Annotated in this window: 54 protein-coding genes and 1 riboswitch (1 of these 55 only partly in view); of the genes, 23 read left to right on the top strand and 31 right to left on the bottom strand. The window is 70.0% G+C overall.

Annotated features, from left to right (window positions below; genetic code table 11):
- Both H7A73_RS06650 and H7A73_RS06645 read left to right on the top strand, forming a co-directional pair.
- On the top strand, positions 1-797 hold the 3' portion of the coding sequence (locus tag H7A73_RS06650) for an ABC transporter permease (RefSeq protein ID WP_111235438.1). Its footprint begins 142 nt before the window's first position; 797 of the gene's 939 nt are visible here — the last part of the coding sequence; the start codon falls outside the window, past its left edge; it ends in the stop codon at positions 795-797.
- Positions 790-2,934: an ABC transporter ATP-binding protein gene (locus H7A73_RS06645; RefSeq protein WP_182065223.1), complete on the top strand. Its 2,145-nt coding sequence runs from the start codon at positions 790-792 to the stop codon at positions 2,932-2,934. Before H7A73_RS06650 ends, H7A73_RS06645 begins: the two co-directional genes overlap by 8 nt.
- Positions 2,935-3,115: 181 nt before the next feature.
- Here the strand turns inward: H7A73_RS06645 and H7A73_RS06640 are convergent, their stop codons facing one another.
- The 8 genes from H7A73_RS06640 to gcvT all read right to left on the bottom strand — a co-directional run bounded on the left by H7A73_RS06640 (position 3,116) and on the right by gcvT (position 14,125).
- The gene (locus H7A73_RS06640; RefSeq protein ID WP_182065222.1) at positions 3,116-3,628 is read right to left on the bottom strand and encodes a PH domain-containing protein; all 513 of its coding nucleotides are present in this window, start codon (positions 3,626-3,628) and stop codon (positions 3,116-3,118) included.
- A gap of 62 nt (positions 3,629-3,690) precedes the next feature.
- On the bottom strand, positions 3,691-5,433 hold the full coding sequence (locus H7A73_RS06635) for a dipeptide ABC transporter ATP-binding protein (protein ID WP_182065221.1): 1,743 nt from the start codon (positions 5,431-5,433) through the stop codon (positions 3,691-3,693).
- Entirely contained in the window at positions 5,430-6,380 is a 951-nt protein-coding gene (locus H7A73_RS06630; protein WP_182065220.1) for an ABC transporter permease, read from the bottom strand. Before H7A73_RS06630 ends, H7A73_RS06635 begins: the two co-directional genes overlap by 4 nt.
- Positions 6,370-7,299, bottom strand: a complete 930-nt coding sequence (locus tag H7A73_RS06625) for an ABC transporter permease (protein ID WP_027464553.1) — start codon at positions 7,297-7,299, stop codon at positions 6,370-6,372. The genes H7A73_RS06630 and H7A73_RS06625 overlap by 11 nt, the downstream gene beginning before the upstream one ends.
- A gap of 221 nt (positions 7,300-7,520) precedes the next feature.
- Entirely contained in the window at positions 7,521-9,146 is a 1,626-nt protein-coding gene (locus H7A73_RS06620) for an ABC transporter substrate-binding protein (RefSeq protein WP_182065219.1), read from the bottom strand.
- Between the two features lie 533 nt (positions 9,147-9,679).
- Entirely contained in the window at positions 9,680-12,601 is a 2,922-nt protein-coding gene (gene gcvP / locus H7A73_RS06615) for an aminomethyl-transferring glycine dehydrogenase (RefSeq protein WP_182065218.1), read from the bottom strand.
- On the bottom strand, positions 12,598-12,975 hold the full coding sequence (gene gcvH / locus H7A73_RS06610) for a glycine cleavage system protein GcvH (RefSeq protein ID WP_017887079.1): 378 nt from the start codon (positions 12,973-12,975) through the stop codon (positions 12,598-12,600). The genes gcvP and gcvH overlap by 4 nt, the downstream gene beginning before the upstream one ends.
- 4 nt (positions 12,976-12,979) lie before the next feature.
- A complete protein-coding gene (gene gcvT / locus H7A73_RS06605) occupies positions 12,980-14,125 on the bottom strand; it encodes a glycine cleavage system aminomethyltransferase GcvT (RefSeq protein ID WP_182065217.1) in 1,146 nt (381 codons plus the stop codon).
- 49 nt (positions 14,126-14,174) lie between these two features.
- Positions 14,175-14,280: riboswitch (glycine riboswitch) on the bottom strand.
- A gap of 230 nt (positions 14,281-14,510) precedes the next feature.
- Here gcvT and H7A73_RS06600 point away from each other — a divergent pair.
- The 4 genes from H7A73_RS06600 to H7A73_RS06585 are packed head-to-tail and all read left to right on the top strand — an operon-like array spanning position 14,511 to position 16,407.
- Complete coding sequence (locus H7A73_RS06600) at positions 14,511-14,885, top strand: BlaI/MecI/CopY family transcriptional regulator (RefSeq protein WP_182065216.1); 375 nt, start codon at positions 14,511-14,513, stop codon at positions 14,883-14,885.
- 13 nt (positions 14,886-14,898) lie between these two features.
- A complete protein-coding gene (locus H7A73_RS06595; RefSeq protein WP_182065215.1) occupies positions 14,899-15,636 on the top strand; it encodes a M48 family metalloprotease in 738 nt (245 codons plus the stop codon).
- Positions 15,637-15,673: 37 nt separating this feature from the next.
- Positions 15,674-16,156, top strand: a complete 483-nt coding sequence (locus H7A73_RS06590; RefSeq protein WP_182065214.1) for an FBP domain-containing protein — start codon at positions 15,674-15,676, stop codon at positions 16,154-16,156.
- Positions 16,153-16,407 (top strand): hypothetical protein, encoded by a 255-nt coding sequence (locus H7A73_RS06585; RefSeq protein ID WP_182065213.1) that lies wholly within the window; start codon positions 16,153-16,155, stop codon positions 16,405-16,407. The genes H7A73_RS06590 and H7A73_RS06585 overlap by 4 nt, the downstream gene beginning before the upstream one ends.
- A gap of 46 nt (positions 16,408-16,453) precedes the next feature.
- Here H7A73_RS06585 and H7A73_RS06580 read toward each other — a convergent pair whose 3' ends face one another.
- A complete protein-coding gene (locus tag H7A73_RS06580; protein ID WP_182065212.1) occupies positions 16,454-17,338 on the bottom strand; it encodes a LysR substrate-binding domain-containing protein in 885 nt (294 codons plus the stop codon).
- A gap of 68 nt (positions 17,339-17,406) precedes the next feature.
- On the opposite strand from H7A73_RS06580, the gene H7A73_RS06575 reads away from it, so the two are divergent.
- Positions 17,407-17,895 (top strand): GNAT family N-acetyltransferase, encoded by a 489-nt coding sequence (locus H7A73_RS06575; protein ID WP_182065211.1) that lies wholly within the window; start codon positions 17,407-17,409, stop codon positions 17,893-17,895.
- 67 nt (positions 17,896-17,962) lie between these two features.
- Entirely contained in the window at positions 17,963-18,148 is a 186-nt protein-coding gene (locus tag H7A73_RS06570; protein ID WP_110860597.1) for a hypothetical protein, read from the top strand.
- 9 nt (positions 18,149-18,157) lie between these two features.
- Here the strand turns inward: H7A73_RS06570 and H7A73_RS06565 are convergent, their stop codons facing one another.
- Positions 18,158-19,345 (bottom strand): MalY/PatB family protein, encoded by a 1,188-nt coding sequence (locus H7A73_RS06565; RefSeq protein ID WP_259362750.1) that lies wholly within the window; start codon positions 19,343-19,345, stop codon positions 18,158-18,160.
- Between the two features lie 110 nt (positions 19,346-19,455).
- Between H7A73_RS06565 and H7A73_RS06560 the strand changes: the two genes are divergently transcribed.
- Positions 19,456-20,232, top strand: a complete 777-nt coding sequence (locus H7A73_RS06560; RefSeq protein ID WP_182065209.1) for an isocitrate lyase/phosphoenolpyruvate mutase family protein — start codon at positions 19,456-19,458, stop codon at positions 20,230-20,232.
- 83 nt (positions 20,233-20,315) lie between these two features.
- On the opposite strand, the gene H7A73_RS06555 is transcribed toward H7A73_RS06560, so the two are convergent.
- Complete coding sequence (locus H7A73_RS06555) at positions 20,316-22,187, bottom strand: amidase family protein (RefSeq protein ID WP_182065208.1); 1,872 nt, start codon at positions 22,185-22,187, stop codon at positions 20,316-20,318.
- On the bottom strand, positions 22,184-22,993 hold the full coding sequence (locus H7A73_RS06550; RefSeq protein WP_182065207.1) for a hypothetical protein: 810 nt from the start codon (positions 22,991-22,993) through the stop codon (positions 22,184-22,186). The genes H7A73_RS06555 and H7A73_RS06550 overlap by 4 nt, the downstream gene beginning before the upstream one ends.
- A gap of 139 nt (positions 22,994-23,132) precedes the next feature.
- Between H7A73_RS06550 and H7A73_RS06545 the strand changes: the two genes are divergently transcribed.
- The 4 genes from H7A73_RS06545 to H7A73_RS06530 all read left to right on the top strand — a co-directional run bounded on the left by H7A73_RS06545 (position 23,133) and on the right by H7A73_RS06530 (position 25,522).
- Positions 23,133-23,744, top strand: coding sequence for an HD domain-containing protein (locus H7A73_RS06545; protein ID WP_182065206.1), 612 nt, complete (start codon positions 23,133-23,135; stop codon positions 23,742-23,744).
- A gap of 272 nt (positions 23,745-24,016) precedes the next feature.
- A complete protein-coding gene (locus H7A73_RS06540) occupies positions 24,017-24,304 on the top strand; it encodes a hypothetical protein (RefSeq protein WP_182065205.1) in 288 nt (95 codons plus the stop codon).
- Positions 24,305-24,403: 99 nt separating this feature from the next.
- Positions 24,404-24,868 carry a helix-turn-helix domain-containing protein gene (locus tag H7A73_RS06535; RefSeq protein ID WP_182065204.1) on the top strand — a complete coding sequence of 155 codons (465 nt, stop codon included), beginning with the start codon at positions 24,404-24,406 and terminating at the stop codon, positions 24,866-24,868.
- A 390-nt stretch (positions 24,869-25,258) separates the two neighbouring features.
- A complete protein-coding gene (locus H7A73_RS06530; RefSeq protein ID WP_182065203.1) occupies positions 25,259-25,522 on the top strand; it encodes a hypothetical protein in 264 nt (87 codons plus the stop codon).
- A 90-nt stretch (positions 25,523-25,612) separates the two neighbouring features.
- Here H7A73_RS06530 and H7A73_RS06525 read toward each other — a convergent pair whose 3' ends face one another.
- The 5 genes from H7A73_RS06525 to H7A73_RS06505 form a co-directional block, all read right to left on the bottom strand.
- Complete coding sequence (locus H7A73_RS06525) at positions 25,613-26,056, bottom strand: HTH domain-containing protein (protein ID WP_182065202.1); 444 nt, start codon at positions 26,054-26,056, stop codon at positions 25,613-25,615.
- A 75-nt stretch (positions 26,057-26,131) separates the two neighbouring features.
- Positions 26,132-27,082 carry a ParB N-terminal domain-containing protein gene (locus tag H7A73_RS06520; protein WP_182065201.1) on the bottom strand — a complete coding sequence of 317 codons (951 nt, stop codon included), beginning with the start codon at positions 27,080-27,082 and terminating at the stop codon, positions 26,132-26,134.
- 58 nt (positions 27,083-27,140) lie between these two features.
- Positions 27,141-27,839: a hypothetical protein gene (locus tag H7A73_RS06515; RefSeq protein ID WP_182065200.1), complete on the bottom strand. Its 699-nt coding sequence runs from the start codon at positions 27,837-27,839 to the stop codon at positions 27,141-27,143.
- 283 nt (positions 27,840-28,122) lie between these two features.
- The gene (ychF, locus tag H7A73_RS06510; RefSeq protein WP_182065199.1) at positions 28,123-29,196 is read right to left on the bottom strand and encodes a redox-regulated ATPase YchF; all 1,074 of its coding nucleotides are present in this window, start codon (positions 29,194-29,196) and stop codon (positions 28,123-28,125) included.
- 59 nt (positions 29,197-29,255) lie between these two features.
- On the bottom strand, positions 29,256-29,825 hold the full coding sequence (locus H7A73_RS06505) for a hypothetical protein (protein WP_182065198.1): 570 nt from the start codon (positions 29,823-29,825) through the stop codon (positions 29,256-29,258).
- A gap of 44 nt (positions 29,826-29,869) precedes the next feature.
- Between H7A73_RS06505 and H7A73_RS06500 the strand changes: the two genes are divergently transcribed.
- Positions 29,870-30,535, top strand: a complete 666-nt coding sequence (locus H7A73_RS06500; RefSeq protein ID WP_182065197.1) for an exonuclease domain-containing protein — start codon at positions 29,870-29,872, stop codon at positions 30,533-30,535.
- 105 nt (positions 30,536-30,640) lie between these two features.
- Positions 30,641-31,399 (top strand): GntR family transcriptional regulator, encoded by a 759-nt coding sequence (locus tag H7A73_RS06495; protein ID WP_182065196.1) that lies wholly within the window; start codon positions 30,641-30,643, stop codon positions 31,397-31,399.
- A 189-nt stretch (positions 31,400-31,588) separates the two neighbouring features.
- Here the strand turns inward: H7A73_RS06495 and H7A73_RS06490 are convergent, their stop codons facing one another.
- The 11 genes from H7A73_RS06490 to iolC form a co-directional block, all read right to left on the bottom strand.
- Positions 31,589-31,996, bottom strand: a complete 408-nt coding sequence (locus H7A73_RS06490) for a tautomerase family protein (RefSeq protein ID WP_182065195.1) — start codon at positions 31,994-31,996, stop codon at positions 31,589-31,591.
- A gap of 61 nt (positions 31,997-32,057) precedes the next feature.
- A complete protein-coding gene (locus H7A73_RS06485; protein WP_182065194.1) occupies positions 32,058-33,251 on the bottom strand; it encodes a Gfo/Idh/MocA family protein in 1,194 nt (397 codons plus the stop codon).
- Between the two features lie 206 nt (positions 33,252-33,457).
- Complete coding sequence (locus tag H7A73_RS06480) at positions 33,458-34,570, bottom strand: transaldolase family protein (protein ID WP_182065193.1); 1,113 nt, start codon at positions 34,568-34,570, stop codon at positions 33,458-33,460.
- Positions 34,567-35,436, bottom strand: a complete 870-nt coding sequence (locus tag H7A73_RS06475; protein WP_182065192.1) for a sugar phosphate isomerase/epimerase family protein — start codon at positions 35,434-35,436, stop codon at positions 34,567-34,569. Before H7A73_RS06475 ends, H7A73_RS06480 begins: the two co-directional genes overlap by 4 nt.
- 3 nt (positions 35,437-35,439) lie before the next feature.
- Positions 35,440-36,513, bottom strand: a complete 1,074-nt coding sequence (locus H7A73_RS06470; RefSeq protein WP_182065191.1) for a Gfo/Idh/MocA family protein — start codon at positions 36,511-36,513, stop codon at positions 35,440-35,442.
- 44 nt (positions 36,514-36,557) lie between these two features.
- Complete coding sequence (locus tag H7A73_RS06465) at positions 36,558-37,511, bottom strand: sugar phosphate isomerase/epimerase family protein (protein ID WP_017887103.1); 954 nt, start codon at positions 37,509-37,511, stop codon at positions 36,558-36,560.
- A 33-nt stretch (positions 37,512-37,544) separates the two neighbouring features.
- On the bottom strand, positions 37,545-39,434 hold the full coding sequence (gene iolD / locus H7A73_RS06460) for a 3D-(3,5/4)-trihydroxycyclohexane-1,2-dione acylhydrolase (decyclizing) (protein WP_182065257.1): 1,890 nt from the start codon (positions 39,432-39,434) through the stop codon (positions 37,545-37,547).
- 17 nt (positions 39,435-39,451) lie between these two features.
- Positions 39,452-40,375: a 5-deoxy-glucuronate isomerase gene (gene iolB / locus H7A73_RS06455; RefSeq protein ID WP_182065190.1), complete on the bottom strand. Its 924-nt coding sequence runs from the start codon at positions 40,373-40,375 to the stop codon at positions 39,452-39,454.
- 8 nt (positions 40,376-40,383) lie between these two features.
- Positions 40,384-41,895, bottom strand: a complete 1,512-nt coding sequence (locus H7A73_RS06450) for a CoA-acylating methylmalonate-semialdehyde dehydrogenase (protein ID WP_182065189.1) — start codon at positions 41,893-41,895, stop codon at positions 40,384-40,386.
- The gene (locus H7A73_RS06445; RefSeq protein WP_182065188.1) at positions 41,892-42,881 is read right to left on the bottom strand and encodes a class I fructose-bisphosphate aldolase; all 990 of its coding nucleotides are present in this window, start codon (positions 42,879-42,881) and stop codon (positions 41,892-41,894) included. Before H7A73_RS06445 ends, H7A73_RS06450 begins: the two co-directional genes overlap by 4 nt.
- A complete protein-coding gene (iolC, locus tag H7A73_RS06440; protein WP_182065187.1) occupies positions 42,874-43,914 on the bottom strand; it encodes a 5-dehydro-2-deoxygluconokinase in 1,041 nt (346 codons plus the stop codon). The genes H7A73_RS06445 and iolC overlap by 8 nt, the downstream gene beginning before the upstream one ends.
- A gap of 190 nt (positions 43,915-44,104) precedes the next feature.
- On the opposite strand from iolC, the gene H7A73_RS06435 reads away from it, so the two are divergent.
- Positions 44,105-45,367 (top strand): DNA recombination protein RmuC, encoded by a 1,263-nt coding sequence (locus H7A73_RS06435; RefSeq protein ID WP_182065186.1) that lies wholly within the window; start codon positions 44,105-44,107, stop codon positions 45,365-45,367.
- Between the two features lie 169 nt (positions 45,368-45,536).
- On the opposite strand, the gene glpX is transcribed toward H7A73_RS06435, so the two are convergent.
- Positions 45,537-46,526, bottom strand: coding sequence for a class II fructose-bisphosphatase (gene glpX, locus H7A73_RS06430; protein ID WP_017886722.1), 990 nt, complete (start codon positions 46,524-46,526; stop codon positions 45,537-45,539).
- Positions 46,527-46,745: 219 nt separating this feature from the next.
- Between glpX and fbaA the strand changes: the two genes are divergently transcribed.
- Complete coding sequence (gene fbaA, locus H7A73_RS06425) at positions 46,746-47,774, top strand: class II fructose-bisphosphate aldolase (protein ID WP_182065185.1); 1,029 nt, start codon at positions 46,746-46,748, stop codon at positions 47,772-47,774.
- A 105-nt stretch (positions 47,775-47,879) separates the two neighbouring features.
- On the top strand, positions 47,880-49,139 hold the full coding sequence (locus tag H7A73_RS06420; RefSeq protein WP_182065184.1) for a M18 family aminopeptidase: 1,260 nt from the start codon (positions 47,880-47,882) through the stop codon (positions 49,137-49,139).
- A gap of 187 nt (positions 49,140-49,326) precedes the next feature.
- Here the strand turns inward: H7A73_RS06420 and H7A73_RS06415 are convergent, their stop codons facing one another.
- A complete protein-coding gene (locus H7A73_RS06415) occupies positions 49,327-50,073 on the bottom strand; it encodes a DUF6264 family protein (RefSeq protein WP_182065183.1) in 747 nt (248 codons plus the stop codon).
- On the bottom strand, positions 50,070-51,134 hold the full coding sequence (locus tag H7A73_RS06410; protein WP_371830610.1) for a 4-hydroxy-3-methylbut-2-enyl diphosphate reductase: 1,065 nt from the start codon (positions 51,132-51,134) through the stop codon (positions 50,070-50,072). The genes H7A73_RS06415 and H7A73_RS06410 overlap by 4 nt, the downstream gene beginning before the upstream one ends.
- Positions 51,135-51,260: 126 nt before the next feature.
- Here H7A73_RS06410 and xseA point away from each other — a divergent pair, with 126 nt between their 5' ends.
- The 5 genes from xseA to H7A73_RS06385 all read left to right on the top strand — a co-directional run bounded on the left by xseA (position 51,261) and on the right by H7A73_RS06385 (position 55,635).
- Positions 51,261-52,496, top strand: a complete 1,236-nt coding sequence (gene xseA / locus H7A73_RS06405) for an exodeoxyribonuclease VII large subunit (RefSeq protein ID WP_111055645.1) — start codon at positions 51,261-51,263, stop codon at positions 52,494-52,496.
- 71 nt (positions 52,497-52,567) lie between these two features.
- Positions 52,568-52,813, top strand: a complete 246-nt coding sequence (locus H7A73_RS06400; protein ID WP_017886728.1) for an exodeoxyribonuclease VII small subunit — start codon at positions 52,568-52,570, stop codon at positions 52,811-52,813.
- Positions 52,810-53,445: a DUF4245 domain-containing protein gene (locus H7A73_RS06395; RefSeq protein ID WP_182065182.1), complete on the top strand. Its 636-nt coding sequence runs from the start codon at positions 52,810-52,812 to the stop codon at positions 53,443-53,445. Before H7A73_RS06400 ends, H7A73_RS06395 begins: the two co-directional genes overlap by 4 nt.
- A gap of 59 nt (positions 53,446-53,504) precedes the next feature.
- A complete protein-coding gene (locus H7A73_RS06390) occupies positions 53,505-54,119 on the top strand; it encodes a carbonic anhydrase (protein WP_027464510.1) in 615 nt (204 codons plus the stop codon).
- A gap of 97 nt (positions 54,120-54,216) precedes the next feature.
- On the top strand, positions 54,217-55,635 hold the full coding sequence (locus H7A73_RS06385) for a class II fumarate hydratase (protein ID WP_259362746.1): 1,419 nt from the start codon (positions 54,217-54,219) through the stop codon (positions 55,633-55,635).
- Positions 55,636-55,725 lie beyond the last annotated feature (90 nt).

Raw genomic sequence — 55,725 nt, 5'->3', positions numbered from 1 at the left:
TCGGCGGCAGCGCCCTGCTGCTCATCATCCTCTGGGCGTTCCTCGGCCCGTACCTGTACCACTGGAACGCCGTCGACTCCGACGGACTCGCGTTCGGCATGCCGCCGAGCGCCGCGCACTGGTTCGGCACGAACGACATCGGCCAGGACATCTACGCGCAGACCCTGGTCGGCCTGCAGAAGTCGCTGCTCATCGGCCTGATCGCCGGGCCGGCAGCGACCCTGATCGCCGGCATCGTCGGCGCGATCGCCGGGTACTTCGGCGGCGTCACCGACCGGCTGCTCGTGTGGGTCATCGACCTGCTGCTCGTGATCCCGTCGTTCTACGCGCTCGTGCTGCTCAGCCCGGTCTTCAAGAACCTGACGTGGGTGGCCCTCATCGTCGGCCTCGCGGTGTTCAGCTGGATGGTGATGGCCCGCGTGATCCGCGGCCAGACGATGTCCCTGCGCGAGCGCGACTACGTCAAGGCCGCCCGGTTCATGGGCGTCCCGGCGTTCACGATCATCCGCCGGCACATCCTGCCGAACGTGGCGTCGCTGCTCATCATCGACGCCACGCTCGGCGTCGGCGCCGCGATCCTGGCGGAGAGCTCGCTGAGCTTCTTCGGCTTCGGCATCCAGATCCCCGACGTCTCGCTCGGCACCCTGCTCGCCGCCGGCAGCCAGTCCGCCGTCACCCGACCGTGGCTGTTCGTCCTGCCCGCCGCGACCCTGGTCGCGACCGTGCTCTCGACCAGCCTGCTCGGCGACGCCCTGCGCGACGCCATCGACCCCACCTCCGGAGCCAACCGTGACTGAGCCGCTGCTCACCGTGTCCGACCTGTCGGTCACGTTCAACCCGAAGACCAAGCCCGTGTACGCGGTCCGGGGTGTCGACTACTCGGTGGCCCCCGGTGAGTTCCTCGGCATCGTGGGCGAGTCGGGTTCCGGCAAGTCGGTGTCCTCGATGGCCGTGATGGGTCTGCTGCCGTCGTCCGCCCAGGTGCAGGGCAGCATCCGGTTCGACGGGCAGGAGCTCGTCGGCAGGAACGACCGCGAGATGTCGGCGCTGCGCGGTCGGGACATCGCGATGGTGTTCCAGGACCCGCTGTCCGCCCTGACGCCGGTGTACACGATCGGCCAGCAGATCATCGAGGGCCTGCGCCTGCACGACCGCTCCCTCACCCAGCACGCCGCACGCACCCGCGCCGAGGAACTCCTGCGCATCGTCGGCATCCCGAACCCGGCGCGACGACTCGACGCGTTCCCGCACGAGTTCTCCGGCGGCATGCGACAGCGCGCGATGATCGCCATCGCCATCGCGAACGACCCGAAGCTGATCATCGCGGACGAGCCGACCACGGCGCTCGACGTGACGATCCAGGCGCAGATCCTCGACGTGCTGCAGACCGCCAAGGACATGACCGGTGCGGCCGTCGTGCTCATCACGCACGACCTCGGCGTCGTCGCCGGCAACGCCGACCGCGTCGCCGTGATGTACGCGGGCCGGATCGTCGAGACGGCGCCGGTGCTCCCCCTGTTCCGCGAGCCGGTGATGCCGTACACGATCGGGCTGCTCCGCTCGATGCCGAACATGACGTCCGCCCGCACCGAGCGGCTCGTCCCGCTGGACGGCCGCCCGCCCCTGCTCACGCAGAAGCCGACCGGCTGCCCGTTCGCCGACCGCTGCCCCGCCGTCATCGACGCCTGCCGCGACGGCGAACCCGCCCTCGTCGCACCGTCGGTGCCGCAGAGCGCCGACAACCCGGTCCTGACCGGTGCGGTCCAGACGATCGGCAACGGCACCCTGCTCGACGACCACACCGCCGCGTGCATCCGTCGCGACGAGATCGCAGCGGGCACCCTCGAGCGCTCCGAGATCTTCCCCCGCCCCGAGGACGTCCCCGAGGCAGCGGTCGACCACGGCGACGACGTCGTGCTCGAGCTGCAGGACGTCGTCAAGACGTTCCCGCTCACCAAGGGCGCCTTGTTCCGCCGGCAGATCGGCGAGGTGCACGCGGTCGACGGCATCTCCCTGACACTCAAGCGCGGGCAGGTGCTCGGCCTGGTCGGCGAGTCCGGCTGCGGCAAGACGACCACCATCATGGAGATCCTCGAACTCGCCGGCGCCCAGCACGGCACCATCCGGGTGAACGGCGTCGACACCGCCTCGCTGTCCAAGAAGGACCGTCTGGCACTGCGCCGAGACATCCAGGTCGTGTTCCAGGACCCGATGGCGTCGATCGACCCCCGGCTCGACATCGGCTCGGTGATCGGCGAACCCCTCACCGTGCACGGCGTCGCGAAGGACGAGATCCGCCGGCGGGTGCGCGAGGTGCTCGAGCTGGTCGGACTCGAACCGAGCTACATCGACCGGTACCCGCACGAGTTCTCCGGCGGCCAGCGGCAGCGCATCGGCATCGCCCGTGCGCTCATCGTCGAGCCGAAGATCCTGGTGCTCGACGAGCCGGTCTCCGCGCTCGACGTCTCCGTGCAGGCCGGTGTGATCAACCTGCTCGAGGACCTCAAGCACCGCCTCGGGCTGTCCTACCTGTTCGTGGCGCACGACCTGTCCGTGGTCCGGCACATCGCCGACGACGTCGCGGTCATGTACCTCGGCCGCATCGTCGAGTACGGCGACGGCGACGCGGTCTTCTCGGACCCCCAGCACCCGTACACCCGGGCCCTGCTGTCGGCCGTGCCGGTTCCGGACCCGATGGCCGAGGCCGCCCGCGGGCGCATCCTGCTCGAGGGCGACCTGCCCTCCCCCACGGAGCGCATCGACGGCTGCCGCTTCCGCACGCGCTGCCCGCTCTACCAGCTCCTCGACGAGGGCCGGCAGGAGCAGTGCCGCACGATCGACCCGGGTCTCGAGCCCGTGCACGGCCGCGGTGTCGCCTGCATCCAGACCGACCAGGAGCACCTACTCACCGAACGGGTCGGCGCGGTCGTCTGACGACGCCGGTCACGTGCACCGCTCCAGATCGTGAGCAGGAATGGTCGGGTCCCGTTCGCCGACTCGACCATTTCTGCTCACCGAGCGCGGCAGTGGACGTGACCAGCAGACGGACGGGAGGCCCGGCGCGCGTCGTGCGCCGGGCCTCCCGTCCGTCCCGTGGTCGCGATCGCGAGCCGCGTCAGGCTCCCAGCCACAGGCTGAGCAGCGAGGCGGCGAGCAGCGCCAGCGCGGCTGCGCCGACCGCCAGGGCCGGCACGTCCCAGCCGCGCACGGCGTCGCCGGCGCCGGCACCGGCACCGTCGCGGTGCTCGGACCAGCGGTCGAGCAGCACGGTCATCTCGTCCGGCTGCCGCAGGACCGCCCGCTCACCGCGCCGGGCCGGCTTGGGCCGCGGCAGCGACGGGCCGCCCCAGCACTGGATCTTCCGGCCGGCGACCGTCTCGATCACGATCTGCCAGCGGAGCCGGACGTCGGCGACGGCCGGCCAGGGCACCAGGGTGCGGCGGAGCGGGTTGACCACGGTGACCGCGCGCTCGTCGATCACGATGCAGGGGCGGTAGGTCAGGACCCAGAGCGCCCAGACGAGCACGGCGATCGGGCCGGCGGCACGGAGGACGACGTCCCAGCTCCCCCGGAACGCCGCATCGCCGAGCAGGAACAGCCCCAGGACGGCGACGAGGCCGGACGCCACCGCACCCCCGCGACCAGCGCGGAGGACGACGGGGCGTCCGGCCTCGTTCGTGTCCAGGTGGATCAGCGTCCGAACTCGAACCCGGCGCCGGGGATGGCGGCCAGGAGGTCCTTCGTGTACTGCTCCTTCGGGGCGGCGAAGACCTCGTCGGTCGTCGCCTTCTCGACGATCTGCCCACGGCGCATGACGCACACGTTGTCCGCGACGAGGCGGACGACCGCGAGGTCGTGGGTGATGAACAGGTACGTCAGGCCGAGCTCGGTCTGCAGCTCGGTGAGCAGGTCGAGGATCTGCCCCTGCACGAGCACGTCGAGCGCGGAGACGGCCTCGTCGAGGACGATGACCTCCGGCTTGAGCGCCAGCGCGCGGGCGACGGCGATGCGCTGTCGCTGGCCACCGGACAGCTCGTTCGGGTAGCGGTTCACCATCGACTTCGGCAGCGCGACCTGGTCGAGCAGCTCGAGCACCCGGGCACGACGCGAGGCCTTGTCGCCCACCTTGTGCGTGGCGAGCGGCTCGGCGATCGTGTTCCCGACGTTGTACATCGGGTCCAGGGAGCCGTACGGGTCCTGGAACACCGGCTGCACGCGGCGGCGGAAGTCGAAGAGGTCCTTGCCCTTCAGCGCGCCGATGTCGATGCCGTCGAACTGCACGGTGCCGCTCGTGATGCTCTCGAGCTGCAGGACGAGCTTGGCGACGGTCGACTTGCCCGAACCGGACTCGCCCACGAGCGCCGTGGTGGTGCCCTTCTGGATCGAGAACGACACGTCGTCGACCGCCTTGAGCTCGCGCGTGGCGAGGTTCTTCCCGCGCAGCTTGTAGACCTTCTCGAGGTTCTTCACCACGATGAGGTCCTCGGCCGGACGGTGCTCGCGCTCCTGGGCCCGGGCGATCAGCTCGGCGTCGTCGGAGCCGGCGTCGGCGATGTCGACGCGCTCGTGCTGCACCTTCGACTGGATGCGGCGGCTCGCGAGCGAGGGCGCCGCGGCCACGAGGCGCTGCGTGTACGGGTGCTGCGGGTTGGCCAGGATCTCCTTCGAGGGACCGGCCTCGACGACCTGGCCCTTGTACATCACGACGAGCTTCTCGGCTCGCTCGGCGGCGAGACCGAGGTCGTGCGTGATGAACAGCACCGAGGTGCCGAAGTCGCGGGTCAGGCTCTCGAGGTGGTCGAGGATGACGCGCTGCACCGTGACGTCGAGCGCACTCGTCGGCTCGTCGGCGATGAGCAGCTGCGGGCGGCTCGACAGACCGATGCCGATGAGCACGCGCTGCCGCATGCCGCCGGAGAACTCGTGCGGGTACTGCTTGAGTCGGGTCGACGCGTCGCCGAGCCCGGCCTCCTTGAGGACCTCGATCGCGCGGTCGCGGACGGCCGCCTTGCCGGTGGCCATGCCGTTCGCACGGATCGCCTCTTCGACCTGGAAGCCGATCGACCACAGCGGGTTGAGGTTCGACATCGGGTCCTGCGGGACGTAGCCGATCTCCTTCCCACGGATCTCGGACATCTCCTTGTCGCTCAGCCCGACGAGCTCGCGCCCGTTGAACTTGATCGAACCGCCGGTGACCTCACCGGTGCCGGGCAGCAGCTTGATGATCGCCTGGGCGCTCGTCGACTTGCCGGAACCGGACTCGCCGACGATGGCCAGGCGTTCGCCCTGCTCGAGGGTGAGGTTGACGCCGCGGACGGCCTGCACGAGGCCCCTCTGGGTCTTGAAGCCGACCTGCAGGTCGGTGATCTCGAGCAGCGGCGCACCGGTACCACCGATGCGGCTGCTGTTCGGCTGGGTCAGTGTCTCGCTCATCGGCGGGCCCTCGCCTTCGGGTCGAGCGCGTCGCGCACCACGTCACCGAGGAGCAGGAACGCGAGCACGGTGATGGACAGGGCTGCCGACGGCCAGAAGATCGTCGACGGGTTCGTGCGGATCGAGGTCTGGGCGGTGCCGATGTCGAGGCCCCAGCTCAGCGCCGACGGCGGCAGACCGATGCCGAGGAACGACAGCGTGGCCTCGGCCACGATGAACGTGCCGAGCGACACGGTCGCGACCACGATGACCGGAGCGAGCGAGTTCGGGATGACGTGGCGCACGAGCGTCCGGAACCGGCTGACGCCCAGGGCTGCCGACGCCATGACGTAGTCGGCCTGCTTCGCGCTCAGCACGGCACCACGCATGATGCGGGCGATCTGCGGCCACGCGAACGCAGCGAGGACGAGCGCGACGGTGATCGCGTTCCGCGCGGGGATGACCGACATGATCACGATCGCGCCGAGGACGGTCGGGATCGAGAAGAAGATGTCACCGATGCGGGACACGATCGTGTCGAGCCAGCCGCCGTAGAAGCCGGCCAGGGAACCGATCACGATGCCGATGACGGACACCAGGATCGTCGCGACGATGCCGACGATGAGCGAGTTCTGGGCACCCCAGATCACGCGGGCGTAGACGTCCGAGCCCTGACGCGTGAAGCCGAGGATGTGCCCGGCCTCGGGTCCGCCGTCGCTGTTGTCGAGGTTCGACGCCCGCGGGTCGACGTGGGCGAAGAGCCCCGGGAAGACCGCGACGACGATGATCAGCAGGATCAGGATCGAGGAGATCCAGAACGTCGGACGGGTCCGCATGGACTCCCACGCGTCGGTCCACAGGGAACGGGTCTTCTCGTCCTCGTTGACCTGGTCGACCGCCTGCAGTGGGGTTTCTTCGAGCGGGGCGACGTAGTGCGTCGCCGAGCGGGGTGCGGCGTTACTTGGCATAGCGGATCCTCGGGTCCAGGACGGCGTAGAGCAGGTCCACCAGGAGGTTGGCGAGCATGAAGATGATGACCATCACGGCGACGAAGGAGACCACCGTCGGGCCCTCGCCGAGCTTGACGGCGCGGAACACCGTGCCGCCGACACCGTTGATGTTGAAGATGCCCTCGGTGACGATCGCGCCGACCATCAGGTTGCCGATGTCGACACCCAGGTAGGTCACCACGGGGATGAGCGAGTTCCGGAAGATGTGCACGCCGACGACACGACGACGGGGCAGACCCTTGGCCGTGGCGGTCCGCACGAAGTCGGCGCTCATGTTCTCGGCGACGCTGGCCCGGGTCAGACGCACGATGTACGCGAACGAGACCGAGGCGAGGACGATCGCCGGCAGGACGAGTTCGCTCCACGGCGCCTCGCCGGACACCGTGACCCGGAACAGTCCGAGCTTGATGCCGAAGACGTACTGCAGCACGAACCCGACGACGAAGGTCGGCACCGAGATGAGCAGGAGCGACACGACGAGCGCGGTGGCGTCGAACAGCTTGCCCTTGCGCAGACCCGCGATGACGCCGACGACGATGCCGGCGACGGCCTCGAACACGAGCGCGAGGATCGCCAGGCGCGCGGTGATCGGGAAGGCCGATGCGAGCTGCTGGCTGACGGGCAGACCCGAGTAGGTCACGCCGAGGTCGCCGCGGAACACGCCGCCGATCCAGAGCAGGTACTGCACGATGAACGGCTTGTCGAGGTTGTACTGCTGACGCAGCGTCTCGATGACCTGCGGCGACGGCTGCCGGTCGCCGAACAGCGCGGCGATCGGGTCGCCGGGCAGCGAGAAGACCAGGAAGTAGATGAGGAACGTGGCCCCGAAGAACACGGGGATGAGTTGCAGGAGGCGCTTGCCGAGGTACCAGAGCATCAGATCACTGCCCGGTCCGGAGCGATGTCGATCAGGTTCATTGTGGTGAGGGGTGGACGGTCCGAGGGTCGGCACGGATGTCCGGTGCGGGAGGGCGCCCGCTGTGTGGGGGTGTTGTCACCGTGGTACGGGGGTTCGGGGACCTGTGCGGCCCCCGAACCCCCGTCCGGTGATCGCGAAGCAGGATACCTGCTCGCGCTTCGGTCTCTAGGAGACCTGGATCAGTTGTTGACCTCGATGTCGTAGTACAGCGGCACCGAGTTCCAGCCGAACTTCACGTTCGAGACGTTGTCCGCGTTCCAGACACCGGTCACGTTGGAGTACCAGAGCGGGATCTCGGGCAGGTCCTCGAACAGGAGTTCCTGAGCCTGGTCGAAGGACTTGTTGCCCTCTTCGACGGTCGCAGCCGAACGGCCCTTGGCGAGCAGCTCGTTGTACTCCTTGGAGTCGTACCGCGAGTAGTTGTTCGACGAGCCCTCACCCATGGTCGGGCCGAGGAAGTTGTACAGCGACGGGTAGTCGGCCTGCCAACCGGTGCGGCTGCCGCCCGTGAGCTTGTCGTTCGTCTGGAGGTCCAGGGCTTCCTGGAACGTCGGGATCGCGTTGCCCTCGGCCTTGATGCCGAGCGTGTTCGAGATCGAGTTCGTGACCGCGGTCACCCAGGCCTCGTGGCCACCATCGGCGTTGTACGTGATGGTGAGCGTGTCGTCGTACTTCGAGATCTTGTCGGCCTCGGCCCAGAGCTTCTTGGCCTCGGACTCGTCGTAGTCCAGGACGTCCGAACCGTCGAGGTCGTCGTTCCAGCCGGCGATCACCGGGGAGGTGAAGTCCTTGGCCGGGGTGCGGGTGCCGTCGAAGATCTTGTCGGTGATCTGCTTGCGGTTGATCGCCATCGAGACGGCCTCGCGACGCAGCTTGCCCTCTTCACCCTTCCAGTGGTCGAGGTAGTAGGGCAGGTAGATCGCCTGGAAGATCGCGGCGGGCTGGTTGACGTTCGAGTCCGGGAAGTCGGACTTGTAGGTCTTGAAGGCGCTGTCCGGCACGGCGTCGAGGACGTCGAGGTTGCCGCCCTGGGCGTCGGAGTACGCGGTGTCCTGCGAAGCGTAGAACGTGATCGTCAGACCACCGTTCTTCGGCTTGCGCTTGCCCTCGTAGTCCTTGTTGGTGACGAGCTTGATGGACTGGTTGTGGGTCCAGGCCTTCTTGCCGTCGAGCTTGTACGGACCGTTGCCGATCGGGTTCTCACCGAACGCCTTGGTGTCGTCGTAGAACGCCGACGGCAGCGGCACGAACGCCGAGTAGCCGAGCGACAGCGGGAAGTCGGACTGCGCCGACTTCAGCGTGACGGTGAACTCGTCGTCGTCCACGACCTTGAGGCCGGTGAGCTCGGAGTCCTTGTCGGCGTTGTAGCCCTCGATGTTCTCGAAGAAGTAGCTGGCGCCCTGGGCGTTCGACTTCTGGGCTGCCCAGTTCCACGCCTTGGTGAACGACTCGGCCGTGACCTTCTCGCCGTTGGTGAAGGTGTAGTTGGTGTTCAGCGTGATGTCGAACGTCTTCGAGTCATCGGTGTCGATGCTCTTGGCGACCTCGTTGACCGGCTTGCCGTCGGCGTCGTACGAGACGAGGCCCTCGAAGAGCGAGTCGATGATCTTGCCGCCACCGGTCTCGGTGGTGTTCGACGGGATCAGCGGGTTCTGGGGCTCGCTGCCGTTGGTGGTGACGATCCCGGACGCGTTCGCCGAGCCCGAGCCACCCCCGTCGGAGCTGTTGCTGGAGCAGGCGGTCAGGGCGAGTGCTGTGGCCCCGAGCACGGCGAGGGCTGAGAGCCCGGCGCGCTTCTTGATCAAGGTTCCTCCTGGTGCATGGGACGCGCAGGGCACAGCGGTGTCGCCCGGGCGCGTTTGACCTTTGCACTGTAGGCAAGGTGAACAGCGGCGTCCAAACCCTGGAGCGAACGGTTACACGCCGGTAACCAACTTGCACGATCCTTGCGAGAAGATGCAACATTCGCGCGCCTGCCGGTGAAGGGTGCGTTTTTGTTGCATCCGCATGAAATCCATTGCACTGCGTCACACTTCTGTGCAAGTCGGGGGACGGCCGAGCATCGCTCAGGGGTACGGCTCGCGGGCTGCGCCGAGCGGGGAGGACCCGCCGTGGCTGGCGCGCCGAGTGGTCACGAACTGTCGGTCCGCACGGGTTCTGACGACGGTTCGTGACCGGTCGGCGGAACTGCACGGGGTGTCGTGACCACCCGGGACGCGGCCGTGCCCCGTCCGACCCCCGCCGGACACGACCGTGCCCCGCCCGGAGGACCGGACGGGGCACGAGGCGCTCGGCGACGGAGCGCACGGCGACGACGGGGCGTCGGCACCGGTCGGGATCAGGCGAAGGCCTCGATCGGCGGGCAGGCGCACACCAGGTTGCGGTCCCCGTACGCCTGGTCGATGCGACGCACCGGCGGCCAGTACTTCCGGCCGCTGATGCCCGGCAGCGGGTAGACGGCCTGCTCCCGGGTGTAGACGTGCGCCCAGTCCCCCGAGATCACCGACGAGGCGGTGTGCGGCGCGTGCACCAGCGGGTTGTCGTCCGCCGGCCACTCTCCGCGCTCCACCGCCGCGGCCTCGGCCCGGATCGCGAGCATGGCGTCGACGAAGCGGTCGAGCTCGGCGAGGTCCTCGCTCTCGGTCGGTTCGACCATGAGCGTGCCCGCCACCGGGAACGACATCGTCGGGGCGTGGAACCCGTAGTCGACCAGGCGCTTCGCGACGTCGTCCACCGTGATGCCGGTGGTGTCGCGCAGCGGGCGGAGGTCGAGGATGCACTCGTGCGCGACCAGTCCGTCGTCGCCCGTGTACAGCACCGGGAACGCGTCGCGCAGGCGAGCCGCGATGTAGTTCGCCCCGAGCACCGCGGCCTCGGTCGCACGGGTGAGGCCCTCGAGCCCCATCATCCGGACGTACGTCCACGTGATCGGCAGGATGCTCGGGCTGCCGTACGGCGCGGCACTGACCGGGCCGCCGGCGTGCGCCAGGCGGTCGTCCGCCTCGGCGGCGGTCGCACCGGAGCGCCGGTCGGCCTGCTGTGCGAACGGGTGCCCGGGCAGGAACGGTGCCAGGTGCGCCTTCGCGGCGACGGGTCCCACGCCGGGGCCGCCACCGCCGTGCGGGATGCAGAAGGTCTTGTGCAGGTTGAGGTGCGACACGTCGCCGCCGAAGTCGCCGAAGCGGGCGTGCCCGAGCAGCGCGTTGAGGTTCGCGCCGTCGACGTAGACCTGACCGCCGGCGTGGTGCACGGCGTCGCAGATCTCGCGGATGTCGTGCTCGTAGACGCCGTGCGTGGACGGGTACGTGATCATCAGCGCCGCGAGGGTGTCGGCGTTGGCTTCGACGCGGGCCCGGAGGTCCTCGAGGTCGACGTTGCCGTTCTCGTCGCAGGCCACCACGACGACCTGCATGCCAGCGAGCACGGCGGACGCGGCGTTCGTGCCGTGCGCGCTCGACGGGATCAGGCAGACCGTGCGCTCGCTGTCGCCGTTGGCCTGGTGGTACCCGCGGATGGCCAGCAGTCCTGCGAGCTCACCCTGGCTGCCGGCGTTCGGCTGCAGGGACACGGTGTCGTAGCCGGTGACCTCGGCGAGCCACGACTCCAGGTCGCCGATCATGTCGAGGTACCCCTCGACGTCCTCGCGCGGTGCGAACGGGTGGATGTTCGCGAACTCCGGCCAGGTCACGGCGGCCATCTCGGTCGCCGCGTTGAGCTTCATCGTGCAGCTGCCGAGCGGGATCATGCCGCGGTCGAGCGCGTAGTCCTTGTCGGACAGGTGCTTGAGGTACCGCATCATGCGGGTCTCGCTGCGGTGCGCGCTGAACACGGGGTGCGTCAGGTAGTCGCTCTCGCGCTGGAGGGCGGCCGGGAGGCCCGTGGCTGCGTCGCGCACGGCGGTCTCGGTCGCGGGGACGGTCACGTCCACCGCCCCGAGCACGCCCGCGAGCGCCACGACGTCGTCGGGCGTGGTCGTCTCGTCGACGGACAGCTGGAACGTGTCGGCGTCCACGACGTGCAGCAGGTAGCCGGCGTCCTGCGCTGCCGCGACGATCGCCTCGGCGCGACCGACGGCCCGCAGGGTGAGCGTGTCGAAGAAGGCGTCGTGCACGACCTCGACCGCGGCGTCGCGCGCCACGGCGGCGAGCGCCCCGGTGGTCCGTGCGACCCGGCCGGCGATGAACCGCAGGCCCTCGGGCCCGTGGTAGACCGCGTACATCGAGGCCATCACGGCGAGCAGGACCTGCGCGGTGCAGATGTTGCTCGTCGCCTTCTCGCGGCGGATGTGCTGCTCGCGGGTCTGCAGGCTGAGGCGGTAGGCCATCTGGCCGTCGGCGTCGAAGGACACCCCGACCAGCCGACCGGGCAGCTGTCGCTCGAGGCCGGCGCGCACCGCGAGGTAGCCGGCGTGCGGGCCACCGAAGCCGAGCGGGACGCCGAAGCGCTGGCTCGTGCCGACGGCCACGTCGGCACCGAGGTCGCCGGGGCTGGCGAGCAGGGTCATAGCGAGCAGGTCGGCTGCGACGACGGCGATGCCGCCACCGGCGTGCACCCGGTCGATGACGGACGTCGGGTCGACGATGCGGCCCGAGGCGCCCGGGTACTGCAGGATGACGCCGAACGCACCGTCGAGCTGGTCGTCGCTCGGGCCGTCGGCAGCGTCGAACGCGCGCAGCGTGATGCCCACGGCGTCGGCACGGTGGTCGAGCAGCGCACGGGTCTGCGGCAGCAGGTCGGCGTCGACGAGGAACGCGTCGCCCTTGACCTTCGAGGCGCGGCGGGCGAGGAGCATGCCCTCGACCACGGCGGTGCCCTCGTCGAGCATCGAGGCGCCGGCGGTGGCCATGCCCGTCAGGTCGGACACCATCGTCTGGAAGTTGATGAGCGCTTCGAGGCGGCCCTGCGAGATCTCCGGCTGGTAGGGCGTGTACGCCGTGTACCAGCTCGGGTTCTCGAGCACGTTGCGCTGGATCACCGCGGGCGTGTGGGTGCCGTGGTAGCCGAGGCCGATCATGGCGCGGCGGACGGTGTTGCGGCCGGCCTTCGCGCGGAGCTCGGCGAGCGCCTCGGTCTCGCCGACGGCAGCCGGGATCACCGAGTCGGCGACGGGGCCGACGTGGATGGACTCCGGGATCGCCGCACGGACCAGGGCGTCGAGCGACGGCTGCCCGACGATGTCGAGCATGGCCTGCTGGTCGGCCGGTGTGGTGCCGATGTGGCGGTCGGGGAAGGACGTCTGGAGGTTCTCGAACGCGGTCATGCGATGGAGGCCCGGTACGCGTCGTGGTCCATCAGGTCCTCGGGGAACGAGGTGCCGTCGACCTTGATCTTCACGAGCCAGCCGGCACCGAAGGGGTCCTGGTTGACGGTGTCCGGGGTGTCGACGACGGCGTCGTTGACCTCGACGACCTCGCCCTCGATCGGGGCGAAGAGCTCGCCGACGCTCTTGGTCGACTCGATCTCGCCGATCTGGTCTCCGGCGGTGGTGGCGGTGCCGACGGCGGGGAGCTCGACGTAGACGACGTCACCGAGCTGCTCGGCGGCGTGGTCGGTGATGCCGACGGTGACGGTGTCGCCCTCGACGAGCAGCCACTCGTGGTCGGCCGTGTACTGGAGTGCGGTCTGGTCGGTCATGGGGTCAGCCTTTCGAGGCGCGGCGGTAGAAGGGGAACGCGGAGATCGTGCTGGGGACGGCAGTCCCGCGGACGTCGATGTGGAGGGCCTGTGCCCCGTCCGACACGGCCGCGAGCGCGGCGGGGTCGACGAAGGCCATCGCGACGGGGTGGCCGAGCGTCGGCGAGAGCGCGCCCGAGGTCACGGTGCCGACGACGGTGCCGTCGAGCACGACGTCGTAGCCGGCGCGGGGAGCGCGGCGTCCCTCGGTCACCAGGCCGACGAGCACCCGGGCGTCCGCGGACGGGGTGACGCCGGCAGCCCCGACGAAGTCGCCGTCCTTCGCGACGACGCGGCCGAGGCCGGCCTGAGCCGGACGGACGTCGGTGCCGAGTTCGTGCCCGTACAGGGGCATGCCGGCCTCGAGCCGCAGCGTGTCCCGTGCGGCGAGCCCGGCGGGGACGACCCCGCGGTCGGCACCGGCCTCGAGCAGGGCGTCCCACAGCACGGGGGCGGTGTCCGGGGCGGAGTAGACCTCGAAGCCGTCCTCGCCGGTGTACCCGGTCCGCGCGACGAGCACGTCGGCACCGTCGAACAGCGCGTGCAGCACGCGGTAGTACCCGAGTTCGTCGAGCGGGGTCTCGGGCTGCAGGCGGTCGGCGACGACGAGCGCGTCCAGCGTGCCGGCAGCCGCGGGGCCCTGGATCGCGACGAGGGCCGTGGTGTCGGAGTCGTCGGAGACCTCGACGTCGAACCCGTCGGCACGGGCGGTGAGCGCGCTGACGGCGACGTCGCGGTTGGCCGCGTTCGCGACGACCAGGAAGACGTCGTCGTCGGTCCGGTACACGACCAGGTCGTCGAGGATCCCGCCGTCCTCGGCGAGCAGCAGCGAGTACTTGGCGCGGCCGATCGGCATCGTGCCGAAGGACCCGGCGAGCGCGTGGTCGAGGAAGGCGACGGCGTCGGTGCCGGTCACCCCGATCTCGGCCATGTGCGACAGGTCGAAGACCCCGGCGGCCTGGCGCACGGCGTGGTGCTCGGCGAGGTCCGACGAGTAGCGCACGGGCATGCGGTACCCGGCGAAGTCGGTGAAGGTCGCACCGGCGGCCTCGTGCACGGCTTCGAGCGGCGACGAACGCTGACCCGGCGTGGGCAGTGGGGACGGACTCATGGCGGAGTTCTCCTGGCATCGGCAGGGCCCGGCGACGATCGCCGGGTGGAACTCCCCCTCTGTCATGGGCCTGAGAGTTTCACCGCGGCCCGTGAGGTCCGGCGGCTTTCACCGTGGGCGAGACGACCGAGCGTCTGCTTTTCAGAGTGGCCTGTCCGCTGCGGTGTGGGACCTGAGAGATTGACGGGGGGATTGCTCCTTCGGTGCCGTGCGTGCGCCCGAGGGCGCGGTGTACCCGAGGGCACGACGTACCCGGAGGTACGTGCACGGCGTCTCCCGCGACGGATGAGCGGCCGGTGTGTTCAGTTGTCCGCGACGAGCATACCGAGGCTGCGTTTCGAGCGTGTGTCGCGAACGGCCGTTCGACATCTCGTAGAATGCGGGGATGGCCGGACAACGATCGCGCCCCCGCGGGCAGCTGGAGCAGGCGGTGCTCGACGCACTCCGCTCCGCCGACGCCGGGCGCACCGCACGCCAGGTGCTCGACGCGTTCCCGGAGCCCCGCCCCGCGCTGACGACCGTCCTCACCGTGCTCGACCGGCTCGGCCGCAAGGGCCAGGTGGAACGCGAGCAGCACGACGACGCTCCCCTGACGTTCCGCGCCGTGCACAGTCGCGACGAGCAGACCGCCTCCCTGATGTCGAGCGCGCTGGCCGCATCGTCCGACCGCGAGGCCGCGCTGCTGCGGTTCACCGGCTCACTCGCCTCGGACGACCTCGAGGCCCTGCGCCGCGCCCTCGACGCCCGCGCCCGCTCCTGACCGGCCGCGCACCGTGGTCGTCGCCGGCATCGCGCTCATCGTCCTCGCACTCGCGGTGGTGGTGTTCGCACCCCGGGTCCTGACCCGTTCCGCCTGGACGATCGACCTGCCCCGCACCGCGCTGGTCTGCTGGTCGGTCGCGGTCCTGCTCGGCGTCGTCGGCTTCGTGGCCGGCACCACCCTCGTGGTGCTCGCCGACCGTCCGGTCACCGAGCTGTTCGGCGGGGACGACTCCCCCACGCACGGCTTCAACGTCGGCGTCGCGCTGCTCGCGGTCGTCGCGTTCGTCGTCGCGGTCCGGGTGCGCCCCGGTCCGGAACACGAGGCCGTCCGGCAGGCGATGCGTTCCGGCGTCGCCCCGCACCGCGAGATCGACGGCACCCCCGTCGCCGTCGTCGAGGCCGACCACGCACTGGCGTGCGCCGTGCCGGGTCGGAGCGGGGGCGTGCTCGTCAGCACCGGCTTGGCAGACCGGTTGCACACCGACGAACTGGAGGCCGTGGTCGCCCACGAACGCGCCCACCTGACCCAGCACCACGCGGCTGCGGTCGCGGTCGCGGAATCGATCGAACGTGCGGTCCCGTGGGTGCCCGGCGCGCGCGCGATGGCGCGGTCGACGCGTGTGCTCGTCGAGTTCGCCGCGGACGACGCGGCGGCCCGTCGCGTCGGACGCGACGCACTGCGCCGGGCGGTGCTGGTGGCGGACGGGAGCAGCGCGCTCGGGGCGATCCGTGCCTCCAGGCTGTCGTAGCGCCCCTGTCGGAGGCGAGGAATAGGGTGTCAGCACCGTGAAGCCACTGACCGAAGCCGACATCCGATCGTCGTTCGTGAACGCCACCCCCGACGAACTCGAGCAGCTGCCCATCCCCGGCCTGCACGAGACGCTCTGGGACGAACGCGAGTTCCTGGGCTGGCGCGACCCGCAGGCCGCCCGCCGCGGGTACATCGTGTCCTGGATGGACGAGCGCCCGGTGGGCATCGTCGTCCGGTCCGCCGGTGGCTCGCTGCGCCCCGGCATCGCCGCGATGTGCTCGTTCTGCCACTCGCCGCAGCCCGCGACCCAGGTCCGGCTGTTCTCCGCAGCGCGTGCCGGTGAGTCCGGGCGCAACGGCAACACGATCGGCACCTACATCTGCGAAGACCTCGGGTGCCCGATGCTCATCCGGACCGCCCCGCCGCACCTGAACCCGCCCGCGACCATCGCGATGCGTGGCGCCTCCCTGCTGCAGCGCGTGCAGAACTTCACCGCGGACATCACCGGGACGGCGTGAGCCGGTTCGGCACCGCCCGCTGGGCCGTGGTCGAGGAACTCGGCGACGGGCGGTGGCGGCTGACCCTACGGGACGAGGCCGACGACGAACTCGGCGCGTTCGGCCTGGGCGTCGAGGGGCCGTGGGACCCCGACGTCGAGCCGCACGTCGGGTTCGTGCTCGTGCAGCTCGGGTTGACGGTGCGCGGGACTCGGCCGTGGCGCATCGACGAGCTCGGCGACCACCGGGCACCCGTGCTCGCGCTCGGCTGAGCGAGGACGCCCGACCGGCGTCCACCCGCGCAGCCGGTCCGCTCGGTCAGTCCGCGGCGACGAAGTTGCGCAGGATCTCGCGGTCGTCGTCGGCGCGCATCGCCCAGGCGAGCTCGCTGCGGTGGTCGCTGCCCTCGAGCGGCAGGAGCGCCACGGTGTCGGGTGCGGCGAGCGCGGCACTCTCCGGCACCACCGTGACACCGAGGCCGACCCCGACCAGGTGCAGCACGGTCGCCCAGGTCGTGGCCTCCTGCACGATGACGGGACGGCGACCACCGGCGGTGACCGGTGCGAGGTTGCGCTCGGTCGCCAGGGCCCCCGCGACCGCCGGGAAGAACACGAACGGCTCGTCGACCAGTTCCGTGCCGCTGATGCGATCCCGATCCGCCAACCGGTGCCCCCGCGGGACAGCGGCGACGAAGGCCTCGGACCGGAACGGCAGCAGCCGCACGGCGGGGTCCGGGTCGGCATCGCGGACGACGGCGAGGTCGAGCTCGCCGCGGACGATCCGGGCGAGCAGGGTCGACGAGTACCCCTCGGTCAGGTCCACCCGGACCAGGGGGTAGCGCTCCCGGAACGCCTGCACGCGTTCGATCGGACCGAGGGGCAGCGCGGAGACGACGAACCCGACGTCGAGCCGACCGATCTCGCCCCGGCCGACCCGCACCGTCTCGTCGAGGTCCCGCCGCACCTGCCCGAGCAGCGATCGCGCACGGCCCTGCAGCACCCGGCCGGCGGCGGTGAGCGCGACGCTGCGGCTCGTGCGGACGAACAGGTCGACGCCGAGCGCGCGCTCGGTCCGCCGGATCTGCTGGGACAGCGCGGGCTGCGCGATGCGGAGTCGCTCGGCAGCCCGACCGAAGTGCAGTTCGTCGGCCACGGCCAAGAACGCGCGGAGCTGGCGGAGGTCGACGTCCGGTTCCCGATCCATGCACGGAGTTTATCGATCGAAGCGAACGAGTATTGGACGTGACCTCATCGTGGTCCGAGGATGGAGCCATGCCCGAAGCGACCTCCACCGTCACCATCGCCGACCTCGCCACCCCCGCGGACGCCGAGGCGTTCCGCACCCTCAACGAGGCGTGGATCACGCGGTACTTCACCCTCGAGGATGAGGACCGCGTGTTCCTCACCGATCCCGTCGGTCGCGTCGTGGAGCGCGGCGGGGCCGTCCTGGTCGCCCGGCTCGACGACCAGGTCGTCGGCTGCATCGGCATCGTCCCGACGACGCCCGGGGTCTTCGAGCTCGTGAAGATGGCCGTCTCCCCCGATCACCAGGGGCACGGCACCGGGCGGAAGCTCATCACCGCGGCGCTCGACCGGGCCCGCGAGCTCGGCGCGCACCGCATCGACCTGGAGAGCAACGCACAGCTGGCCAGTGCCGTGCACCTGTACGAGGCGTTCGGCTTCCGGCACCTGCGCGAGGACGAGCTCGTGCCGAGCCCGTACGTCCGGGCCGACGTGCACATGACGCTCGAGCTGCACTGATGTTCAAGCCGCACTGACGTTCGAGCTGCACTGACGGCGGACCGGCCCGCTTCGGTACGCTCACGGCATGGCGACGTACGAGGTGCAGGCGGTCCGCGAGGCCGGCGCGTGGCAGGTGTTCATCGACGGCTTCATGGTGACCGAGGTGTCCCGGTGGCCGTCCGTCGGGTTCGTGGCCCGCGAGCTCCTCGCGATGGACCGCGACGACGACCTGCGCATCCGCGTCGTCGGCCGCAACCAGTACATCGACTGACCCCAGCGCTCACGCGACGTGCCAGACCAGCCCCTCCTGCGCACTGGACGGGTACGCCGAAGCGATCCGGAACACGGCCTCGCGCAGGGTCTCCGGTGAGCACGCCAGGTTGAGCCGGACGAACCCGCGCCCCTCGGACCCGAACCCGAGGCCGGAGTTCAGCGCGACGTACGCGTTCTCGCGCAGCGGCACCGCGGGGTCGTCGCCGAGGCCGATGCCGCGGAAGTCGAGCCACGCCAGGTACCCGGCGCGCGGCCGGGTGTAGACGACCGCGGGCAGGTGCTCGGCGAGGAGCTTGGCGAGCAGCCGGTCGTTCGCCACGATGCGCGCCACGACGTCGTCGAGCCAGTCCGTCGCCAGGGTGAACGCCGCCAGGTTCGCGTGCAGCCCGAGGATGCTCGTGCGGCAGGCGACCTCCTCCCACAGGGTGTCGAGGAGCGCGGCGGTCCGGGGATCGCCGGCGACGATGACCGAGCACTTCACACCGGCGAGGTTCCACCCCTTGCTCGCCGAGGTCACGCACACGCTGCGGGCACCGAGCGGCTCGGCGACGGCAGCGAACGGGGTGAACCGCACGCCGGGGTGGGTCAGGGGCGCGTGGATCTCGTCGCTGATGACGAGGACGTCGTACTTCGCCGCGAGCTCGGCGATCGCGACCAGGTCGGCGCGGTCGTGCACCAGGCCGACGGGGTTGTGCGGGTTGCAGAGCAGGAAGACGCCGACCCCGCTGGCGAACGCCCGCTCGAGCCCGTCGAGGTCGAGCCGGTACTGCCCCCACTGCTCGAGCAGCGGGACTTCCTCGATCTGACATCGGGCCTCTTCGACGAGCTCGAAGAACGGCGGGTACACGGGCGGTGTGATCGCGACGCGGCCGCCGTCGGGCAGCGCGAGCCGGAGCGACTCGACGATCCCGACACTGACGTCGGTGGCCAGGTGGATCCGCGACGGGTCGATGTGCCAGCCCCACCGGTCCAGCGCGAACTGCGCGAACGCGGGAGCGAGCGGCCCGGGGCCGTCGAGGTACCCGAGGTCCGACTGCGAGACCCGTTCGATCAGGGCCTGCCGGATCGCCGGCGCGACGTCGTGGTCCATCTCGGCGACGAACAGGGGCAGCACGTCGGGCGCGTACCGCGTCCACTTGATGCTCGTCCGGACCCCGCGGAGCGTGCCGACCGGGTCCTCCTCGTCGCTCGCCATGCGATCCAGCATGCACCGACCGGGAGGCCCGGCGCGAGCCCGCCCGTCATCCTGCGTCGTCTTCCGCGCACCCTGGGACGCAGGGCGTCGCCCCGCCTACTGTCGGTCCCATGAGCACGAGCAACGCCGACAAGGCCGTCACCCTCAAACAGCTGCACGAAGCCCCCGAGATCCTGCGCGTCGTGAACGTGTGGGACGCGATCACCGCGAAGGTCGTCAGCGACCTGCCCGGCACGAAGGCGATCGCCACCGCCGGCCACTCGATCGCCGCGTCGTACGGGTACGAGGACGGCGGGATGCCCCTCGACCTCGCCCTGTCCGGGGCAGCGATCGTCGCCGCCGCCACGGATCTGCCGGTCACCGCCGACCTGGACGACGGCTACGAGGACCCCGCCGAGACCATCCGGCGCGCCATCGGTTCCGGCATCGTGGGCGCGAACGTCGAGGACCGCCTGCGCCCCTTCGACGAGGCCGTCGCCCGCGTCGCGGCGATCACTGCCGCTGCCCAGGCCGAGGGCGTCGACTTCCAGCTGAACGCCCGCACCGACGCGATCGCCCGCGGCGGCGAGCGCCCGATCGACGAGAGCATCGAGGACGCGATCGCGCGTGGCACGGCGTTCCTGGACAACGGCGCCGCACTCGTCTTCGTGCCCGGCGCGATCGAGCGTTCCGTGGTCGAGCGGCTCGTCGCCGGTCTGGGCCGCGGCAAGCTCTCGGTCATCGGTCTGCCCGGCGCCCTGCCCGCTGCCGAGTACGAGGCGCTCGGCGTCGCCCGCATCTCCTACGGTCCGCTCACGCAGCGCGTCGCGCTGCGCGCGCTCCGCGACCTGGCGACCGACCTGTACGCCGACGGCGTCGTGCCGGAGGACACCCCGACCCTGAACTGACGAAGCAGACGGACAGGAGGCCCGTGGCGGTGTCGCCACGGGCCTCCCGTCCGTCCTGTGGTCGCGATCGCAACCCGCTCAGCTCAGCCGAGCGCCGGGTACAGCGCGGGCGTGGTGCGCGCCTTCGTATCCTGCTCGAAGGCGTAGCCGAGGCCGATGACCGTGCTCTCGTCGAACGAGCGGCCGAGGAACTCCAGGTTCACGCCGGCACCGGTGATGGTGTTGTCGGCAGCGGTCGCCTGACCCATCGGGACGGTGATCGCCGGCATGCCGGTGTTGGGGCTGAGGCGCATGTTCGTCGACTGCGTGCCGTACGGCGTGCCCGACGGGTAGACGAGCGCGTCGAGGTCCTGGTCGTCGAGCATCTGCGTCACGAGCTGCTTGCCGGTGGCGAGCTGCGTCGTGTGCGACCCCGTCGGTCCGGCCCACGCCTGGTACTGCGCGTCGGTGATCAGGTCGCGCGACTGGTAGGTGCTCTTGCGGCTCGGCACGTACTCACCCGAGGCCAGGATGCCCTGCAGGGAACGCGCGGTGACGTCGAGGTCGAGGTGCTTCGCGACGTACTCGTCCAGGTCGTGCTTGAACTCGTTCGTGCTGCCGCTGCCCTCGGACAGGACCCGGTTGAAGGCCGTCGTCGCGGTGATCGGGACGACGGTGGCACCGGCGGCCTCGAGCTTTGCGACGGAGGCGTCGAACAGGCGCTTCGTCGTGGCGTTCGTGCCGACCATGCTCGTCACGTAGCCGATGCGGGCGCCCTGCAGGGAGTCGGCGTCGAGCGACGACGTGTACGACGTCGGCACCTTGCCGGCCTGCGCACTCGTCGCCGGGTCCGCCGCGTCCACACCGGTGACGGCGTCGAGCGCGACCGCGGCGTCGGTCACCGAGCGGGTGATCGGGCCGCCGGTGTCCTGCGACAGCGCGAGCGGGATGATCCCGTCACGGCTGGTCAGGCCGACCGTGGGCCGGATGCCGACGAGCTGGTTGTACGTCGACGGCACACGGATCGAACCGCCGGTGTCGGTGCCGAAGCCGATGCCCGCGAGGTTCGCGGAGATCGCCGCACCGGTGCCGCCGCTCGAGCCACCGGCCGTCTGCGCCGTGTTGTACGGGCTGGCGACCAGGAGCGACGAGCCGGCGGGCTGGTTCGACGAGAACTCGGAGACGAACCCGTAGGCGAACTCGTCGAGGCTGGCCTTCGCCAGGATCACGGCGCCGGAGTCGCGCAGACCGGTGACCATGGCCGCGTCGGTGTCGGTCTGGTTGTCGTCCCAGCAGCCGCAGCCACCGGTGGTCGGCATGTCCTTCGTGTCGTAGTTGTCCTTCACCGCGATCGGCACGCCGAGCAGCATGCTCGTCATCCCGTGCTCGGCGCGCTCGGCGTCCGCGGACTTCGCGGCGGCCAGGGCGTCGGCGTTGGTGGTGACGATCGAGTTGAGCGCGCGCCCGGTCGACGCTGGGTCGACCTTGGTGCGGTCGTACGCGGCGATGCGGTCGAGGTACTCCTGCGTGATCGCGACCGAGGTCGTGACGCCGGCGTTCATCGCGGCCTGCATGTCGATGGTCGACGCCTCGACGAGCTGGAACGGGCCGTCGTCGTAGATCATCCGCTGGGACAACCCGGCCAGGTCGGCGACGCTGATGGTGCCGTCGGCGTCGGTGTCCGCGGCGCTGACCGTCGCCCAGTCGGTGCTCGCGGTCGTCGCACCGAGGTGGTCGGTGAGCACGGCGAGGTCGGCCTTCGTCACCTGGTCGTCGCCGGTCAGGTCGAGGTCCGTGTAGTACGGCGCGAGCATGGCGGCGGGGCTGGCGTCGACGGCCGCGGGTGCTGCGGCGGCGGTGATCGCGGGGGTCGCGGCGAGGACGGTGCCGACGAGGGCGATGAGCGAGGCGCCGGCGACGGCGGTGCGCTTCTTGCTGGCGGCCTGCTTGCGGGCGGCTCGCTTCTTGGCGGTCATGCGGAGGCTCCGGTGCGCTCGCGGCGGGCGCGGCGCGCCCGCAGGGTGATCAGGGTCCCGCCGGCGGCGAGGAGGGCCAGGGACGCGGCGATCCACGGCGCGACGTCGGCGCCGGTCCAGGCGAGGTCGCCGCCGGTCGGACGGTCGTCCCCTCCGGCTGCCGCCACGGCGGTGGCGCCGTCGGTCGGGTCGGTGCCCGGTGCCGTCGGGTCGCCGGGGGCGGTGGGGGTACCCGTGCCGCCGCCGGCGCCGGGCTGCGTGGTCGCGCCCGGGGTCGGCGTGGCCGTCGGGGCGGTGGTCGCAGCCGCCGCGACGACGACGGTGGTGCTCGCCGGGTCGTCGAGGGTGGTCGACGTGCCGTCGGAGCCGACGAGGGTGATGCTCGTGACGTCGAGGTCGACACTGGCGACCGCAGTCGGGGTCAGTGAGATCGAGGTGGCCAGGTCGCCGTCGAGTGCCGGCGAGGTGCCGAGGCGGGTGTGCACGATCGTCAGGGCGTCGCCGTCCTGCTCGACACTGTCGAAGCCCCCGTCCGGGCCGGTGACGCTGTCGGCCCGGTACTGCACCGAGTCAGCCTCGAGCGTGATCTCGTACGCGTAGACGTCGGCGGTGTCGGGGATCGTCACGTCGACGTCGAACGCCGTGCCGACGGTCACGGTGGCCGGGGCGTCGATGGTGGCGGTGGTCGCGGTGGGTGCCGCCTGGGCCGGAGCGGCCGTCAGGACGGCGAGGCCGAACGCCCCGGCAGCGACGAGCGTCGAGGAGACGATCGTCGCGCGGGAGCGCAGCCGTGGTCGGTGCTGCATGGGCGCAGTTCCTTCGGGTGGGGTGGAGGGGTGCTGAGCGGGTACTCAGTGAACCGAAAGCTAACGGGGCGCTGTTTCCGGTTCTGGCCCGGCACGTTTCCGCCCCGTTACGGCTCGTTCCTGCCGCTACTGTCGTGCCATGTCGGTCGACGTCGCAGCCCTGCTCACCCCGCCCTCGCCCGTCGCTGCGCGCGCCCTGGACGTCGTGCGGGCGTGGTCGTCACCGGCTCTCGTCAACCACTGCCGAAGGTCGTGGGCGTGGGCGGTCCTGCTCGCCCCGACGGTCGACCTCGAACCCGATCCCGAGCTGCTCTTCGTCGCGACGATGCTCCACGACCTCGGCGTGACCCCGTCGTTCGACGCACACCGGGTGCCCTTCGAGGACGCCGGCGGCGCGGTCGGTTCGGTCTTCGCGCTCGGAGCCGGGTGGGACGCCGTGCGAGCCCGTCGGGTCGGGGAGATCATCGAGCGGCACATGTGGCGGTCCGTCGACCCGGAGCTCGACGCCGAGGGGCACCTGCTCGAGGTCGCGACCTCGCTCGACGTCTCCGGTGTGGGCTTCGAAAGGTGGTCGGCGGACGACCTGCGGGCCGTCACGGCCGCGCTGCCCCGCCTGGACTTCTCGGCGACCTTCGACGGGCTGATCCACGAGCAGACTGACCGCAAGCCGTCGTCCGCGGCCGCTCGCCTGGACGGGTCGGGCAACGTCGCCTCCGGCGGAGAACGCTGGGCCGCGTTCCTGGCGTCCTGAAGCTCGGTCCGGTCGCTCGCTGGACTTCTCGGCAGGGTGGGCGTATAGTTTGTGGTTGGTGCACTGCAGCGAACCCATCTGACTCGCGCACACCACCCTCTCGACACCGACTCACCCGAGTCGCATTCCACTCGAGACACCGCTCGATCCGAACGGACGAGCTGCACGTTGAAACTCGACGTGCGCGCCCCGCACTCGATGCGTCGCGCTGGACTGAGACGTCCGCCGACACCGAGTCGCCCTGGCGCCGAATGACCAGGAAGTACAGCACCATGACCAGCAACGAACGAATCACCGTGTTCGGGACCGCACTCGCGGCCCCGACGATCACCCCAGACCGCATCGCCGAGTTCCCGGTGCGCGACGACCGCTCGCAGCGCGAGTACCTCGTCCGCATCGCGGCCGACGACCTGCAGACCTTCGTCACCCGCGGCACCCGGCTCGACGCCGTCGGCGAGGCCGGCTGGACCGTCCCGGGCCGCTCCTGGGCGGGCGAGGCCAGCCGCACCCTACTGCAGGCGCAGTCCGTGCGGGCGGGCGAGATGGCCCTCGCGGCCTAGGTCACACCAGCACCACCACGAAGCGCCGCCGAGTCCGCTCGGCGGCGCTTCGTCGTTCCCGGGCGGTCGTCTACAGTCGAGAGCTATAGGAGGGTCGCCATGCGGGTCGAACGTGCTGCGGAGCTGATCCGCGCTGCCCGCGAGGACCTCGGTCTCTCGCAGACCGGTCTCGCTGCCGCCGCAGGCATGCAGCAGCCCACCATCTCGGCGTACGAGAGCGGGCGAAAGCAGCCGCGCCCGGAGTCGCTCCGGCGGATCCTCGAAGCGGCTCACACCCGCCCGAGCATCCCCCTCGCGATCTACGCCGACGCGATCCTCGACGAGGCGAAGCGCTTCCACCTCGACGACGTCCGCGTCTTCGGCTCCGCTGTTCGCGGTCAGGACACCGAACACAGTGACATCGACCTGTTGGTCCACCTGACCCCCGCGGCATCGCTGTTCGATCTCGGTGGGTTCGCGCACGAGGTCGAGCGCATCACCGGTTTCGAGGTCGACGTCCTCACCGACGACCTCGAGGACGACGAGCACTTCGCCCACGTCCTCGACGAAGCCGTGCCGCTGTGATGCCGGCTCCGCGGTTCACGCCTCGGCCCCGCAACGACCGTGACCCTTCTGCCCTCGAGGAGCGGTGGCCGTCGCTCCAAGCCAGCTTCCTCGACCTGCTCGCCGAGTGCGCCATGATCGTCGAGCACGGGCGGAACGAGTTCGACGCGGCCCGCAGCCTCACCTACCGAGCAGCCGAAGCGGAGGCACTGTGGCAGGACATCACACGAAACCGGCCAGACGGTCAGTCGGTTAATGCGCTACTTCTTCAGCACCCCGAACTATAGATGATCGTAGGCAAGCTCATCTACACCCGGACCGAGCGAAGCGAAGTACCAGCACCCTGCCGACCTTGCTCTCAATCTCGCCCCGATCGGTCTGCCTTCGGTCGCCGTCGAGATTGAGTTGAGCATGAAGACGCCAGACGAAATGAGGCGGATCGTCGCAACCTACTTCCGCCGCGAAGGCCCTACGCCGATTGGCAAGGTCGTCTATCTGACCAACCAAAAGGCCATCGCGAAGCGAGTCATGGAAACTGCTCAGGAGTACTACGACGAGATGGAACGGCAGAAGGACAAGCCGGAAGAGGATCGGAAGCAGCAGCCGCTATTCAGAACAGCACTGCTCACAGACGCCGAGGGCAAGCCGTTCTCGGGGAATGTCTGGGATCTCTGAGAGTGAACGAACTGCACAAACCGTCAGGTGTGCGCACACCAACGGCGGCGAGCGTCTACCATCCTCGCCGCCGTTTTGCTTTGCTTCGGATCAGAGCCGTGGGCCCGCAAGGTTGATGGCATTCACTAGGAATGTGAGCCGCACCGCGAGAGCCGTTCTCGATGCTTCAGGTACAGAGTCGAAGGACTCCGACAGGCTCTCCAGCGACGATTGCTCGACCCCAAGCAGTGCAGCGAGAGCCGGGATAGTGAACCCATAGGTTTGTGTAAGGGCGGCAAGGATGCCTTCTACGCGATCGGAGTCTGGGATCTCCCGAATCGCTGTGAGCTGCGAAACAAGCACCGACACTCGCTCTCCCTCGTCAAGAGAGAGCGACCCGCTCTGCGGACTGGTCAAACCTTCCGGCGAGGCATCAGCGAAGGCCCGAAGCGTATCGGCCTCAATGCTTGTGATAGCGGCGAGTGAGTGATACGAGATCTGATTGCGTTCGACAAAGCCTCGAAGCTCTTCTGAAACGCTCTGCTGATTGGTCATCAGGCATGGCCCCTTCATAGCGGCGCGGCATCAGGCAGCTAATACCTGATGCCGCGCCGGAGGTTCACAACTTGGTTAGAAGTCGCTGTACTTGTACTGCGTCGAGTTCGGCACAGTGTTCGCGATCGGGACACCCGCCAAGTAGGCGGTTCCGGTCAGTGTCCCAGCGTAGAGATGGTTCTTCAGCTTGCTCGTGGGAGTGCTTCCCGAGAAGCTGAACTTCAGATCCCTGCCGCCACTGATCCCACTGGTGCGGTCCGTGATCTGGAACGCTCCTGTGAAGGAAGTAGCGGGAACCTTCATATACACCTCGTAGTGGAAGACACCCTTGGCTGCGGTGACAGTGATGGTGCCGTAGTTGGAGTCGTAAACAGCATCGGTGTGCACGGTTCCTGGCTGTTCGACAGCGACCATCGGGTAGCTGACGGTCTGCCCTTCCTCAAGGGTGGCCGTCTCGCTGCCCACCGCCAGCGAGTAGTCCGCTCCTACCTGGCTGTCAGCAGTCGCAGCCGACGCCGCTGGCGCAGCTAAGCCGATTGACCCCAGCGCGACGGCTGTGACGACAGCTACTCCTGCGAGCCTGCGCTGGATGCCTTTGTTCTTTGCGGTGCGGAGCTTCATGCTCTCATCCCCCCGTTGATGTTGGTGGACCCGAGCGTGCCCCCCATTCGAGGGTTGCAGGATGCCGTCCGCCGCGCGAGTCGGCATGTCGGGGTACAGATCCAGGACCAGGTAGCTGGGAGCCGATTCGGTTGTTCCGTCGCGCTGAGTCACTCCATTGGTGATGACCACCGGCACAGTTGCGAGCTTCCACTTCTTGGCCAGCTCGAAGCGGTACTGACCGTCCACGATCCAATATCGGGCGTCGATGGTGAGCGGCTGCACCCAGCCGAAGCGTTCGATCGATTGAGAAAGTACCTTCTCAGTCTCCGTCGTTCTGAGACGGGTACGCCTCTCCCGAGGAATGATCTGATCGAGTGGAAAGTCCGGCTCGAAGAGCATCGTGAATTTATTGATGGCTGGCATAGTCCCCCTTGACAGAGAACTCCCCCGGTCACCGTGGATGGCCGGGGGAGAACTTGGTCTAGTCGTCGTTCTTCTTGCGACCGAGGTAGAAGTTATCTCGTAGCTCGGCTACGGGAGTCTTCGTCTCCCCAGCCTTCGGGGCGGGACGGTCATCGTGGACAACCTGCGCCCACTGAGTGATTGCCTCCCTGGACAGCATCACGGGCGGTTGGAGCTGCGAGGCGCGCTTGGCAATGGAGTTGATCTGATTGGTGTTGAGGCTGTACTGGTCGACAAACGCTCGGACCCCAGCCGTCGAGGTCGCACGCTCCTCGAAGGCCTTGATGATGACGGCCGAGTTGGCCGCTCGGCGCTTCTTTTCGTCGTCCTCCCAGTTGCGGTGACGGGCAACCGCCTCGGCAACCTCGCGCTCACCGGCACGCTCTTCGACATCCTGCTTGGATGCGAGCCGAACATCGACGCCGTACTGAAGCTGGATCACCTTGTGCAGCGCAAGGAAGTAGGCGTTGGGGTTGTCCTCAAGGTTCCAGTTCTTGAAGTGACGATCAAGACCGACCGTCAGAACCTCCGCCGATTCCCCGTCCTCGGACCTGGTGGTGACGATGTAGCTAAGCGCGGCCGGGTCCTCGACCTGGCTGACGACCTCGACGGCGTTGGTGACGCCTGCCGGGATCTTGTCCTCGTCGTAGAGGTCCGAGACCTCCACCTCGTCGGCGGTTAGCAACTGATCCGGAGTGGCAACAGCAAGATCCGTCATGGAATCCCGCTTCGTAAAGCTGTAGATCACTCATGACCCTGTCAGAGAGGACACACGGGAAACAACCCGCCCGTCTGGGGGCCATGGCTGCGCCGCAGGAGCGATTTCGCGTCGAGGCCGACAGCATGCGCCCGGAGGCAGATCATGCCTGAGACGGGCAGCTACAGCCTCAATCGTGGAGGCGATGAGCCTCCCGTCGATTGACACAAACTCGACACAGAGGGCGATTTATGAGTTAAATCTTTGTCAGATTTCAAGGCTAGATCCGCACCAGATCAACGATCTAGTTATTAAATCGAAACTCCACCACGTCGCCGTCCTGCATGACGTAGTCCTTGCCCTCGATGCGGGCCTTGCCGGCAGCGCGAGCCTCGGCGATGGAGCCAGTCTCGACCAGGTCGTCGAACGAGATGACCTCGGCCTTGATGAAGCCCTTCTCGAAGTCGGTGTGGATGACACCGGCAGCCTGGGGTGCCTTCCACCCCTTGCCGATCGTCCACGCGCGGGCTTCCTTCGGACCGGCCGTCAGGTAGGTCTGCAGCCCGAGGGTGTCGAACCCGATGCGGGCGAGCTGGTCGAGCCCGGACTCGGTCTGCCCGGTCGACTCGAGCAGTTCGGCGGCGTCGGCGGGGTCGAGGTCGATGAGCTCCGACTCGACCTGGGCGTCGAGGAACACGGCCTGAGCGGGGGCGACGAGCGCGGCCAGTTCGGCCTTGCGGGCGTCGTCGGTCAGGATTGCCTCGTCGACGTTGAACACGAAGATGAAGGGCTTGGCGGACAGGAGTCCGAGCTCGGCGATCGGCGTGAGGTCGATCTTCGTCGCGGACAGCAGCGTGCCCTGCTCGAGCGCGGCACGGGCCTCGCGAGCGGTCTCGAGCACGACCGGCTCGGCCTGCTTCAGCTTCAGCATCTTCTCGTACCGCGGGAGCGCCTTGTCGATGGTCTCCATGTCGGCGAGGATCAGCTCGGTGTTGATGACCTCGAGGTCGTCCTTCGGGGAGACCTTGTTCGCGACGTGCACGACGTCGTCGTCGGTGAAGCCGCGGACGACCTGCGCGATGGCGTCGGCCTCACGGATGTTGGCAAGGAACTTGTTGCCCAGGCCTTCGCCCTCGCTCGCACCCTTGACGATGCCCGCGATGTCGACGAACGACACCGGCGCCGGCACGGTCTTCTCAGAGTGGAACAGCTCGGCGAGCTGGTCGAGTCGCGGGTCCGGCAGGTTCACCACGCCGACGTTCGGTTCGATCGTCGCGAACGGGTAGTTCGCGGCGAGGACCTGGTTCTTGGTGAGGGCGTTGAACAGGGTCGACTTGCCGACGTTCGGGAGACCGACGATTCCGATGGTGAGAGCCACGGAAGCACAGCCTACCGGCGGCGACCTGCCGGAGCCGACCCGGGCCTCCAGTCCGTCCGTCAGGACAGGGGACGCGACCCATCGCTCCGGGGCCGCAGGGCCGTGATGCGGCGCTCGACGACGTCGAAGACGTCGGCCTGCAGCCGCTGCGAACGCCGCCAGTCCCCCGGAACCTGCAGCGAGTGGTCGGCACGGTCGACGGTCTGGAGGCACGCAGCAGTGCCCGAGACCCGCTCGGGCTGCCACATGGTGTCGTCTCCACCCCCGATCGCGTCGTGCGCGTCGGTGGCAGCTGCGAGCGCCGTGGCCACGTCGTCGTGCGTGAGGACCGGCGTCAGCCAGACGCCGGGAACCGCGTGGCGGATCGCCCACGGCAGGGCGAAGCAGCCGAACGACTTCGCGATCACGAGGTCGGGCAGCCGGTCCCCCATTGCCGCAGCGACAGCGGTCTCGACGAACCCGACCGGATCGGCACCGGCAGCGTCGTCGACCTGCCATCGTGGCGCGACGACCTCGCACCCTGCCGCGGCGGCGATCTCGCTCGTCCACCAGAGCAGCGGCGCCTGCTGCCCGTAGCCGGCACCGGCGAGCACCAGGACGAGCGGACGGCGGTCGGTCTCGTTCCCCATGCGCCGACAGTAGCCACACGCAACGCCGACGGGAACGGAGGGCGATGTCGGAACCCCGTGCGACGATCGGGACCGTGCCGTTGAACTTCACCGCGATCGACTTCGAGACCGCCAACAGCTCGCCCGCCAGCGCCTGCTCCGTCGGGCTGGTGAAGGTCCGCGCCGGCCGGGTCGTCGATCGGGCGTCGTGGTTCATCCGCCCGCCGTTCGGGCACGACGCGTTCCTGGAGTGGAACACGCGGATCCACGGCATCGTCGCCGAGGACGTCACGCACGCCAAGACGTGGGAGCAGCAGTACCCCGACCTGGTGGCCTTCGCAGAGGGTGACGTCCTGGTGGCGCACAACGCGCGCTTCGACATGGGCGTCATCGCCGGTGGGTGCTCCGCGACGGGGATCGACCTGGCCGAGCACCACTCGCTGTGTTCCCTGGCCGTGGCCCGCAAGACCTACACGCTCGACTCGTACCGCCTGCCGGTCGCCGCGATGGCCGCCGGGTTCGAGGGGTTCCAGCACCACGACGCCGCTGCCGACGCCGAGGCCTGCGCCGCGATCGTCGTGCACGCCGCCGGGTACCACGGGGTCGAGACGGTCGAGGCGCTCGGCGCGGCGACCCGGGTGACGATCGCCCCGGTCCGCGCACGTGCCGAGAAACCGAAGGCCGCGAATCAGCCACGGCTGTCGAACCGGCCGATGGTGTTCGCCGACTGACGCAACGCCCGCTGTGCGCGGCCGGGGTGGCACATCCCCGGTGGTATTGTCACGACAATGCCGTCGGCACCGACGCCGGCATCTCCGCACGTGTGAAGGACCGCGATGACCAACGAAGGCCAGCTGCCGTCCGACCTGTTCATGGACCTGGACCGGTCGGGTCCCATGCCCCTCTACTTCCAGGTCGCCTCGCGCATCGAGGAGTCGATCCGCTCCGGCGCGATGCCACCGGGTGCCCGGCTCGAGAACGAGATCGCCCTCGGTGAGCGCCTCGGCCTGTCGCGGCCGACGATCCGTCGTGCGATCCAGGACCTCGTCGACAAGGGCCTGCTGGTTCGCCGCCGCGGCATCGGGACCCAGGTCGTGCACGGGCCGGTCACCCGAAAGGTCGAGCTGACGAGCCTGTACGACGACCTGGCGCAGGGTGCGCAGGCTCCGGCGACGAAGCTCCTGCAGCGCAACGACGTCCCCGCATCCGACGAGGTCGCTGCGGCGCTCAGCCTCGAACCCGGCACGACCGTCGCGCACATCCGACGGGTGCGGTTCGCCGAGGACGTCCCGATGGCGATCCTCGAGAACTACCTGCCGCCGGAGTTCCTCGACCTGACCGACGACGACCTGCAGGCGCACGGGCTGTACCAGCTGCTGCGCGGCCGCGGCGTCACGATGCGGGTGGCGAAGCAGCGGATCGGGGCCCGTGCGGTCACCGACGAAGAGGCCGGCCTGCTCGAGATCGAGGACGGCGACCCCGTGCTCACGATGAGCCGCACCGCGTACGACGCCTCGGGCCGTGCGGTCGAGTACGGCGTGCACTGCTACCGCCCCGACCGGTACTCGTTCGAGGTCACGCTCGTCGACAAGTAGGCCGCTCGGTCAGGTTCCGTCGCCGGGGCCGCTCGTCGAGGGGTCAGAACATGCCGTCGGTCGTGCGCCGCGTGGTCACGAACTGTCGCCCGGGCGCCCGGCAACCGACAGCTCGTGACCACTCGGCGGACCTGAGCGGGGTGTCGTGACCACACCGCATCCGAGCCCGCACCCGCGGTTGCGCCGACCTCAACCGAGCGCGGGTACCCCGAGCTCACCCGTGACGTACTGGGCACGCCCGAAGCCGAACGACCAGTCCTGCGGCCCGTTCTCGACGTAGCCGATGAAGACGTCCTCGGACGCGACACCGATCGCCGCGAGGGCATCGTGGATCGCCCGGTACAGCGCGGCCTTCGCCTCGTCGGTCCGCCCGCGCTGCGTGAACACCTGGATGACGACCACACCCTCGGTGCGCTCGAACCCCAAGCCGGCGTCCTCGGCGATGATCTGCTGCGCCGGGTGCTCGGTGATCACCTGGAACCGGTCACGCACCGGGATCCCGTACACGTCGACGATGGCCTGGTGGATGGCGTCTGCGATGCCACGGACGGCCTCCGGCGTGCGGCCGGTGGCGAGGTCGATACGGACGAGCGGCATGGTGCCTCCTGGTTGCTCGGACTTTGTCCTTACATACTAACAAGCGACCACGGCGGCGTGTCTAGAACCTCGGCGTCGGCGCCCCGTACGTCAGGGGTCCGTCGACACGAGCGACATCGTGCCAGGCGCCGTCGACCAGCGAGGCCTCCGCCGCCTCCACGATCGACGCCGCAGCCAGCCCGTCGGCGACCGAGGGCGCGAGCTGCTCCCCGCGCTGCACACTCGCGATGAACTGCGCCGCCTCGATCGTCTTCAGGTCGTCGTAGCCCATCGCGGTGCCGGCGCCGGGCTGGAAGCGACCGAATTCGCCATCCCCGGGGGCGACGGAGTGCGTGGCGTACCCGTCGACCTCCTGCCCGTCCAGGTACACCTCGAGCTCGTTGAGGCGCTGGAAGTCCCACCGGACCGAACCGCGGGTGCCGTAGATCTCGAGCGTGTACTCGGCGTGCGGCCCGCGCATCACCCGACTCGAGTCCATCGTGCCGACCGCACCGTCCTCGAACCGGAACAGCAGCGCGGCGTAGTCCTCGTTCTCGACAGCACCGAGCTCGCCGGTCGCCGCGGCGCTGCGGTCGACGATGCCGGCAGCCGGCCGGGGACGCGACTCGATGAACGTCTCGGCGAGCGCACTGACCGAGGCGATCCGCCCGACCACGTACTGCGCCAGATCGAGCCCGTGCGACAGCAGGTCGCCGAGCACACCCGATCCGGCACGCTCGCGCTCGAAGCGCCAGGTCAGCGGTGCCGCCGGGTCGGACGAGTAGTCGGCGAGCAACGATCCACGAACGTTCGTGATGCGTCCGAGCCGCCCGCTGCGGACGAGTTCACGGGCGCGCTCGATCGCCGGGGCGTGCCGGTAGTTGAAGCCGACGCTCGTGATGACGCCGGCCCGCTGCACCGCCTGGTGGATGGAGCGCGAGTCGCTGGCGTACCGCCCCATCGGCTTCTCGATCCAGAACGGCTTGCCCGCCTCGGCCGCGGCGACGGCCATCTCACGGTGCAGGAAGTTCGGCGAACAGATGGACACGACGTCGACCGCCGGGTCGGCGAGGACCTCGTGGTAGTCGGCGACGGCCCGCTCGTACCCGAGCCGGGTCAGCGCCTGGTCGCGTGCCGCCTCGATCGGGTCGGCCGCCACGACGAGCCGCGGCTGGACGCCGAGCTCCGGGAAGTGGTCCGGCAACGCTCGGTAGGCACGCGAGTGCAACCGCCCCATCCAGCCGACCGAGATCAGCCCGACGCCGATGCTGTCCATGGAGAACTCCTTCGTTCAGGTGACGCGCGTTGGAGCGCGACAATGAGCCTAGCCCACGCGGCGGACTTTGTCAGCACATGACGCGACCGTCTGGAGGCCCGGTGCCGGTCTCGGGGACCGGCACCGGGCCTCCAGGCTGATGCGGCAGCGCGCGGGGCGCGACCCGTCGTTGCGACCGCGGATCGCACCGCGCAGCAGATCGCGTCTCAGACCGCGGGGACGAGGATGTCGCGGACCAGGGCGTCGAGCTTCGCGTCGGCGTCCAGGAACTGCCGGAGCGTCGTCACGGTCGCACCGAAGCGATCGAACTCGTCGATCGTCATGCCGTCCACGTCGTATCCGCGGGCGAACTCCGGCGTCGCGGCCCGGAGCGCCTCGATGACGTGCGCGGGGACCTCGTCGTCGATGGCGTGTGGACGGAACGGGAACGCGTTGTCGTTGATGTCCTTCGTCCACTGGAACGGCGGCGACACCACCAGGTCACCGCCCTGGAACTCCGACCACTGCAGTGCGTTGCGGAACGCGGCGACCAGGACGCGCGAGCGGAACCCACGCTCCTGGAAGACGCGGTAGGCGTTCTTCACCGCGGCGACACCGGCCCACTCGAGGATGCCGGGGTCCACCATCACGTGGTCGCGCTTGACGACGGTCTTCAGCCAGTCGTCGAAGCGGCCGGCCATCAGGGTGACGACGTGGCCGAACTCCTGCTCCGGCAGGCCCTCGGCAGCACGGCGGTCGAGTGCCCGCTCGATGGCCTCGCCCACGGTGACGACCTGCGGCACCGTGAACGACACCGTCGCGTTGATGGAGACCCCGCGGTAGGCGGCTTCCTCGATCGCGGCGATGCCGACCTTGGTGGCGGGGATCTTCACGATGATGTTCGGCGCGAGCTGCGAGAACCGGACGGCCTGCTCGACGAGCGCGTCGGCGTCGCGGTGGAATCGGGGGTCGGTCTGCATGGACAGTCGACCGTTCCGGCCGCCGGACGCCTGGAACGCGGGCAGCAGCTGCGCCGCGGCGGCGATGGAGAGCTCCTCGACGGCCTTCCAGCCGATCCAGGACTCCCCCGCCGTCGGGTGCTCCTCGGCGATCTCGCGGATGCGCGGGACCCAGGTGTCCGGGTCCTGCTGGATGCAGGTGTACGCGATCACCGGGTTGCAGGTCGCACCGACGGCGCCGTACTCGTGGATGGCGGTCGACAGTTCGCGCGGGTCGGCGGAGTCGTTCCACAGGGCGGTCGGGGTCTGCTCCGCGGCCTGCAGGGTGACGGGACGGGAGTCGGCGGCGGTGGACGCCTGCGTCTCGAGGGTGGTGGTCATCGTTGGAGTCCCTTCGTGATCGTGTCGAGCTGGAACCGCGACACCGCGTCGGCGTTCTCGTCCTCGGCGAAGACGCTCGAGACCGCGACGGTGTCCTCGCGCGCCGAGAAACCGACCCGGTCGAGTGCCGCCCAGAAGGCGTCGAAGTCGACGTCCGCCTGGCCGACCGGCAGGTGCTGGTGCACGCGGACCGGGTTGCCGGGCGGATTCGTGATGTACCGCAGGCCGTGCGAGCGACGGTGGTCGTACGCGTCGGCGACGTGGACCAGCTGCAGCGAGTCACCGGCGGCGTCGATGATCTCGTCCATGTTGCCGCCGTAGTGGAACGTGTGGCAGGCGACGTAGACGAAGCCGACGTGCTTCGAGTTCAGGCCGCGGATCACCCGGAGCGCCTCGAGCCCGTCCTCGACGAAGTCGTCGGGGTGGGGGTCGATGAGCACACGGATGCCGGCGTCCTCGATGATCGGCAGCAGTTCCTCCATCGACCGGTAGAACTGGTCCTCGGACTCCTCAGCACGCTCGGGGCGGCCGGAGAACTCCGTGTTGATGGTGTCCACACCGAGGCGCTTCGTGATCTCGATGACCCGCTTCCACTTGCGCACCGCAGCCTGTCGGGCGTCCTCGTCCGGGCCCGACCAGCGCAGCACCGGCAGCACGCTCGCCACCTGGACCCCGGCGTCACGGCAGGCCGCGGCGAACGCGTCGACCAGGTCGTCGTCGGCCTTGGGGTGCCGGTAGAAAGGGATGAAGTCCTTGTGCGGGGTGAGCTGCAGGTACTCGTAGCCGAGCTCCGCCACCTTGCGCGGGAACTCGAGCAGCGACAGGTCGTGGTGGAACGGGGTCGGGTCGAGCGCGATCTTCGGCATCGATCAGGCCCCGGCGAGCGCGGCGGTCTCGTCGCTCGTCGCGTCGCTCGTCTCGTCGTAGAACGACGGCTTCGTGACCGCGTACTCGACCACTTCGTGCGCGCCGGACTGCTGGGCGCGGACCGCGACCTCGGCGACGACGGAGGCCGTGTAGCCGTCCCAGGCACTCGGCCCGTCGATGCCGCCGGTCCGGGCAGCGTCGACCCAGCGCTGGACCTCTTCGTCGTAAGCGGCGGCGAAACGCTCCTTGAAGGACGGCGTGACGCCCTGCGAGGTCGCTCCGGCTGCGACGAGCGAGAGCGAGGTGTCGCGGCCGATGGAGGCGACAGCGGACTCGAACACGGCGTCGGTGGTGACCTGGTAGCCGAACTGGGCGTTGACGTTGATCTCGACGATCGCCATGGTGCCCGACTCGGTGGTGAACAGGACGAACTGCGGCTCGGGCAGGTCGGCCGGCGCGAGGGAGTTCTTCCGCGGCTTCTTCACCTCGACGCTCGTGATCGCTTCGCCGGTCAGGAACGGGATGATGTCGATCTCGTGGATCACCGAGTCGTGGATGAGCATCGACTCGCTGAAGTTGGGCGGCGTCGTCGGGTTGCGGTGCGCGTGGTGCAGGGCGAGCAGGGCGCCGTTCGCCCCCGACTCGCGCAGCGCCTTGAGCTCCTGGTACCCGGAGTCGAACCGGCGCATGAAGCCGACCTGGATCACGGGTCGGGCGGCGTGCTGCTGCTCCAGCTCCACGATGCGCAGGGAGTCCTCGGCGCTGGTCGTCAGCGGCTTCTCGCACAGGACGGTGAGCCCGCGCTCGAGCGCGGTCACCAGGATCGGCTCGTGCAGGAAGCCCGGCGTCGCGATGATGACGGCGTCGATCTCGGTCTGCTCGAGTGCCTCGTCGAAGGACGCGGCGGTGATCGCGCCAGGGGCCAGGGCGGCTGCCGCGGCGGCACGGGTCTGGTCGGGCTCGACGACGGCGACGACGTCGGCGTTCGAGATCTTGGCGGTGATGCGGCGGACGTGGTCGGCGCCCATCATGCCGGCGCCGACGACGGCGACGCGGAGGTTCTGCGTGGTGGTCATGGTGGTGTTCTCCTGGGGTTCGTTGACGCTGCGTGGACGGCGCGTCAGGAGGCGCGGGCGGCCGAGGTCGAGCCGAAGATGTGCTGGAAGGTGCGCTCGGCGATCGGGCCGGGGGCGTCGACGGAGCAGCCGTACATGTCCTGCTCGACGATGCCGAAGACGTCCGGGTTGATCGCGGCGACGGCCTCGATGATCGGGGCGAGCTCCGGGGTGCCGTGCGGCGGCTCGGTCATGATGCCCTGCGACACGGCGGTCGCGAACGGCACGTCGTTCTTGAGCACGTCGAACAGCAGGTCGGTGTCGACCTGCTTGAGGTGCAGGTAGCCGATGCGCTCCGGGTGGGCGGCGATGAGCTTGAGGTTGTCGCCGCCGTAGTAGGCGAAGTGGCCGGTGTCGAGGCAGAGGTTCGTGTACTCGGGGTTCGTGACCTCGAGGAACCGCACGGTCTCCTTGTAGGTGCCGACATGGCTGTCCGCGTGGGTGTGGAACTGCTGGTGGACGCCGTACTCCTCGAGCAGCGCCTTGCCGAGCTGGTCGTGGCCCTTGCCGAGTCGCTCCCACTGCTCGTCGGTGAGTGTGCGCGCCTCGAGCACCTCTTCGGTGGCGTCCGAGCGCCACAGGTCGGGGATCGTCACCAGGTGCTCGGCGCCGAGCTTCGCTGCCAGACCGGCGACCGCGACGGCCTGGTCCCACGCACGCTGGAACTGGTCCTCGCCCTTGTGGAACCCGGTGAAGACCGTGCCCGCCGACAGCTTGAGCCCGCGGGACTCGAGCTCGTCGGACAGCTGCGACGGGTCGGTCGGCAGGTACCCGTACGGGCCGAGCTCGATCCACTCGTACCCGGCGGCGGACGCCTCGTCGAGGAAGCGCTGCCACGGCACCTGCTTCGGGTCGTCCGGGAACCAGACGCCCCACGAGTCCGGGGCGGTGCCGATACGGATCGAGGCGGGCGCCGCGTCGGTGGCGGGGCTGCCGATGGGGGTGGCGGTGTCGGTCATGACGTCGCTGTCGCTTTCTGTCTCGTGAACGGTTCAGCCGAGCAGCGGACGCTGCGTGGCGACCTGCTGCTCGTACTCGGCGCGGGCGGCCTGGGTGCTGGGGAGGGTGGAGGTCTGCGCGACCGGCACGTCCCACCAGCCGTCGCCCTCGGGGGCGTAGACCAGCGGATCGGAGTTGATGTGCACCAGGGTGGTGTGGTCGTTCGCCTTCGCCTGACGCAGCGCGGCCTTCAGGTCCTCGATGCTGTCCGGACCGGGCTGCACCTCGATGACGTCGACGCCGTACGAGCGGGCGTTGGCGGCGAGGTCGACGGGCAGGGGCTCGCCGTTCTCGAACGACTCGGTCTCGTCGAGGTAGCGGTACTTCGTGCCGAAGCGCTCGGAGCCGACGGTCTCGGACAGGTGCCCGATCGACGCGTACCCGTGGTTCTGGATGAGCACGACGATGATCTTGATGCCCTCGGCCACGGCGGTGACGAGCTCGGTGTGCAGCATGAGGTAGCTGCCGTCACCGACCATCACGATCGCGTCGCGGTCCGGAGCTCCGCGTCGGACACCGATGCCGCCGGCGATCTCGTAGCCCATGCACGAGAACGCGTACTCGACGTGGTACCCGAGCTCGTCGCGGACCCGCCAGAGCTTGTGCAGGTCGCCGGGCAGCGAGCCCGCCGCCTGGATCACGACGTCGCGCGGGTCGGACACCGACTGCACGGCGCCGATGATCTCGGGCTGGCCGGGCAGGTCCGCGCCGGACGCCGCGAACGCGCCGTCGACGGCGGCGTCCCACGCCGCCTTCAGCGAGGCGATCTCGGACGCGTAGGCGGGCTCGACGACGTACGCCGTGTCCGACGTGAGCGACTCGGTCAGGGCGACCAGCGCCTCCCGGGCGTCCGCGATCAGCGGCAGCTGCGAACCGTGCTTGTAGGCGTCGAACGCGGCCACGTTGACGTTGACGAACGTGACGTCGGAGTTCTGGAACGCCGTGCGCGACGCCGTGGTGAAGTCGCTGTAGCGGGTGCCGATCCCGATGACGACGTCGGCCTGGGCGGCGATCGCGTTGGCGGCCGCGGTGCCGGTCGCACCGATCCCACCGAGGTACTGCGGGTGGTCCCAGACCAGGGACCCGCCACCGGCCTGCGACGTGCCGACCGGGATCCCGGTGGCCTCGACGAAGGCGCGGAGTTCGTCGGCGGCGTCGGAGTACAGCACCCCGCCGCCGGCAACGATGACCGGACGCTTGCCGGCACGGATCGCGGCCACCGCACGCTCGAGCGGACCGCGCTCGGGCAGCGGACGGCGGATGTGCCACTCGCGCGGCTGCAGGAACGCGACGGGCACGTCGAACTCCTCGGCCTGGACGTCCTCGGGCAGGGCGATCGTCACCGCACCGGTCTCGGCCGGGTCGGTCAGGACCCGCATCGCGGCGAGGGCGATCGAGAAGAGCTGCTCCGGACGCTCCACGCGGTCGAAGTAGCGCGACAGCGGCCGGAAGGCATCGGTGACCTGCAGCGACGTGTCGTGCGGCAGCTCGATCTGCTGGAGCACCGGGTCGGTGGTGCGCGTGGCGAAGGTGTCCGACGGCAGCAGCAGTGCCGGCAGCCGGTTCGTCGTGGCCAGCGCCGCGGCGGTCAGCATGTTGGCGGCACCCGGGCCCACCGATGCCGTTGACGCGTAGGTCGCACGGCGGCGGTGCATGCGGGCGAAGCCGACGGCCTCGTGCACCATGGCTTGCTCGTTGCGGGCCTGGTGGTACGGCAGCAGCCCGGGCTGCTCGACGTGGAGCTGTTTGATCGCCTGACCGACCCCGGCGACGTTGCCGTGCCCGAAGATGCCGAAGATCCCCGGGATGGTGCGTTCGCGGACGTCGCCGTCGACGGTCCACTGGTTGGCCAGGAACTCGACGAGTGCCTGGCCGACGGTCATCTTCCGCGTCGTGGTGGTCACGCCTGCTTCCTTTCGTAGGGCAGTCGTGGGTCGATCGATTCCGACGCCCACGCCTGCCGGACCCACCCGTGGGCCGGGTCGTCGGTGATGTTCCAGACGCGCTCCGGGTCCGGCCCGGCCATCACGTTGAGGTAGTACATGTCGTAGCCCGGCGCGGCGACCGCCGGGCCGTGCCAGCCGTACGGCACCAGGGCGATGTCACCGGTCCGGACCTGCCGGAACTCGTCGATGACACGGTCGTCCGAGGCGTACGTGCGGTGCAGGGCGAACGGGTCGGAGGCCTCGGGAGCGATCGACTCGAGCCCGCGGGACACCGCTGCCTCGTAGTAGTAGATCTCCTCGAGGTTGGACTCCGACCCGGGCATGTTCGTGTCGTGCTTGTGCGGCGGGTACGACGACCAGTTGCCGGCCGGCGTGATGACCTCGCACACGATGAACTTGACGGCGTCGAGCGCGGCCGGCGTGCCGAAGTTGTGCACCTGACGACTCGACTGCCCAGCGCCGCGGAGCTCCACCGGCACGTCCGGCCGGGCCACGTAGGTGGTCGGCTTGACGGTGTCGGTGGGGGCTTCCGCGACGGCGAACCGCCCGCTGCCGGTGATGGTGGCCGCGGACCCCGAGCCCAGGTACAGGACGTCGGTGGGGCCGTCGAAGACGCTCCCTCGCCCCTGCAGGGCCTGCTCGCCGTCGCCGGCAGCGCCCGAGTGGGCCACGTGGAACGACCCGGCGAGCGGCACGACGATGCGTTCCACGGCGTCGGCCGGGAGGCGCAACTCGCCTCCGTCGGTCAGCGCGCCGGTCCGGAGCCCGGTGTGCGCCCACCCCTCGATGCGACCGTCGACCACGTCGGTCCAGCCTGCCTCGGGCCGGGAGCCCGCCGGGATGAACCACTGGTCGTGCTGGTGCTGTTCGTTCGCCATGCTGCGGGTCAGTTGTTCGACGGGAAGCCGAGGTTGATGCCGCCGTGCGACGGGTCGAGCCACCGGCTCGTGATCGCCTTCTGACGGGTGAAGAAGCTCACGCCGTCGGCACCGTAGGCCTTGTGGTCACCGAACAGCGAGTTCTTCCAGCCGCCGAACGAGTAGTAGGCGACCGGCACCGGGATCGGGACGTTGATGCCGATCATGCCGACCTGCACGTCGCGCTGGAACCGCCGGGCGGCGCCACCGTCGTTCGTGAAGATGGCCGTGCCGTTGCCGTACGCGCCGGAGTTGATGAGCTCGAGGCCCTCTTGGTAGGTGGCGACCCGCACGACGCTCAGCACCGGACCGAAGATCTCCTCGGTGTAGACGCGGCTGGTGGTGGGCACCTGGTCGATCAGCGTCGGGCCCAACCAGAAACCGTTCTCGTCGCCGTCGGGTCGGACGGTGCGGCCGTCCACCACAACCACCGCACCGTCCTGCTCTGCGACCTCGATGTACGAGGCGACCTTGTCACGGTGCTGCTTCGTGACGAGCGGCCCCATGTCGCATCCGCGACGACCGTCGCCGATGCGCAGGGTCGCCGCGCGGTCCTTGATCTTCTGGATGAGCTCGTCCGCCACCGGCTCGACGGCGACGACGACCGAGATCGCCATGCAGCGTTCGCCGGCCGAACCGAAGCCGGCGTTGATCGCGTTGTCGGCGACCAGGTCGAGGTCGGCGTCGGGCAGGACCAGCATGTGGTTCTTCGCACCGCCGAGGGCCTGCACGCGCTTGCCGTGCTTCGTGCCGGTCTCGTACACGTACTGCGCGATGGGCGTGGAGCCGACGAACGAGATCGACTCGACGTCGTCGCTGGTGAGCAGACCGTCGACGGACAGCTTGTCGCCGTTGAGCACGTTGAAGACGCCGTCGGGCAGCCCGGCCTCCTTGAACTTCTCGGCGAGCCAGATGGCGGCCGACGGGTCCTTCTCGCTCGGCTTCAGCACGACGGTGTTGCCCGCGGCGATCGCGATCGGCAGGAACCAGAGCGGCACCATCGCCGGGAAGTTGAACGGGCTGATGATGCCCACCACGCCGAGCGGCTGGCGGATCGAGTAGACGTCGATGCCGGTCGAGACCTGGTCGGAGAACTCGCCCTTCATCAGGCTCGGGATGTTCGTGGCGAGCTCCACGACCTCCTGCCCACGGGCGATCTCCCCCAGGGCGTCGTCGATGACCTTGCCGTGCTCGCTCGTGATGATCTCGGCCAGCTCGGCCTTGTCGCGGTTCAGGATCTCGCGGAACGAGAACAGGATCTGCTGGCGCTTGGCCAGCGACAGGTTGCTCCACGCCGGGAACGCCGCCTTGGCGCTGCCGATGGCCGCCTGGATCTCGGACTCGTCGGCCAGGGCGACCTGCTTCGTCGCGACGCCGAGCGCCGGGTCGTACACGGGGGCGGTGTTGCCCGACGCGGATTCGACGCGCCTGCCGTCGATCCAGTGCCCGACCGTGGTGGTGGTCGTGTCGGTGAGCGTCATGCGTTGCTTCCTTCCGAGATGGACGAGTCCATGGTGGTGGCGCCCGCGAGCCGAGCGGCTGGGTCGTGGGCATCTGTGGAGAACCCGCCCCGGGCCTCCTGGCTGTGGACGAGACCGGCGGCCACGTCCACGGCGGCGGCGACGTCGCCGTCCGAGGGGTAGAGCAGGGTGCGTCCGACAACCAGGCCGCGGACGCCGGGCAGTGCCAGGGCGTCAGCCCACTTGGCGTACGTCTCCAGCGGGCGCGAAGCCGGGTCGCCGCCGAGCAGCAGCGTCGGCAGCGTCGTCGCCGCCATCACGCGCTCCATGTCGTCGACGACGGGGATCTTGAGCCAGCTGTAGGCGCTGGACTCGCCGAGGCCCGCAGCGATCGCCATCGAGGTGATCACGGCATCTGCCGACAGGTCGTTGACGACCCGGCCGTCCCGCCACTCCGACATGAACGGCTCGAGCATGATCGGCAGCTGGAGTGCCGCGGCCTCGCTGACGGCTCGGGCCGTGGCCTCGAGCGTCGGCGCGGTGCCCGAGTCCTCCAGGGCGATGCGCACCAGCAGCTTGGCGAAGTCGAGCCCGGAGTCCTTGATGGCCTGCGCCGAGTACGCCGTGTACCGGTCGTCCATCTCGAAGGTCGCGCCGCGCAGTCCGCCGCGGTTCATCGACCCGACGACGACCTTGCCGTCGAGGGCGCCGAGCAGTGCGAGGTCCTCGAGGATGTCGGGGGTGCCGAGCACGCCGTCGACCCCCGGCCGGCCGAGGGCCGTGACGAGCCGCTCGAGCAGGTCGTAGCGGTCCGCCATCGCGGACTCGTCGTCGCGCACCGCCAGTGCACCGCGTGCGGGGTGGTCGGCGGCGACGATGAAGAGCTTGCCGTCGTCGGCGAGCAGGGAGCGTTTGTGGCGGGCGTCGAGCGTGGCACGCACCAGGTCGGGCTGGCCGGCACGGATGTCGCGGAGGCGCTGGAAGTCAGCGGGGCTGAGCTCAGGCATGGGTCTTCTCCTCGGTGTTCGTCTCACCCGTGTTCGTCTCATCCGTATGCGTCGTGCCCTCGGCCGGGTTGTCGGTCAGGAACTGTTCGATCTCGTCGCTCGTCGGCATCGCCGTCGAGCACTCGAACCGCGTCGCGACGATCGCGCCGGCGGCGTTGCAGAACGCCAGGATCCGCTCGAGGCTCCAGCCCTGCAGCAGTCCGTGGGTCAGCGCACCGCCGAAGCCGTCGCCCGAGCCGAGCCCGTTCACGACGTCGATGTGGTGCGGACGGAACTCGACGAACTCGTCGCGGGTCTTCGCCAGCACGCCCTTCGGCCCCTGCTTGACGATCGCGATCTCGACCCCGCGGTCGAGCAGGGCGTCGGCGGCGCGGACCGGGTCGGTCTCCCCCACCGCCACCTCACACTCCTCGCGGTTGCCGACGGCGACGGTGGCGTGCTCGAGGGCGATCGCGACCTCGCGCGTCGCGGCCTCGGGGCTCGACCAGAACATCGACCGGTAGTCCAGGTCCAGCACGGTGTGGGTCTTCGTGCTGTTCTGCGCGGCGGACCGGGCTTCGTACGCCACGTGGTGCGCCTGTCGGCTCGGCTCCTCGCTGAGGCCGGTCACCGTGGTCCAGAAGATCTTCGCGCGCTCGATCTCGTGCAGCGGCAGGGACTTCGCCGTGATCATCAGGTCCGGCGCCTTCGGGGCCCGGTAGAAGTAGAGCGGGAAGTCGTCCGGCGGGAAGATCTCGCAGAAGGCGACGGGGGTGTTCAGCCCCTCGACCGTCTCGACGAAGGCGTTCGCGACGCCGTACTCGGGCAGCGTGCGGGCGATGTACCGGCCGAAGGGGTCGTTGCCCGTCCGGGTGATGACCGCGGCGTCCGCTCCGTGGCGAGCAGCGGCGATGGCGACGTTCGTGGCGCTGCCGCCGACGGACTTCGAGAAGGTCGAGACGTCCTCGAGCGGGCCGGTCTGCTGCGGGTAGATGTCGACGCTGACGCGTCCCATCGTGATCACGTCGTAGGCGTGGGGGGCTTGGTTCGTCATGCGACGCGGTGGACCTTCCGTGCGGCTTCATCGGCGGACGATCACGACTGTACACCCTGTTTGCCCTAATGTCATGACATGGATTCCGAGGTCCGTCACGCGCGTCGCGTGGCGCCGGTCACGCCGGTCCTGCGGGGCGCGCCGGTGGGCCGGGAGGCGCGGTGTCGGTGGGTTCTGCCAGGGTCGCGACATGCAGATCCTCGCCCTGGTCATCGGTCTCGTGATCGGCATCGCCGTCGGTGCGGTCGTCGCCTGGTCGCTCGCCCGCTCGCGCGCGGGCGTCGACACCGCGTCGGCCCGCGCGACGGCCGAGGCCCTGCGCGGTCAGCTCGAGGCGGTGCGGCGTGACGCCGAGGAACGCCTCGACGCCCAGGACACGCAGTACCGCCGCCAGGTCGACTCGCTCGAACGGCGCTCCGCCGAACTCGAGCACCTGGTGCAGCGCATGCACGGCGTCGACGCAGCGCGCAACCAGAACGAGTCCAAGGTGCTCTCGGCGCTCAGCCCCGTGGCGCAGACGCTCGACGTGATGCGCACGAAGATCGCCGAGCTCGAGCAGTCCCGGAGCGAGCAGTACGGCGCGCTGTCGGCACAGCTCCGGTCGGCCGCCGAGTCGGAAGAGCGCCTGCGCGCCACCGCCGACACCCTGGCCAGCGCCCTGTCGTCGAACAGCACGCGCGGCGTCTGGGGCGAGACGCAGCTGCGCAACGTGGTCGAGGCCGCCGGGCTGCTCGAACGGGTGGACTTCGACGTGCAGTCCTCCGTCACCACCGCCGTCGGCTCCGCCCGCCCGGACATGGTCGTGCACCTGCCCGGCGGCAAGACCATCGCCGTCGATGCCAAAGTGCCGTTCAGCGCCTACCTGCAAGCAGCCGAGATCCCGGCGACCGCCACCGGTGCCGAGGCAGCACGACGCGACCAGCTCATCGCCCAGCACGTCAAGGCGCTCCGCGCGCACGTCGACGCCCTCGCCGCACGGGAGTACTGGACCGGCTACGACGCCTCCCCCGAGCTCACCGTCGCCTTCATCCCGTCCGAGTCGCTCATCTCGAGCGCCCTCGCCGCCGACCCCGGCCTGCTCGACCACGCCTTCCGCAAGCGCATCGCACTCGCCTCACCCGTGACCCTGTGGTCCGTGCTCAAGACCGTGGCGTTCTCGTGGCAGCAGGACGTCGTCTCGCAAGAGGCGCACGAGCTCTTCAAGGTCTCCCGCGAGCTCTACGGCCGGCTGTCCACGATGGCGGGGCACGTCGACAAGCTCGGCCGCTCGATCCGGGGCTCCGTCGTCGACTACAACCGCTTCGTCGGGTCGCTCGAACGCCAGGTCCTGCCGAGTGCCCGTCGGTTGTCGCTGCTCGACGAGTCGAAGGTGATCGCGGACCCGGCGTCGATCGAGGACGAGCCGCGGCTGCTCACTGCCCCGGAGCTCGTCGGCGCCGTCGACGAGGACTGACGGCGGAGCGCAGCGCAGCGCGACGTCCGGCGCAGCGGCGCGCCACACCGCGCCGCACCGCACCGCACCGCACGGCACAACGGAAACCCGTCCGAACCACGGGATCGCGTGGTTCGGACGGGTTGCAGTGGTGCAGCGCGGATCCGCGCCGATCAGGACCGCGTCTGGATCAGAACCACTTCTCCGCACGGTGGTCCGCCTGGATGCGGCGGATCGTGTTCGAGCGCGAGCGGAGCACGAGCGAGTCGGTGTGGATGACGCCGCGCGAACGACGCACGCCGTCGACCAGGACGCCGTCGGTGACGCCGGTGGCGACGAAGAACGTGTTGTCACCGGTGACCAGGTCGTCCTGGTCGAGGACCTTGTCCAGGTCGTGGCCGGCGGCGATGGCGCGCTCGCGCTCCTCGTCGTCCTTCGGCTGGAGCTTGCCGAGGATCACGCCGCCGAGCGCCTTGATCGCGCACGCCGTGATGATGCCCTCGGGGGTGCCGCCGACACCGACGCACATGTCGATGGTCGAGCCGGGCAGGGCGGCGGCGATGCCACCGGCGACGTCACCGTCGAGCAGCAGTCGCGTGCCGGCACCGGTCGCGCGGATGGCGCGGATCAGCTCGTCGTGGCGCGGACGGTCGAGCACGGCGACGACCATGTCCTCGAGGTCCTTGCCCTTGGCCTTCGCCAGCGCGCGGATGTTGTCACCGATCGGCTTCTCGAGGTCCAGGACACCGCGACCCTCGGGGCCGGCGGCGATCTTGTCCATGTAGAAGACGGCGGAGGGGTCGTACATCGAACCGCGGTCCGAGACGGCCATGACGGAGATGGCGTTCTGGCGGCCGGCGGCGGTGAGCGAGGTGCCGTCGATCGGGTCGACCGCGATGTCGCAGGCCGGGCCGTGCCCGTTGCCGACGTGCTCGCCGTTGTAGAGCATCGGGGCGTTGTCCTTCTCGCCCTCGCCGATGACGACGACGCCGTCGAAGTTCACCGTGCCGAGGAACTTGCGCATCGCGTCGACCGCAGCACCGTCGGCGAGGTTCTTCTCACCACGCCCGACCCACGGCTGCGCACGGATCGCGGCGGCCTCCGTCGCACGCACGAGCTCGAGCGCGAGGTTGCGGTCGGGCTGGAGGAACAGGGAGCCGGTTTCCGTAGTGGGAGTCACGACCCGAGCCTACCGACCGGCGGCCGACCCGCGGTCCGGACACCGGGCCCGTGCACGCATGTGCACGCCGGACGTGAGCCGACCGCGTGACCCGGACCGCACCTCCCCCAACCGGCACGGCCGGTGCGCCGCTGGCGCGTCGCACCGGAACCGGCGGTCGGGGCCCAGAGCTTCTGACTACGATCGGCGGGGACATCACCGAAGTCGAAGGAGATCCACGTGCCCATCGCAACGCCGGAACAGTACGCCGAGATGATCGAACGCGCGAAGGCGGGCAAGTTCGCGTACCCCGCGGTCAACGTCTCCTCCTCGCAGACCATCAACGCGGTCCTCCAGGGCCTGCAGGAAGCCGGTTCCGACGGCATCCTCCAGGTCACGACGGGCGGTGCCGACTACTTCGCCGGCCACACCATCAAGAACCGCGCAGCGGGTGCCCTGGCGATGGCGAAGTTCGCCCACGAGGTCGCCAAGAACTACGACATCACGGTCGCGCTGCACACCGACCACTGCCCGAAGGACGCCCTCGACGGCTTCGTCCTGCCGCTCATCGCGGCGAGCGAGGAAGAGGTCCGGCAGGGTCGCAACCCGATCTTCCAGTCGCACATGTGGGACGGTTCGGCCGTGCCGCTCGACGAGAACATCGAGATCGCGAAGACCATGATCGAGAAGACGCGGAACATCAACGCGATCCTCGAGGTCGAGATCGGCGTCGTCGGCGGCGAAGAGGACGGCGTCCAGCACGAGGGCACGAACGACGCGCTGTACACCACCCCGAACGACGTCGAGAAGGTCGTCGACGCACTCGGCCTGGGTGACAAGGGCCGCTGGATCGCGGCGCTCACCTTCGGCAACGTGCACGGCGTCTACAAGCCGGGCAACGTCAAGCTCCGCCCCGAGCTCCTCGGCGAGATCCAGGCGTCGGTCGCGGCGAAGCACGGCACCGGCGAGAACCCCCTCGACCTCGTCTTCCACGGCGGCTCCGGCTCGACCGACGACGAGATCCACGAGGCCGTCCGCAACGGCGTCATCAAGATGAACATCGACACGGACACGCAGTACGCGTTCACCCGCTCGATCGCCGACTCGATGTTCCGGAACTACGAGGGCGTCCTGAAGATCGACGGCGAGGTCGGCAACAAGAAGCAGTACGACCCCCGCGCCTGGGGCAAGGTCGCCGAGACCTCCATGGCGGCTCGCGTCGGCGAGGCCGCGAAGGTCCTCGGCTCCGCCGGGAACACCAAGGGCTGAGCAGGTCCGTCGGGTCGGGTCCACCGGCCTGGAGGAACGGGGTGCGTCCGACGGACGCGCCCCGTTCTGCGTCGGGTCGTCTCCACCGCGTGCCACGATGGACGGGTGACCGTCGACGCCATCGCCTCCGAGTTCGCCCAGTTCGTCACCGAGTCGCCCACCGCGTTCCACGCGGCGGCGGCGACCCGTGACCGTCTCGTCGCTGCCGGGTTCACCGAGCTGTCCGAACTCGACGCCTGGCCGACCGAGTCCGGTGCGTACGTGGTGGTCCGCGACGGCGCCGTCATCGCGTGGCGCCTGCCCGACGGTGCCGGCCCGACGACGCCGTTCCGGATCCTCGGCGCCCACACCGACTCCCCCGGCTTCCGCGTGAAGCCGAACCCCGGCGTCCGCACGGGCGGCTGGGAGCAGCTGAACGTCGAGGTCTACGGCGGCGCGCTCCTGTCGACCTGGTTCGACCGCGACCTGCGGATCGCCGGCCGGGTCGTCGACGCCGACGGCAGCGTGCGGCTCGTCAGCACCGACGCCGTCGCCCGCATCCCGAACCTCGCGATCCACCTCGACCGCGGGGTGAACGACGGCAAGGAGATCGACCGCCAGCGCCACACCCTGCCGATCGTCGGGGTCGATGGCGACGCCGGTGGGACCGCTGTCGTGGAGTGGCTGCTCGCCCGGCTCGGCGATGGTGCCGTGTCGTGGGACCTGTTCCTCGCCGACACCCAGGTGCCGGCCCGGATCGGCATCGAGCGCGAGTTCCTGGCGTCCGGCCGGATGGACAACCTGACGAGCGTGCACGCCGGACTCCGGGGCATCGTCGACGCGCCGACCGACGGTGACCACATCCCGGTGTTCGCGGCGTTCGACCACGAGGAGATCGGGTCGTCGACGCCGTCCGGTGCCGGTGGTCCGTTCCTCGAGGACGTCCTCGGCCGTGTGCAGGAGGGCCTCGGCGCCACCCGCTCCGAAGCGGCCCGGGCCTTCCGTGCGTCGTGGCTGCTGTCGAGCGACGCCGGGCACCTGGTGCACCCGAACCAGCCGGAGAAGCACGACCCGACGAACCGACCGCGCCCGGGAGCCGGACCGCTGCTGAAGATCAGCGCGAACCAGCGCTACATGACCGAGGCGAAGGGCGAGGCCGTCTGGGCAGCCGCGTGCGAGACCGCCGGTGTGTCGTGGCAGCCGTTCGTCAACGTGAACACGATCCCCGGCGGCTCGACCATCGGCCCGATCGCGGCGACCCGGCTCGGGATCCCGACGATCGACATCGGCGTCGGACTGCTGTCGATGCACTCGATCCGGGAGCTCGTGCACGTCGACGACCTGGCTGCCCTGCACGGAGCGGTCGCCGCCTTCCTGGCCGGCTGACCTCCGGCCGGCGTCGGCTGGCTGGGGTGGTCACGACTCCCCGCACGCGCAGGGCCGAGGGGTCACGAAGTGTCGGTCGAGTCGGTGCCAGACGACACTTCGTGACCACCCGACGGCGGGGCCGCGGCGTGTTGCGACCACTCGGCGCGCGGAGGCCGGCGGCGCGAACAACCCCGCGGTCAGGCGGTCAGGCGCCGGACTGGCGCAGCATGAAGTCGACGAATGCCTGGTCCTGCATGACCACGACGACGAACGCGATCGTGCTGATCGCCGTGGCGACGACGGCTCCGACCAGCGGCACCCAGAACGTCCGCTTCCGTGCCCGGAGCCGGCGGATGGACCACCAGGCAACCAGGGCGAACACCACCACGTTGGTGATCGCGGCGATGGCGGCCGCCGTGCTCAGGGCACTCGGGTCGTTCAGCGCCGTGTACTGGGTCTCGAGGGTGCGCCGCACGGTGGAGGCGACCTCGCCCACCGAGAGGGACTGCACCACGGAGACCAGTCCGAAGGCGAGCAGCCCGACGGTGAGCACGAAGTCGGCCGGTGTGCGACCGAACCGGCTGCGGACCATCGACCGCTGCGCCCCGGCAGGGACTGCACCGGAGCGAGCATCCGTACCAGTGCGGTCGCCGCCGGAGCGGTCGCGCAGAGCAGCGTCGTGCGCGCCGGTGGCGGGGGCCTGGTCCTGCCGCTCCCGTGCCTGACGCTCCCGCTCCTGGCGTTCCTGCTCGACGAGGACCGGGTTCACCCAGCCCTCGGGCGCGTACTCGCCGTACCCGGGGGCGGGACGGCCCTGGGGCCGACCGCTCGCGGGACCGGCGGCCGCCGTCGGGGACGCACCCCGGGCCTCCTGGCCGGCACCAGCCCCGGCGTCGCCGTGGTTGGCCGGGTCGCGACGCGGGACCGAGGACCAGCCGTCCGAGCCGCTCATGCCCGACGCCCGCCGAGCGCGCGCGTCGGGTTGCCCGAGGCGTCGGTGCGGAGCTCCTTGGGGAGCGAGAACATCAGGTCCTCGTGTGCGGTGACGACCTCTTCGACGGCGGCGTAGCCGGCGTCGGCGAGCTGTTCGAGCACCTCGGCCACGAGTTCTTCCGGCACGGACGCACCGCTCGTCACGCCGACCGTCTCGACACCGTCGAGCCACTCCTGCTGGATCTCCTCCGCGTAGTCGACACGGTGAGCGGCGCGGGCACCGTGCTCGAGCGCGACCTCGACCAGGCGGACGCTGTTCGACGAGTTCGCCGAGCCGACGACGATCACCAGGTCGGCACCGGGCGCGACCTTCTTGATCGCGACCTGGCGGTTCTGCGTGGCGTAGCAGATGTCGTCCGACGGGGGGTCCTGGATGGCCGGGAACTTCTCGCGCAGCAGCCGCACGGTCTCCATCGTCTCGTCGACGCTGAGCGTGGTCTGCGACAGCCAGACGAGGTTGTCCGGATCGGAGACGGACAGTGCGGCGACGTCGTCGGGGCCGTTCACCAGGATCGTGCGGTCCGGGGCGTGCCCCATCGTGCCCTCGACCTCTTCGTGGCCGGCGTGGCCGATCAGGATGATGGTGCGCTCGGCCTTGGCGAACCGGGTGGCTTCGCGGTGGACCTTGGTGACGAGGGGGCAGGTGGCGTCGATGGCGTGCAGGTCGCGTTCGGCGGCGCCCGCGACGACGGCCGGCGACACACCGTGCGCGCTGAAGACGACGTGCGAGCCCCGGGGGACCTCTGCGACGTCGTCGACGAAGACGGCACCGCGCTGCTCGAGCGTCGACACCACGTGCACGTTGTGGACGATCTGCTTGCGGACGTAGACGGGCTCGCCGTACTGCTCCAACGCCTTCTCGACCGCCACGACCGCGCGGTCCACCCCGGCGCAGTAACCACGGGGGGCCGCGAGCAGCACCTTCTTGGGGCCGGCGACCGGTTCGTCACGCAGTCTGCCCCGTGCCGCGTGCACACGCGGCGGGGCGAGCGGGACCGTGTGGCCGTTGGTGATCGTCACGTCCCCGATGATAGGTGAGCGGCACGCACGCGACCTGGGCGCGTGGAGTGCCTGTGGAGAACACGACGTCCGTCCCCTGTCACCGGTCTCGGGCACGATGGACGTCCCAGCAGGACGAGGAGCGACATGGCGATCGAACAGGGCCCGCCGACGGCCGACAACCCGTGGCCCGTGGCGCTCCTCGGCGCGAAGCTCCGCGACTGGATCGACCGGCTCGGCACCGCCTGGGTCGAGGGCGAGATCACGCAGTGGAACGTCGCCGGGGGCAACGTGTACGGCAAGCTCAAGGACGTCGAGGTCGACGCCACCGTGTCGTTCTCCATCTGGTCGAGCGTGCGCTCCCGGGTGCCGGCGGACATCAAGCAGGGCGACCGGGTCGTCGCCGCGCTCAAGCCGAACTACTGGGTCAAGGGCGGCTCGCTGACGATGCAGGTCGTCGAGATGAAGCACGTCGGGCTCGGTGACCTGCTCGAACGCCTCGAGCGCCTCCGCCGCACCCTCGCCGAGGAAGGGCTGTTCGACCCGTCCCGCAAGCAGCGTCTGCCCTTCCTGCCGCACCGCATCGGCCTGATCACCGGCAAGGACTCCGACGCCGAGAAGGACGTCAAGCGCAACGCGCAGCTGCGGTGGCCCCAGGTGGAGTTCCGCACCGTGCACACGGCGGTGCAGGGCGAACGGACCGTGGGCGAGGTCACGGCGGCGATCCTCGAGCTCGACGCCGACCCCGAGGTCGACGTCATCATCATCGCCCGTGGCGGCGGCGACTTCCAGAACCTGCTCGGCTTCAGCGACGAAGGGCTCGTCCGTGCCGCGGCCGCTGCGTCGACCCCGATCGTCTCGGCGATCGGGCACGAAGCCGACCGCCCGATCCTCGACGAGGTCGCCGACCTGCGCGCCTCGACCCCCACGGACGCCGCCAAGCGGGTCGTGCCCGACGTCGCCGAGGAGCTCGCCAACGTCCGGGCGGCCCGCGCCCGGCTCGGGCTCCGGCTCTCGCACACGCTGTCGGTCGAGGCCGACCGGCTCGCCGCGCTGCGGTCGCGCCCGGCTCTGGCGTCGACCGCGTGGCTCGTCGACACCCGTGCGGAGGAGGTCGCCCGCGACCTGTCCCGTGCCCGCGAACTGCTCGACCGCCGGCTCGAGCGCGGGCACTCCGAGGTCGGGCACCTGACCGCTCGGCTCCGGGCACTCTCACCGCGCGACACCCTGCGCCGCGGGTACGCCATCGTGCAGCGGGCCGACGGGGGCGTCGTCCGCGGCACGGACGACCTGTCCGGAGCGACGCCGGTGCACGTCACGCTCGGTGCCGGCACGGCCACGGGCACGCTCGAACCGGACGGCCCCGGCCCGGACGGCTCCTGACCACCACGGGTGTTCTCCACAGCCTGGGTCCGGGCGGCGGATCGTCGGTGGACGCTCGGTAGGATCGACCCGTGCCATCCCAGCAGGAACCCGAGCAGACCGACGTCCAGTCGCTGAGCTACGAAGCTGCCCGCGACGAACTCGTGCGCGTCGTGAGCGAGCTCGAACAGGGCTCCGCGACCCTCGAGCGTTCGCTGGCGCTCTGGGAGCGGGGCGAAGCCCTCGCCGCCCGGTGCGAAGAGTGGCTCGTCGGCGCCCGCGCACGGCTCGACGCGGCCCGTGCCGCCAGCGACGCCCAGGACGGCTCCGGGCGATGACCGACCCCAACGGCCGCCCGATCGTCGCCGAGCTCGGTCGCCCCGAGACGGCAGAGGAGACCTGGGCTCGCAAGGACGCCGCCCGGACCGCCCGCCGTCAGCACCAGACCGCGTTCAACCTGGTCATCGCGCTCATCGCCTCACTCGGCATCGTGCTGTTCCTGGTGGCGGTCGTCGTCCGGCCCGACACCACCGTGGACCGCACCGTCGACTACCAGCAGATCGCGGCGAAGGCGAACGTCGACGACGTCACCCTGGTCGCGCCGCCGCTGCCGGACGGCTACAGCGCCAACCGCGCGGACTTCGCGAGCAAGACCACCGACGGCGTGGACGTCTGGACCGTCGGCTTCGTGACGCCGGACAAGCAGTACCTCGGTGTGCAGCAGGGCATCGACGCCAACGCCTCGTGGGTGTCGAACCAGCTCGACCAGCGGCCGTCCACCGGTGACCGCACGATCGGTGACACGGAGTGGACCGTCTACGACCGCCGCGCCGAGGGCACCGACGCCGGCAACCATGCCTACTCACTCGTCTCGACGTTCGGCAAGAACACGATCGTGCTCTCCGGCACCGCCGACGACAAGGCCTTCCGGACCGTCGCGACCGCCGTCTCCCGAGAACTGTCCGAGTAGACGACGACGGGCACCGCCCCGTCAGTCACCACCCCGTCCCACCCGAACCGAGGAGCCCCATGCCCGACCGCGCCGCCTCCACCCCGTCCGACGCCCTGCGCCTGCTCGTCGACGGCAACGCCCGCTTCGCCGCCGACAAGCGCCGGATGGGCCGCGTGGACCCGGACCGCCGCACCGAGCTCGAAGGATCGCAGTCGCCGTTCGCGACCGTCCTCGGCTGCTCGGACTCGCGGGTGCCGTTCGAGCACGTCTTCGACGCCGGCATCGGTGACCTGTTCGCCATCCGCAACGCCGGCCAGATCGTCGACGACGTCGTGCTCGGCTCGATCGAGTTCGCGGTCGTCGCCCTGGGCACGCCCCTGGTCGTCGTGCTCCGGCACACCCGGTGCGGTGCCGTCGCGGCAGCGCGCTCCGGTGAGCCCGTCCCCGCCCCGCACCTGCAAGCCCTCGTCGATGCGATCGCCCCGAGCGTCGAGAAGGTCCGACTCACCGACGCCGAGCTCCCGCAGGAAGCCGTCGGTGCCGCACACCTCGAAGCCACCCTCCGCCAGGTGATCGAGCGCTCCGGCGCGGTCTCCGACGCCGTGGCCGAGGGTAGATTGGCGGTCGTCGGGGCGACGTACGACCTCGCCACCGGAGAAGTCACCATCGACACCGTCGTCGGCCAGGTCTGACCCACCCGACCCCGACGACCGCCCCGGCGACCCCGGGGCGCAGGCACGGGCCGGCGCGACCGCGACCGGCGAGCACCCCAGGAAGGACCACGACGACGTGACCGACACCACTGCGAACGACACCGCTGCGACCGAGTTCCGCATCGAGCACGACACGATGGGCGAGGTACGGGTGCCGAAGTCGGCGCTCTACCGTGCCCAGACCCAGCGCGCCGTCGAGAACTTCCCCATCTCGGGCACCGGGCTCGAGTCGGCGCAGATCGTGGCGCTCGCACGGATCAAGCGTGCGGCGGCCGTCGTGAACGGTGCACTCGGCATCGTCGAACCCGCCGTCGCCGACGCCATCGCGGGCGCGGCCGACCTGATCATCGGCGGCCAGCACCACGACCAGTTCCCGGTCGACGTCTACCAGACCGGCAGCGGCACGTCGTCGAACATGAACATGAACGAGGTGCTCGCGACACTGGCGTCCGACATCGCGGGCTCGGCGGTGCACCCGAACGACCACGTCAACGCCTCGCAGTCGTCGAACGACGTCTTCCCCACCTCCGTGCACGTCGCCGTGACCGAGGCGCTCCTCCGCACCCTCGTGCCCGCCCTCGAGCACCTCGCCGAGTCTCTCGAAGCGAAGGCCACGCTCTGGGCCGACGCCGTGAAGTCCGGCCGGACGCACCTGATGGACGCCACGCCCGTCACCCTCGGGCAGGAGTTCGGCGGCTACGCACGCCAGATCCGCCTGGGCATCGAGCGTGTGCAGGCGACGCTGCCCCGCGTCGCCGAGGTCCCGCTCGGCGGCACCGCGGTCGGGACCGGTATCAACACCCCGAAGGGCTTCCCGCAGCGGGTCATCGCCCAGCTCGCGAGCGACACCGACCTGCCGATCACCGAGGCCGTCGACCACTTCGAGGCGCAGGGGGCGCGTGACGCCCTGGTCGAGGCCTCCGGTGCGCTCAAGGTGCTCGCCGTCAGCCTGACGAAGATCAACAACGACCTGCGCTGGATGGGCTCCGGTCCGAACACCGGCCTGGGCGAGCTGCACATCCCCGACCTGCAGCCCGGCTCCTCGATCATGCCCGGCAAGGTGAACCCGGTGATCCCCGAGGCCACCCTGATGGTCGGCGCTCGGGTCATCGGCAACGACGCCACCATCGCCTGGGCCGGTGCCTCGGGTGCGTTCGAGCTCAACGTCGCCATCCCGGTGATGGGCACGGCGCTGCTCGAGTCGATCCGGCTGCTGGCGAACAGCTCGCGGGTGCTCGCGGACAAGACCATCGACGGGCTGCAGGCGAACCTCGAGCGTGCTCGCGCGTTCGCGGAGTCCTCGCCGTCGATCGTCACCCCGCTCAACCGGGTCATCGGCTACGAGGCAGCGGCGAAGGTCGCGAAGTACGCCGTCGCCGAGGGCATCACCGTGCGCGACGCCGTCGTGGCCCTCGGCCACGTCGAGCGCGGCGAGGTCACCGAGGCACAGCTCGACGAGGCGCTCGACGTCCTCAGCATGACCCACCCGAACTAGCGGGACGCTCCTGACGCACCCCCACGACGGACGGGAGGCCCGGTGCCAGCTGGCACCGGGCCTCCCGTCCGTCAGGTGCGGACTGGACAC

The organism is Curtobacterium sp. ME12, from assembly GCF_903970855.1.
GTDB lineage: Bacteria > Actinomycetota > Actinomycetes > Actinomycetales > Microbacteriaceae > Curtobacterium > Curtobacterium poinsettiae_A.
Note: the sequence above shows the minus strand (reverse complement) of the source record. Positions and strands in the feature narration are given on the sequence as shown.

Excerpts from the sequence above, each read along its gene's own strand:
- H7A73_RS06505 (WP_182065198.1), bottom strand. The coding sequence starts at position 29,825 with ATGGGGAACGAGACCGACCGCCGTCCGCTCGTCCTGGTGCTCGCCGGT.
- xseA (WP_111055645.1), top strand. The coding sequence starts at position 51,261 with ATGGCGATCGAACAGGGCCCGCCGACGGCCGACAACCCGTGGCCCGTG.
- iolD (WP_182065257.1), bottom strand. The coding sequence starts at position 39,434 with ATGACCGTCGGCCAGGCACTCGTCGAGTTCCTGGCCAACCAGTGGACC.
- H7A73_RS06550 (WP_182065207.1), bottom strand. The coding sequence starts at position 22,993 with ATGCAGCACCGACCACGGCTGCGCTCCCGCGCGACGATCGTCTCCTCG.
- H7A73_RS06450 (WP_182065189.1), bottom strand. The coding sequence starts at position 41,895 with ATGACGCTCACCGACACGACCACCACCACGGTCGGGCACTGGATCGAC.
- H7A73_RS06500 (WP_182065197.1), top strand. The coding sequence starts at position 29,870 with ATGTCGGAACCCCGTGCGACGATCGGGACCGTGCCGTTGAACTTCACC.
- H7A73_RS06545 (WP_182065206.1), top strand. The coding sequence starts at position 23,133 with ATGTCGGTCGACGTCGCAGCCCTGCTCACCCCGCCCTCGCCCGTCGCT.
- H7A73_RS06540 (WP_182065205.1), top strand. The coding sequence starts at position 24,017 with ATGACCAGCAACGAACGAATCACCGTGTTCGGGACCGCACTCGCGGCC.
- H7A73_RS06635 (WP_182065221.1), bottom strand. The coding sequence starts at position 5,433 with ATGAGCGAGACACTGACCCAGCCGAACAGCAGCCGCATCGGTGGTACC.
- H7A73_RS06475 (WP_182065192.1), bottom strand. The coding sequence starts at position 35,436 with ATGCCGAAGATCGCGCTCGACCCGACCCCGTTCCACCACGACCTGTCG.
- H7A73_RS06445 (WP_182065188.1), bottom strand. The coding sequence starts at position 42,881 with ATGCCTGAGCTCAGCCCCGCTGACTTCCAGCGCCTCCGCGACATCCGT.
- H7A73_RS06555 (WP_182065208.1), bottom strand. The coding sequence starts at position 22,187 with ATGACCGCCAAGAAGCGAGCCGCCCGCAAGCAGGCCGCCAGCAAGAAG.
- H7A73_RS06515 (WP_182065200.1), bottom strand. The coding sequence starts at position 27,839 with ATGACGGATCTTGCTGTTGCCACTCCGGATCAGTTGCTAACCGCCGAC.
- H7A73_RS06490 (WP_182065195.1), bottom strand. The coding sequence starts at position 31,996 with ATGCCGCTCGTCCGTATCGACCTCGCCACCGGCCGCACGCCGGAGGCC.
- H7A73_RS06535 (WP_182065204.1), top strand. The coding sequence starts at position 24,404 with ATGCGGGTCGAACGTGCTGCGGAGCTGATCCGCGCTGCCCGCGAGGAC.
- iolC (WP_182065187.1), bottom strand. The coding sequence starts at position 43,914 with ATGACGAACCAAGCCCCCCACGCCTACGACGTGATCACGATGGGACGC.
- H7A73_RS06525 (WP_182065202.1), bottom strand. The coding sequence starts at position 26,056 with ATGACCAATCAGCAGAGCGTTTCAGAAGAGCTTCGAGGCTTTGTCGAA.
- H7A73_RS06390 (WP_027464510.1), top strand. The coding sequence starts at position 53,505 with ATGCCCGACCGCGCCGCCTCCACCCCGTCCGACGCCCTGCGCCTGCTC.
- H7A73_RS06485 (WP_182065194.1), bottom strand. The coding sequence starts at position 33,251 with ATGGACAGCATCGGCGTCGGGCTGATCTCGGTCGGCTGGATGGGGCGG.
- H7A73_RS06470 (WP_182065191.1), bottom strand. The coding sequence starts at position 36,513 with ATGACCACCACGCAGAACCTCCGCGTCGCCGTCGTCGGCGCCGGCATG.
- H7A73_RS06530 (WP_182065203.1), top strand. The coding sequence starts at position 25,259 with ATGAAGACGCCAGACGAAATGAGGCGGATCGTCGCAACCTACTTCCGC.
- H7A73_RS06415 (WP_182065183.1), bottom strand. The coding sequence starts at position 50,073 with ATGAGCGGCTCGGACGGCTGGTCCTCGGTCCCGCGTCGCGACCCGGCC.
- H7A73_RS06435 (WP_182065186.1), top strand. The coding sequence starts at position 44,105 with ATGCAGATCCTCGCCCTGGTCATCGGTCTCGTGATCGGCATCGCCGTC.
- H7A73_RS06600 (WP_182065216.1), top strand. The coding sequence starts at position 14,511 with ATGGCCGGACAACGATCGCGCCCCCGCGGGCAGCTGGAGCAGGCGGTG.
- H7A73_RS06570 (WP_110860597.1), top strand. The coding sequence starts at position 17,963 with ATGGCGACGTACGAGGTGCAGGCGGTCCGCGAGGCCGGCGCGTGGCAG.
- H7A73_RS06630 (WP_182065220.1), bottom strand. The coding sequence starts at position 6,380 with ATGCCAAGTAACGCCGCACCCCGCTCGGCGACGCACTACGTCGCCCCG.
- H7A73_RS06580 (WP_182065212.1), bottom strand. The coding sequence starts at position 17,338 with ATGGATCGGGAACCGGACGTCGACCTCCGCCAGCTCCGCGCGTTCTTG.
- gcvT (WP_182065217.1), bottom strand. The coding sequence starts at position 14,125 with ATGAGTCCGTCCCCACTGCCCACGCCGGGTCAGCGTTCGTCGCCGCTC.
- gcvP (WP_182065218.1), bottom strand. The coding sequence starts at position 12,601 with ATGACCGCGTTCGAGAACCTCCAGACGTCCTTCCCCGACCGCCACATC.
- H7A73_RS06465 (WP_017887103.1), bottom strand. The coding sequence starts at position 37,511 with ATGACCGACACCGCCACCCCCATCGGCAGCCCCGCCACCGACGCGGCG.
- H7A73_RS06495 (WP_182065196.1), top strand. The coding sequence starts at position 30,641 with ATGACCAACGAAGGCCAGCTGCCGTCCGACCTGTTCATGGACCTGGAC.
- H7A73_RS06480 (WP_182065193.1), bottom strand. The coding sequence starts at position 34,570 with ATGACCACCACCCTCGAGACGCAGGCGTCCACCGCCGCCGACTCCCGT.
- H7A73_RS06625 (WP_027464553.1), bottom strand. The coding sequence starts at position 7,299 with ATGCTCTGGTACCTCGGCAAGCGCCTCCTGCAACTCATCCCCGTGTTC.
- H7A73_RS06560 (WP_182065209.1), top strand. The coding sequence starts at position 19,456 with ATGAGCACGAGCAACGCCGACAAGGCCGTCACCCTCAAACAGCTGCAC.
- iolB (WP_182065190.1), bottom strand. The coding sequence starts at position 40,375 with ATGGCGAACGAACAGCACCAGCACGACCAGTGGTTCATCCCGGCGGGC.
- H7A73_RS06395 (WP_182065182.1), top strand. The coding sequence starts at position 52,810 with ATGACCGACCCCAACGGCCGCCCGATCGTCGCCGAGCTCGGTCGCCCC.
- H7A73_RS06520 (WP_182065201.1), bottom strand. The coding sequence starts at position 27,082 with ATGCCAGCCATCAATAAATTCACGATGCTCTTCGAGCCGGACTTTCCA.
- H7A73_RS06565 (WP_259362750.1), bottom strand. The coding sequence starts at position 19,345 with ATGGCGAGCGACGAGGAGGACCCGGTCGGCACGCTCCGCGGGGTCCGG.
- gcvH (WP_017887079.1), bottom strand. The coding sequence starts at position 12,975 with ATGACCGACCAGACCGCACTCCAGTACACGGCCGACCACGAGTGGCTG.
- H7A73_RS06575 (WP_182065211.1), top strand. The coding sequence starts at position 17,407 with ATGCCCGAAGCGACCTCCACCGTCACCATCGCCGACCTCGCCACCCCC.